This window comes from Cellulomonas sp. P4_H12 (genome assembly GCF_056400905.1).
In genome coordinates this window covers 57,672-114,292 of the sequence record NZ_JBFUKJ010000003.1, presented here as the reverse complement: position 1 = coordinate 114,292, position 56,621 = coordinate 57,672, and the positions used below count along the sequence as shown (strand labels likewise).

Genomic DNA, 56,621 nt, shown 5'->3' with positions numbered 1-56,621 from the left:
GTCGCCGGCGGCGTTCGTGATGATGATCGCGTCCATGCCGTACCGCGCGGACCGCCACTTGTTCTCCTGCGCGAACCACGGCGGCAGCGTGGGCAGCGTCTCGCCGCGGTCGAGCATCGTCGAGAAGTGCTCGACGAAGCAGTGGGTGAGGGCCGAGATCGCGGCGACCTCGAGCAGGTTCGAGGCTCCGTCGGCGATCCGCATCTCGAGGGTCCCGAAGCGCGGCGCCGGGCGCACGTCCCACCGGATCTCGTCGAACTGGTCGATCACGCCGGTGTGCATCATGTCGCCCACGTACTGCTCGAGCTGCGACCACTGGTCGAAGCCCGGCGGCAGGCCGGCCGTGGGCAGCTGCTGGAACAGCAGCGCGCGGTTCGAGGCGTAGCCCGTGTCCTTGCCGCCCCAGAACGGCGACGATGCCGACAGGGACTGGATGTGGGCAAAGACGGTGAGCATCGCTCGAGAGATCGGCAGCACCTTGTCGCGGTCCTCGATGCCCACGTGCACGTGGACGCCGTAGATGAGCATCTGCCGGCCCCACCACTGCGTGCGGTCGATGAGCGTCGCGTACCGCTGCTTGTCGGTGACCTTCTGCTGGGCCCAGTGCGCGAACGGGTGCGTCGCGCTGCCCATCAGCTCGATGCGCAGGGGCTCGGCGGCGGCACGGACCTCGTCGAGCGCGCGCTGCAGGTCCGCCACCGCCTCGGCGATGGTGCGGCACTTTCCCGACCGGATCTCGACGGTGTTGAGCAGGAGCTCCTGCGTGATCAGGGGGTGCTCGGAGCCGTCCGCCGGGCGCACCGCAGCCAGGATCGCCTCGGCCGCCTGCCGCAGGTCGCCGGAGTCGGCGTCGACGAGGCCGACCTCCCACTCGATGCCGACGGTGGACCGCTCCGACCGCGCGAACGGCAGGGGCACCGGTGCGGCCATCAGGCCGGCTCCACCACGAGCACCTGCTGGCTGCCCGCGACGCGCGTGAGGATGATCGTGCCGGCGCTGCTGCCCCGCAGGTCCAGCTGGCGGCGCAGCTGCTCGGGGACCACCGCCGTGCCGCGCTTCTTGATGGTCAGCCTGCCCACGTCCCGTTCCCGCAGATAGGTGCGGAGCCGCTTGAGGCCGAACGGCATGGTGTCGAGCACCCGGTAGGCCGTCGCGGACGGCACGGGCACGAGGGTGTCCGACGTGACGTAGGCGATCGTGGCGTCGACGAGCCGGCCGCGCACCTGCGCCGCGACCTCGCCGACCAGCCCCGCGCGGATCACCGCGCCGTCGGGCTCGTAGAGGTAGCCGCCCACCGGACCGGTCGGCGGCCGCTCGTCCGAGGTCTGCTCCACCACGTGCGCCTCGCCGTCCCGCAGGACGAGGGCCGAGCGCCCCGGGCCCTCGGGGGCGAGCGGCCCGAACCAGAGCCCGACCTCGACGACGTCGCCGTCCGTGGAGACCCACTGCGCGTGCGCGTCCGCGGGGAGCGCCGCGTGGGGGATGCCGGGACCCAGCTTCAGGCCGAGCGCGGGGACGCGGTCGCGGACCGCGAGGACCGCGTCGAGGGACGGCTCGTAGGCGGCCGGGTCGAACACGCGGCTGCCCGACGACGTGCGGCGGGCGGGGTCGGCGTAGACGCCGTCGACCCCCTCGGCCTCGAGGTCCAGCGCCAGCCCGTCGCCGTGGCGCACTACGGCGTCGGGGAAGTGCCGGAGGTTCACGGTGGCGATGGCGGCGGTCGCCTCGTCGACGTCGGTGGCCAGCACCCGCAGGCCGATACCCGCGAAGGCCATGGCGTCGGCGCCGATGCCGCTGGTGAGGTCCGCGACCAGGGTGCTGCCGGCGTCCCGGAATCGGCGCGCGTGGTGGGCCGCGACGGTGAGCCGGGTGGCCTGCTCGAGCCCGGCGGCGGTGAACAGCATGCCGTCGGCGAACGTGCCGAACTTGGCGGCGGCCTTCGCGCGCAGCCGCGACTGGGTCAGGGCAGCGGCGACGAGAGCGGGGTCGATGCCCTCGTCGCGCAGGCGCTCGGACAACGCCATCGTGCGGGACTCGTCGTACGGCGGCAGCGCCGACAGCAGGGCCCAGCCCTCCGGGCTGAGCAGCTGGGTGAGGCCGTCGGCATCCATGCCGCGATCCTCGCACGCAGCGGCGAGCCGGGGGCGGATCCGGTGCCGCACTGGCACTCGCCTTGACCGAGTGCTAACCGGTTCCTAGAGTGAGGCGCTGGCACTCTCCCGGTGAGTGTGCCAGCTGCGCTCCAGGCCGCGGCACCCGCGACGACGTGGCCCGACAGCGCGCACGAACCTCAGAGAACTACTCACATGCGAAGGGGAGGTCCGCTGTGTCGGTCTCCATCAAGCCCCTCGAGGACCGGATCGTCGTCAAGACGCTCGAGGCAGAGACGACGACCGCTTCCGGTCTCGTCATCCCGGACAGCGCCAAGGAGAAGCCCCAGGAGGGCGAGGTCCTGGCAGTCGGTCCCGGCCGCGTCGACGACAACGGCGTCCGGATCCCGCTCGACGTCGCCGTCGGCGACAAGGTCATCTACTCGAAGTACGGCGGCACCGAGGTCAAGTACTCGGGCGAGGAGTACCTCATCCTCTCGGCCCGCGACATCCTCGCGATCGTCGTCAAGTGACCTGAGGGGCGCTCGCGCCCCGCACGAGAAGACCCCCACGGCGCTGCCGCGGGGGTCTTCCTCGTTCTCAGGCCTCCGCGCACCCGAGCGGCGCGGCGACCGTGACGGTGTCGGGGCAGACCTGGTGGGACCACGCCGGTCCGTCGCCCCGGAACGCGTCCTGGCTCACGTCGACGAACAGCTCGAGATGGTCGATGCCCGGCCCGACGCGGTAGTAGGTGGTGGTCGGGTCGCCCTCGGTGGTCGGGCTCGTCACGACGAGCTCGGCGCCGGAGCCGGCCACGGCCTGGTCGAGGCACTCCCACGCGTCGTCGGGCACGCTCTCGCCCTGCGCGATCTCGAGCTCGCCGCACGACGGCAGCGCGGGGCGGCTCGCGAAGCTCTGTGGAGGCGCCCCGACCTCCGTCGCGCAGGCGCCCAGCATCCCGACCAGGACGCCCAGTGCTGCGAGCCTCCGTGCCTGCACCGGTCCTCCGCTCCGAGACTGACTCCGAGTGTGGCGTCTCCGGCGACCGGCCGAGGAGGGCATTCACCCGTGCGGGTCCTCGGCGCACGAAAGAGCCCTTCCCTCTCGTCGTGCCGAGAGGGAAGGGCTCTGCTCGTTGGCGGGTGTCAGCCGACCTTGGTGGCGCGGCCGCGCTGGGCGAGGATCGCCGCGCGCTCGTCCTCGGACAGGCCGCCCCACACGCCGTAGGGCTCGCGGACGGCGAGCGACTGCTCGCGGCACTCCTTCAGCACCGGGCACGTGGCGCAGATCGCCTTGGCCGCCTCGGCGCGGCGCCGGCGGGCCGAGCCACGCTCGCCCTCGGGGTGGAAGAAGAGGTCCTGGTCCGCGTCGCGGCATGCGCCGTCGAACTGCCACTCCCACAGGTCCATCACCGGTCCGGGAAGGCGCGAGATCTCGGCCATGAGTTCCTCCTCAGTCGTTCCGCGCCCCGCCGGTGGGCGGCTGCGCGGGAATGTCGTGAACACGGGATGCCAGCAGGATGTGCGCTTCTTGCAGATCCGTACGGGGTGACGCGTTGGGGAGGACGTTACAACCGCGCCAGAAGTTGTTCAAGACCGTGTCACACATTCGTGTGATGGCGCGATTGCCGACGAACGCGCAGGTCGGCGTGTCGCGGCGCGACGCGCCTGAACGGGCCAACTGGCGCCGGGCTGGCAGAATCGCGCCATGGTGACGCGCGAGGACGACGAACCGGCGGGACCGCCGACGCCCGCCCTCGCCGTCGCGGCGGTGGCCCGCCGGCTCGGGGTGGCCCCCGCGACGCTGCGCACCTGGGACCGTCGGTACGGGCTGGGGCCGTCCGAGCACTCGGCCGGGGCGCACAGGCGCTACTCGGCCGTCGACGTCGAGCGGCTGCTCGTGATGCGACGCCTCACCCTCGACGGGGTGGCGCCCGCCGAGTCGGCCCGGATCGCGCTCGCCACCGACGTCTCCGCGGCGCCGACCCAGGGCGCCGCCGTCGGCACCCCCACGCCGACGGCTGTGGTCGACGCCGCGCTCGCGGGCGACGTGGACCGGTGCGGACGGCTGCTCGCCCTGGAGCCGGCCGGCGACGTCGTCGCCTGGTGGACGGGCCTCGTCGAGCCGGCGCTCGACGCGCTGGCCCGGCGGACGGTGGTGGACCCGCCCGGCGTGGACGCGGTCGCGACGGTGCAGTCCGGGGTCCTGGCGGCCCTGCGCGAACGCCCGGCCCCGGGTCCCGGCTCGCGGCGACCGGTCGTGCTGGTGCTCGTCGCGCCCCGGGAGGCCCGGCCGCTCGTCGCGCACGCGTTGGCGGGTGCGCTCGCCGCGCAGGGGGTCGACGCCCGGATCGTCGGCGGGCCCGTCGGCGCGCACCATGCCGTCGAGCTCTCCGCCATGACGCGCGCCCGGGCCGTGGTGACGCTGGGGGAGAGGGCCGACGTGGACCTCGAGGTGGTGGACCGGCTCGCGCACGACCAGCCGGACCTCCCGCAGTTCGTCATGGTCCCGGATGCCGCCGCGCACGCCGTCCCCCTCGGTCGGTCGGTGCACCGGGCCCGGTCGTTCACGGGCCTCCTGCACGAGCTCCTCGCGGTCGCGACGGCCGGTGTCGAGCACTGAACGGACGAATCGCCGCCGCCGAGCGGGTGAGACATTCCGCGCAGGAGGCTCACGGGCGGACGAAGCCCCGTCGGCAGGGGGTGTGGTTCGCCACAGGGGCTAACTTCTGCGTGATCGTCGGCCGATAGGACTCAAGTGCCCCGCACGGGGACCGAGAGGGGAATCAACATGGCGGGAGTCGTGGTCTGTCACGGCTCGGCGGTCGTTCGAGAGCGACTCGTCGTGACCTCCATCGGCGTGCCCGCGCTCGGTCCCGTTCGCGCGGCGTCGTCGGTGGACGAGCTGCTGAGCCTCGCGCGGCGCATGCCGCCGACGGTCGTGCTGCTCGACGCGCACCTGGCCGCGCCGGGAGCGATCGAGGCGATCCGCCGGCTGCGCGCCGTCGCACCGGCCGCCGCGATCGTGCTGCTCGCCCTCCCGGACGACACCGTGGCGCTCGACCGGGCGCTCGCGCTCGGCGCCCGCGGCTTCCTCGCGCCCGACGTGGGGCGCGCCGAGCTGTCCGCCGTCGCCGCCCACGTGCTGGCCAGCCCGGTGCTGCCCGCGCCCGGTGGCCCCCGCACGCCCCCGGTGGACGTGCCCAGCCAGGGGGGCTTCCGCTCCGAGGCGCGGACCCCGTCGGGGGGCGTGCCCGTCGTCGCGCCGGCCGACGCCAACGCAGCTCCCGCCGGCGTGCCGACCACGGGTGCCATCCCGGGCGTGCCGCTGACCAAGCGCGAGATCGAGGTGCTCACCGGCATGAGCCACGGCCGGTCGAACGCGCAGATCGGCGCCGAGCTCTACCTGTCCGAGGACACCGTCAAGACCCACGCGCGCCGGCTGTTCCGCAAGCTCGGCGCCAACGACCGCGCCCAGGCGGTCGCGATCGGGCTGCGTCGCGGCCTCATCCGCTAGGTCGTCGGGGATGCCCGTCGGCCCGCGTATCCTTGCGGGATGACGGAGCACTCGCCTGCCGACCCGTTCGCCCGCATCGGGCTCACCTACGACGACGTGCTCCTCCTGCCGGGGGAGACGGACGTCATCCCGAGCGAGGTGGACACCACCTCGCGGCTGACGCGCGAGATCTCCGTGCGCGTGCCGCTGCTGTCGGCCGCCATGGACACCGTCACCGAGTCGCGGATGGCCATCGCCATGGCGCGCCAGGGCGGCATCGGGATCCTGCACCGCAACCTGTCCATCGAGGACCAGGCGCACCAGGTGGACCTGGTGAAGCGCTCCGAGTCCGGGATGATCACCGACCCGGTCACCGTCGGCCCGGACGCGACGCTGGCCGAGCTCGACCACCTGTGCGGCATCTACCGGGTGTCCGGCCTGCCGGTGATCGCGGAGAACGGGCTCCTGCTCGGCATCATCACCAACCGTGACCTGCGCTTCGTGCCCGGCGGCGAGTTCGAGACCCGCCGCGTGCGCGAGATCATGACGCCGATGCCGCTGGTGACCGCGCCGGTCGGGATCGCGCGCGACGACGCGGCGGCGCTGCTGGCCAAGCACAAGATCGAGAAGCTCCCGCTGGTCGACGACGCCGGCATCCTGCGCGGCCTCATCACCGTCAAGGACTTCGTGAAGTCCGAGCAGTACCCGGACGCCACCAAGGACGGCGAGGGGCGGCTGGTCGTCGGCGCCGCGATCGGGTTCTTCGGGGACGCCTGGGAGCGGGCCTCCGCGCTGGTCGAGGCGGGGGTGGACGCGCTCGTCGTCGACACCGCCAACGGGCACGCGCGCCTGATGCTCGACATGGTCCGCCGGCTCAAGTCCGACCCGTCGACCTGCCACGTCCAGGTCATCGGCGGCAACGTCGCGACGACCCCCGGCGCGCAGGCGCTCGTCGACGCCGGCGTGGACGCAGTCAAGGTCGGCGTCGGGCCGGGGTCAATCTGCACCACGCGCGTCGTCGCCGGCGTCGGCGTCCCGCAGGTCACCGCCATCTACGACGCCGCCCGCGCGTGCAAGCCGGCCGGCGTGCCGGTCATCGGCGACGGCGGCCTGCAGTACTCGGGCGACATCGCCAAGGCCCTCGTGGCCGGCGCGGACACGGTGATGCTCGGCTCGCTCCTCGCGGGGTGCGACGAGTCGCCGGGCGAGCTCGTGTTCGTCAACGGCAAGCAGTTCAAGCACTACCGCGGGATGGGCTCCCTCGGGGCGATGGCGTCGCGCGGCCGGATCTCGTACTCGAAGGACCGGTACTTCCAGGCGGACGTGTCGTCCGACGAGAAGATCGTCCCCGAGGGCATCGAGGGCCAGGTGCCGTACCGCGGCCCCCTGTCGGCCGTCGCGCACCAGCTGATCGGCGGCCTGCACCAGTCGATGTTCTACGTGGGCGCGCACACCATCCCGCAGCTGCAGGACCGCGGGAAGTTCATCCGGATCACCGCGGCCGGGCTCAAGGAGTCGCACCCGCACGACATCCAGATGACCGTCGAGGCGCCGAACTACACCGGCCGCTGAGCCGTCTTGTCTGACCCGGCGGACTTCTACACCGGGCTCGTCGCGGAGCTGTACGCCCCGCTGCGGTCGTTCACCTCGGACCCGTCCGAGTACGCGGCGTTCGTCCGGTCGTCGGGCGAGCCCGCGCTCGAGCTCGGCTGCGGCGACGGGGACCCGCTCCTCGACCTGGTCGCGCTCGGGCTCGACGTCGACGGGGTGGATTCGTCGGCAGACATGCTCGACCGGCTCCGCGCCTCGGCGGACGCTCGGGGGCTCTCCGTCACGGTCCACCAGCAGCGCATGGAGGACCTCGACCTGCCGCGGCGGTACCGGTCGATCTACCTGGCCGGCGCCACCTTCACCCTGCTTCCCGACGACGAGGCCGCCCTCAGCGCGCTCCGCGCGATCCACGCGCACCTGACGGACGACGGCACCGCCCTCGTGCCCCTGTTCGTGCCTGGGCCCACCCCCGCGTCGCAGGTCGGCGTGTTCCGCGAGGTGACGACCGGCGGGACGGTGCTGCGCGTCGCCGTGGTCGACGAGGAGCTCGACCTCGTCGCACGGACCCGCCGCACCTCCCTGCGCTACGAGCGGTGGGTCGACGGGTCGGTGGAGGTGGCCGAACGGGTGTGGCTCCTGCACTGGTACAGCTGGGCGCAGTTCGAGGCGCTCGCCGTCGAGGCCGGGCTGGTGACGACGACCGTCGCCGATCCCGACGACCCGTCCGCGGCGACCGTGACGCTCCGCCGCGCCTGACGGGTCCCGGGCTAGTCGCGGAACGTCTCGATCTGCGCGCCGAGCTCCACCAGGCGGTCCTGCAGCTGCTCGTAGCCGCGGGCGATGATGTCGACGTCGCGCAGCACGGACGTGCCCTTGGCGGCGAGCATCGCGAGCAGGATGACGACCGCGGGACGCAGCGCCGGCGGGCAGGAGACCTCGGCGCCCGACCAGTGCGTGGGGCCCGTGATCTGCAGGCGGTGGGCGTCGAGGAGCCGCACGTCCGCCCCGAGCCGGGTGAGGTCCGTGAGGTGGATGGCCCGCCCCTCGTACACCCAGTCGTGGATCAGGGTGGAGCCCTGCGCGCAGGCGGCGATCGCGGCGAAGAACGGCAGGTTGTCGATGTTGAGGCCCGGGAACGGCATCGGGTGGATCTTGTCGATCGGTGCCCGCAGGTCGCTCGGGTGCACCGTGACGTCGACCAGACGGCTGCGGCCGTTGGCGGCGGCGTACTCGTCGGAGAGCGTGTAGCGCAGGCCCATCTCGGCCAGCGTCGCCAGCTCGATCTCCATGAACTCGATGGGCACCCGGCCGACGGTGATCTCCGAGCCCGTCACGATCCCCGCGGTGAGCAGGCTCATCGCCTCCACCGGGTCCTCGGAGACGGCGTACTCCACGTCGGCGTCGATGTCGGCGAGGCCGTGCACGCGCAGCGTCGTGGTGCCGATGCCGTCGATCCGGACGCCCAGCAGCTCCAGGTAGAAGCACAGGTCCTGGACCATGTAGTTGGGGCTGGCGTTGCGGATCGTGGTGACGCCGTCACGCCTGGCCGCGGCCATGATGACGTTCTCCGTCACCGTGTCGCCGCGCTCCGTGAGGACGACCGCGAGGTCCTGCGCGCCGCCTCGCGTGACGAGGGCGTGGTAGTCGCCGGCGGTCGCCGTGACGTCGAGCCCGAAGGGCCGCAGGCCGATCAGGTGCGGCTCGACCGTCCGGGTGCCCAGGTCGCACCCACCCGCGTACGGGAGCCGGAACTCGTCCTCGAGGCCCAGCAGGGGCCCGAGGAACATGATGATCGACCGGGTGCGGCGGGCGGCGTCGACGTCGATCGAGTCGAGCTGGAGGTGCTCGGGGACCACGATCTCGAGGTCGCGACCGTCGGTCGACCACGTGGCGCGCACGCCGACCGAGCGCAGCACCTCGACGATGCGGTCCACCTCGACGATCCGCGCCACGTTGCGCAGGCGCGTGGTGCCGCGGTTGAGCAGCGAGGCGCACAGCAGGGCGACCGCGCCGTTCTTGCTCGTGTTGACGTCGATCCGGCCGCTCAGGGTGTGACCGCCGTGCACCCGCAGGTGGGTCCGCTGCGGTCCGCCGAGCGTGACGATGGGGGAGTCGAGCGCGGCGCCGATGCGCGTGAGCATCTCGAGGCTGACGTTCTGCGCGCCCTGCTCGATGCGGTGGATGGCCGACTGGCTGGTGGCGAGGCGCTCCGCGAGCTGGGCCTGCGTGAGGCCGCGGTGCTGACGGGCCGAGCGCACCAGGGAGCCGACGTGCGCGAGCGGGTCCTCGATGACGGGGAGGGCGCCGGTGCTCGTCGGGACGGGAAGGGACGTCGTGGTCATGGAGACGACGTTAACTCATCCATGAGATATCGCCACTGTGATGCGCGCCATCGAATCGGTCAGAACCGGCGTGAGCAGGCGGTTCGAACTCAGGTGCGGTATGAGAACTGTCTCACCAGAGCGTGCCGACGGGCTCCCGGGCGGGCCAGACACCGGAGGCACCAGGACCGTCGAGGCCCTGCTCGGCCCGCCACGCGTTGAATCCCTCGGCCCACGCCTGGTGCGCCGTCGACTGGTACTCGTGCAGCGTGTCGAGGTCGAGCGTGGCCAGGTGCGGGAACCGTCCGACGATCCGCTCGAGCACGTCCAGGGTCGCGACGACGTCGACGTCGGCCGTGTGCAGGGCGCCGGACTCCACGACCTGGTAGTAGCCGCACAGGTCCACGAGCTTGCGCTTGCCGCTCCGGAGCCGGTCCTCGGCGCGGTCCAGCACCAGGGGGTCGATCACCGGACGCGCCTCGCTGCAGAGACGGTCGGGAAGGGTCTTGAGCTTGTGGCGACGCAGCTCGGCGTCCAGCAGGCACAGGTCGAACGCAGCGTTGTACGCGACCACCGGCACCCCGCCGCGGAACGCCTCCGCGAGGTCCGCCGCGATCTCCTCCAGCGCCTCGCGCGGCGGCCGGCCGTGCTCGCGGGCGTGCTCCGTGCTCACGCCGTGGATGGCCGCCGCGGCCTCCGGGATGGCGACGCCCGGGTTGATCAGCCAGCTGCGGACGTGCGTGCCCGACTCGTCGCGGCGCACGAGGGCCGCGGTGACGATCCGGTCGTTGTCGACGTCGACGCCCGTGGTCTCGGTGTCGAAGCCGAGCAGTGGCCCGTCCGTCCAGCTCATGGTGTCTCGCTCTCGTCCTGCGGCGGATCCGTGGGTCTGGTGGATCCCGTGCACGGCCAGGATGGCACCGGGCACCGACACGGCCGGGGAGGGTGCCCCGCGTGCCGCGGACCGCGTCCGTCCTCGGGCTGCGTCGGCGCGGGACCGCGCGCCGGTAGCCTGGTCCGGTGAGCAACGAGATCGAGATCGGCCGCGGCAAGCGCGGACGCCGCGCCTACTCCTTCGACGACGTCGCGGTCGTCCCGTCGCGGCGGACCCGCGACCCCGAGGAGGTCTCGGTCAGCTGGCAGATCGACGCCTACCACTTCGACCTGCCGATCATCGCGGCGCCCATGGACTCGGTGATGAGCCCCGCCACGGCCGTGGCGCTCGGGCAGGCGGGCGGACTCGGCGTGCTCGACCTCGAGGGGCTGTGGACCCGGTACGAGGACCCCGCGCCGCTGCTCGCGGAGATCGCGACGTTCGACAGCGCGCGGGCGACGTCCCGCATGCAGGAGATCTACGCCGCCCCGATCCAGCCCGAGCTCATCACGGCACGGCTCAAGGAGATCCGCGCCGCGGGCGTCACCGTGGCGGGGGCGCTGTCCCCGCAGCGCACCAACGAGTTCTGGCGGACCGTCGTCGACGCCGGCGTCGACCTGTTCGTCATCCGCGGCACCACGGTCTCGGCCGAGCACGTGTCGGGCCGCGCGGAGCCCCTCAACCTCAAGCGCTTCATCTACGAGCTCGACGTCCCGGTGATCGTCGGCGGCGCGTCCACCTACACGGCAGCCCTGCACCTCATGCGGACCGGCGCGGCCGGCGTCCTCGTCGGGTTCGGCGGCGGCGCCGCGCACACCACGCGCCTCTCGCTCGGCATCCACGCGCCGATGGCGTCGGCCGTCGCCGACGTCGCGGCCGCGCGACGGGACTACCTGGACGAGTCCGGTGGCCGGTACGTCCACGTGATCGCCGACGGTGGCGTCGGCCGGTCCGGCGACCTGGTCAAGGCGGTCGCCTGCGGCGCGGACGCGGTGATGCTCGGCGCGGCGCTCGCTCGCGCGACCGAGGCGCCCGGCCGCGGCTGGCACTGGGGTCCCGAGGCGCACCACCCGCAGCTGCCTCGCGGTGAGCGGGTCGAGGTGGGCACCGCCGGCTCGCTCGAGCAGATCCTGTTCGGGCCCGGTCACACCGCGGACGGCACCCTCAACCTGATCGGTGCGCTCAAGCGCGCGATGGCCACCACCGGCTACTCCGACCTCAAGGAGTTCCAGCGGGTCGAGGTCGTCGTGAGCCCGTACCAGCCGCACTGACCCTCGCGACCAGACGCCCGGGGCGCCCAAAACGGGCGCACCCGGGCGTCTTTGCGTGTCCGTTTCCCGACGAGCCAGGCGCGCTGACCAGTAAAGATGTCTGAATCAACATCTGTTTGCCGCCGTCTTTGTCCGAATCTCTTGACATGGCGGCCCGACGAGGCGCACCCTGGAGCCACTGGACGCTGACGACCTGGTCGGCGCCGCGGACCACGGAGTCGATGTGTACGCACCGGAGCGACACCAGCAGATCCTCGCCACGGCCCGCGCCGACGGGCGGGTCGACGTGAACCGGCTCGCCGACGACCTGGACGTCACCCCCGAGACGATCCGCCGGGACCTCACGGTGCTCGAGCGGCACGGCCTCGTGCGACGGGTGCACGGCGGGGCGATCCCGGTCGAGCGGCTGGGCTTCGAGCCCGGCATCGCCGACCGCGAGGGCAAGCTCGCCGGGGAGAAGGAGCGGATCGCGAAGGCGGCGCTGGACGAGGTCCCCGACGGCGGAGCCGTGATCTTCGACGCGGGGACGACGACCGTGCGGCTCGCGGAGCTCCTGCCGACGGACCGGGAGCTGACGGTGGTCACCCACGCGCTTCCCGTGGCGATGGTGCTGGCGATGCGGCCCGGCATCACGCTCCACCTCGTCGGCGGCACGGTCCGCGGTCGCACGCTGGCGGCCGTCGGCTCGTGGGCCGAGCGGGAGCTGCGCGACATCCACGCGGACGTCGCGTTCCTGGGCACCAACGGCCTGAGCGTCGAGCACGGCCTCACCACCCCGGACCTGGCGGAGGCCTCCGTGAAGCGGGCGCTCGTAGCCAACGCGCGGCGCACGGTCGTCCTGGCGGACCACTCGAAGATCGGCCGCGTCGAGTTCGCTCACGTGGTGCCGCTGACCGCCGTCGACACCGTGATCACCGACTCGGGCGTGGAGCCCGAGCTCGTCGAGGAGCTCGAGGCCGCCGGCCCCCGGGTGGTGACCGCATGATCATCACGCTGACCCCCAACCCCAGCCTGGACCGCGCGCTCGAGCTGGACCGGCTCGAGGTGGGCGAGGTCAACCGCGCCGACCGCGCCCACGTCCACCCGGGTGGCAAGGGCATCAACGTCTCCCGCGTGCTGGTCCGGCACGGCGTCGAGTCCCGCGCGGTGCTGCCGACCGGCGGAGCCGAGGGGCGCCGGCTGGTCGAGCTGCTCGACGAGCACGGCGTGCCGTCCGTCGCGGTCCCGGTGCACGGCGACACGCGCACCAACCTCACGCTCGTCGAGCGCGGCGGCGCGACCACCAAGGTCAACGCCCCCGGCCCGAAGCTCACGCCCGACGAGGTCGACGCGCTCCTGGCCGCCGTGGAGACCCAGCTGGTCCGGCAGCCGCGCGCCCTCGTCGGGGCCGGGAGCCTGCCGCTCGGTGCCGGCGAGACGTTCTTCGTCCAGCTGGCCGGCCTCGCCGCCCGGTACGCGGTCCCGTTCGCGCTCGACACGTCGGGCGTGCCGCTGGCGCGCGCCGTCCGCTCGGGCGGCCTCACGCTGGTCAAGCCCAACGACGAGGAGCTGGCCGAGCTGGTCGGCCGGGAGCTGGTCACCGTCGGGGACGTCGTCGACGCCGCGCACGAGGTCCTCGACGCCGGCAGCCGCGCCGTCCTGGTGAGCCTGGGCGCGCACGGCGCGATGCTCGTCGTCGCCGAGGGGGCCTGGTGGGCCGGCGGTCCGCCGATCGTCCCGCTCTCGACCGTCGGCGCCGGCGACTCGACGCTCGCCGGCTTCCTGTCCGCCGACGGCTGGGGCGGCGACCGCCTCCGGACCGCCGTCGCGTTCGGACGCGCCGCCGTCCTGCTGCCCGGCACCGCCGTCCCCGACCCCACCGACATCGACCTGGGCGCCGTCCAGGTCGTGGAGAACCCCGATCCCCGACTCGCCCTCAAGGAGCTGTGACGTGAGCACCCCACTGATCACCCCGGACCTCGTCGCCGTCGACCTGGTCGCCACGGACCGCGACGACGCGACCCGTCAGCTGATCGACCTGCTCTTCCGGGCCGGCCGCGTCACCGACGCCGACGGGTTCCACGCCGACGTGCGTGCCCGCGAGGCCCAGATGGCCACCGGCATGCCCGGCGGGATCGGCCTGCCGCACGCCCGGTCGAGCTTCGTCACCGCGCCGAGCCTCGCGGTCGGCAAGGTCGCCGCCGGAGTCGACTTCGGCGCCCCCGACGGTCCCGCGACCCTCGTGTTCCTCATCGCCGCCCCCACCGAGGGCGACGGCGACCACCTCAAGATCCTCGCGGCGCTCGCCCGCCGCCTGGTCCACGAGTCCTTCCGTACGTCCCTCAAGGACGCCGGCGATGCAGCCACCGTCGCCGACATCGTCACCCGAGAGGTGGTCCCCTCATGAAGCTCGTCGCCGTCTCCTCCTGCCCCACGGGCATCGCGCACACGTACATGGCCGCCGAGGCCCTCGAGCAGGCGGGCAAGGCCGCCGGCCACGAGGTCCATGTCGAGACCCAGGGTGCGGCCGGCTCGACCCCCCTGGACCCCGCGATCATCGCGGCGGCCGACGGGGTGATCTACGCCGCGGACCTCGAGGTCCGGGACAAGGAGCGCTTCGCCGGCAAGCCGTTCGTCGACGTCGGCGTCAAGAAGGCCGTGCACGACGCCCCGGGCGTCATCGCGGCGGCGGTCGCCGCCGTCGAGGCCGGGGTGCCGGCCGGCACGCCCGCGGGTCCGGTCGCCCCGGTGACCAAGGTGGACCGCAACGCCGGCGCCGGCACCAAGGTCCGGCAGTGGCTCATGACCGGCGTCTCCTACATGATCCCGTTCGTCGCCGCCGGCGGGATCCTCATCGCGCTGGGGTTCATGGTCGCCCAGTTCGCCGGGGGCAGCCAGGGCGTCATCGAGGTGACCAAGATCCCCGTGACGCACCTGCTCAACGACTTCAGCGCCACGAGCGGCATGGACTGGGCGGCGCTTCTCTTCCAGACGGGCGTCGTCGCCTTCGGCTTCCTCGTGCCGGTGCTCTCCGGGTTCATCGCCTACGCCATCGCCGACCGGCCCGGCCTGGTGCCCGGCTTCGTCGGCGGCGCGGTGTCCGTGGCCGTCGGCGCCGGGTTCCTCGGCGGCCTGGYCACCGGCTTCATGGCCGGGTTCCTGGCCCTGTGGATCAGCCGCTGGAACGTGCCCAAGGGCGTCCGCGGCGTGATGCCGGTCGTGGTCATCCCGCTGCTGTCGACGTTCGTCGTCGGGCTCGTGATGTTCCTCATCATCKGGCAGCCCATCGCGAGCCTGATGAACGGCCTGAGCAGCTGGCTGAACGGCCTGTCGGGCTCCAACCTCATCCTGCTCGGTGCACTCCTGGGCGCCATGATGGGCTTCGACCTGGGCGGCCCGATCAACAAGGTCGCGTACACGTTCGCGGTGACCGGTCTGGCCACCGAGGGTCTGGCCACCGACGCGGTGCAGTACCGGATCATGGCCGCGGTCATGGCCGCCGGCATGGTCGCTCCGTTGGCGATGGCGCTCGCGACGGTCGTCCGCAAGAAGCTGTTCACGCACGCCGAGCGGGAGAACGGCAAGGCCGCCTGGCTGCTGGGGCTCTCGTTCATCTCCGAGGGTGCGATCCCGTTCGCGGCCGCCGACCCCTGGCGCGTGATCGTCTCCTCGCTGGTCGGCTCCAGCGTCACCGGCGCCCTCGTGATGGCCGTCGGATCCGCGCAGCGCGCGCCGCACGGTGGCATCTGGGTGCTGCCGCTCATCTCCAACCCGCTCGGGTTCCTCATGGCGGTCGCCGTCGGCATGGTCGTCACCGCCGTGCTCGTCGTCGCCCTGAAGAGCGCCCGGACCAACGAGTTCGTCAAGGCCGAGCAGGAGGCGGACGCCCAGGCGCTCGTCGCCACGGCCGCCTGACCCATCCACCCGCCGCCCGGCACCGTGGCCGGGCGGCCCCCGATCGGAGAACCGTCATGCCCCAGCGCACCGTCGTCGTCGCGTCCCGCGTCGGCCTCCACGCCCGCCCCGCGATGCTGTTCACGCAGGCCGTCGCCGAGACCGGGCTGCCCGTCACCATCGCCCGCCCGGGCGGCGAGCCGGTCGACGCCGGCAGCATCCTGTTCGTCATGTCGCTCGGGGTGCCGAGCGGCGAGGAGGTCACGCTCGAGGCCGAGGGCGAGGGTGCCGACGAGGCGCTCGACGGCCTGGTCGACCTGCTGGCGACCGACCTGGACGCCGAGGAAGCATCGTGAGCACGGTCAGCGCCCCGCACGTGCTCCAGGGCGTCGGGGTGGGACGGCGGGCCGTCGTCGGACCCGTCGCCCAGGTGCGACCCGCCCCGCACGTGCCGGGCGACGCGCCGCTGCTGGTCGACGGGCTCCCCGCCGACGCGGCGACCGCCCACCGCGTGGTGGAGTCCGCCTTCGCCGACGTGGCCGCCGCGCTGCGAGAGCAGTCGGGGCGGTCGGCGGGCACGGTGAAGGACGTCCTCGCGGCCACCGCGCAGATGGCCGACGACAAGGCGCTGCGCAGCGGCGTCCTGCAGCGGATCGACTCCGGCGAGCCCGTGGTGAGCGCGATCGACGGCGTCGTCGAGATGTTCGCGACGATGTTCCAGCAGGCGGGCGGGTACCTGGCCGAGCGGGTCACCGACCTGCGCTCGGTGCGCGACCGGGTGGTGGCGCAGGCGATGGGCCTGCCCGCACCCGGCGTCCCGGCGCTGCACCGACCGTCGGTCATCGTCGCGAAGGACCTGGCGCCGGCCGACACCGCCGCCCTCGACCTGGCGAACGTGCTCGCCATCGTCACGGAGCTGGGCGGGCCGACCGGCCACACCGCGATCATCGCCGGGCAGCTCGGACTGCCGTGCCTGGTGCGCGTGACGGGCGCGACGTCGCTGGCCGACGGGGTCGACGTCGCGGTCGACGCCGCCGACGGCACGCTCACCGTCGACCCGGACGACGCCTTGCGGGCCGAGCTGGTCCGGCGCTCCGAGGTGGAGACCGCGCTCGAGTCCGACCGAGCACCCGGCGGCACCGCCGACGGTCGCGCCGTCGCGCTGCTGGCGAACATCGGCACCGCCGAGGACGCGGCGCGCGTGGCCGGCGGCGCGGTCGAGGGCGTCGGGCTGTTCCGGACGGAGGTGCTGTTCCTGGAGAGCGCCGTCGCCCCGACCCGGGAGGCGCAGGCCGCGGTGTACGCGCGGGTGCTGCGCTCGTTCGGCGACCGCAAGGTCGTCGTCCGCACCCTCGACGCCGGCGCCGACAAGCCCCTGGCGTTCGCCACGCAGCCCGACGAGGAGAACCCCGCGCTCGGCGTCCGCGGCTACCGCCTGGTCCGGACCCATCCGGAGCTGCTGGACACGCAGCTCGAGGCGCTCGCCGCCGCGCAGGCCGAGACCGGGACGACCCCGTGGGTCATGGCGCCGATGATCGCGACCGCCGCCGAGGCGCGCGCGTTCGCCACCCGGGCACGCGCCGCGGGGGTCGCGACCGTGGGCGTCATGATCGAGGTGCCGGCCGCCGCGCTGCGGGCGCAGGAGATCCTGGCCGAGGTGGACTTCGTCTCCCTGGGCACCAACGACCTCGCGCAGTACACGATGGCGACGGACCGGCTCCGCGGCGAGCTCGCTGACCTGCTCGACCCGTGGCAGCCCGCGGTCCTCGACCTGGTGGACGCCACCGCGCGCGCGGGCCGCGACGCCCGCAAGCCCGTGGGGGTGTGCGGCGAGTCCGCGTCCGACCCCGTGCTCGCGCTCGTGCTCGTCGGGCTCGGCGTGACCAGCCTGTCGATGTCGGCCGGCGCCGTCCCTGCCGTGCGGTACGCGCTGCGGCGCCACACCACCGCGCAGTGCGCCACCATGGCGGCCGCCGCGCTCGCGGCACCGTCCGCGCTCGACGCGCGGGCCGCCGTCGTCGCGCTGCTGGAGGACGAGGTGCGGGCGACGCTGGGCGTGTAGGGGCTGCGACTCGCGCGGCGCGCGGTTTTCCCCAGGAGCCGCGCGTACCCTCGCCCGTATGGCGCACGACCCGGGACACACCGAGCTCTACGACCCCGAGACCGACCCGCTCGCGACCTACGTGCTCGAGCCGGACGACGTCCGCCCGCTCCTGCGTCGCGTCGTGGCGTCGCCCGGAGCGGACGTGTTCACGTCGCACGCCCCGTTCACGGGCGGTCCGATCGCCGCCATCCCGCTGTCCACGCCCGAGGACGTGGCGCGCGCCGCCAAGACCGCCCGCGCAGCCCAGCGGCTGTGGGCCGCGCGTCCCCTGCGCGACCGCACGGCGGTGCTGTCCCGGGTGCACGACCTGATCCTCACGCGGCAGAGCGACGTCCTCGACCTCATCCAGGTCGAGTCGGGCAAGGCCCGCGTCTCGGCGTTCGAGGAGGTCTGCGACATCGCGATCGTGGCCCGGCACTACGCCGCGCGCGCCGGTCGGTACCTCGCGCCGCGCCGCGTCCAGGGTCTGATTCCCGGTCTCACGACCACCCGCGTCCTGCGGCACCCCGTCGGCGTGGTCGGCATCGTCGCGCCGTGGAACTTCCCGCTGACGCTCACGCTCGGCGACGTGCTGCCCGCCCTGGTGGCCGGCAACGCGGTGATCCTGCGGCCCGACCCGCAGACGGCGCTCACCTCGCTGTGGGCGGCCGAGCTCCTGGAGGAGGCAGGCCTGCCCGACGGGCTGCTCCAGGTGGTCGTCGGCGACGGGCCGACGGTCGGCGCGGCGGTGGTCGAGCAGGTCGACCACGTGAGCTTCACGGGGTCGACGCGCACGGGCCGGATCGTCGCCGCGCAGGCGGGGGAGCGGCTGGTGCCGGCCACCCTGGAGCTCGGCGGCAAGAACCCGATGTACGTCGCGGACGACGTGGACGTCGAGGTCGCGGCCGAGGGGGCCGTGCGGGCGTCGTTCGTCGGGACCGGGCAGGTCTGCGTGAGCATCGAGCGGATCTACGTGCACGAGGACGTGGCCGACGAGTTCACCGAGGCCTTCGTCCGCCGCACCCGGGCGCTCCGCCTGGGGTCGGGGCTCGACTACCGCTCCGACGTGGGCTCGTTGGCCTCCGCCGCGCAGCTGGCCACCGTCGTCGAGCACGTCGAGGACGCCGTCGGGCAAGGCGCCACCGTCCTGGCCGGGGGAGTGCACCGCACCGACCTCGGGCCGTGGTTCTACGAGCCCACGATCCTCACGGACGTCCCCACCGAGGCGCGCCTGGCCCGCGAGGAGACCTTCGGCCCGGTGGTGAGCATCTACCGCGTCGCCTCCGACGACGAGGCCGTCGCCGCGATGAACGACAGCGAGTTCGGCCTGAACGCCAGCATCTGGACCGCCGACACGCGCCGCGGCGCCGCCCTGGCCGAGCGCGTGCGCGCCGGGTCGGTCAACGTCAACGAGGGCTACGTCGCGACGTGGGGCTCGGTCGGTGCGCCGCAGGGCGGCGTCGGGGCGTCCGGCATCGGCCACCGGCACGGTCGCGAGGGACTCTGGGAGACCACGCGGACGCAGACCGTCGCCGTCCAGCACGGCGTCCACGGCGTGCTCGGCGCCCCCGGGATCGGCCTGCACCGGCTCTTCGACCTCGGTACCGAGACCTGGCCGCGCATCTACACGGAGGCCCTGCGCGCGATGAAGGCGCTCCGGCTGCCGTAGGGCTTTGCGGGCTGCGAGCGTCGAGTCGTCGACGTCGAGCAGGCCATGAGGCGCGCCATCAAGGTCGGTCGCGACCCTCATGGCCTGGTCGCCGGCTCGCACCCGGGCGGTCAGACGTCTGGACTCGACCTCAGGCGTGGCCCGTCGCTGCCGGGGCGGGGTCCGTCTCGTCGCTGATGCCCTCGTAGCCGGCGGCCTCGATCGTCGCGACGGCCTGACGCGCGATGGCCAGCTCCTCGTTGGTCGGCACCACCATGACCAGCGTGCTGGTCCAGTCCGGGGAGATGATCGTCGGCTCCTTCTTGCGCCCGGCGTTGCGGTCCGGGTCGACCGCGATGCCGAGCGACTCGAGGCCCTCGAGCGCCCGGGCGCGGACGATCGGGTCGTTCTCGCCGACGCCGGCCGTGAACGTGATGACGTCGACCCGCCCGAGCACCGCGTGGTACGCGCCGATGTACTTGCGCAGCCGGTGCAGGTAGACGTCGAGCGCGAGGACGGCGTCCTCGTCGCCGGCGTCGATCAGCGAGTGCAGCTCGCGGAAGTCGTTCTCGCCCGCGAGGCCCTTGAGCCCGGACCGGCGGTTGAGCAGGTCGTCCACCTCGTCGACCGACAGCCCGGCGTTGCGCTGCAGGTGGATCAGGACCGCGGGGTCGATGTCGCCCGAGCGCGTGCCCATGACGAGCCCCTCGAGCGGGGTCATGCCCATCGAGGTCTCCACCGCGACGCCGCCGCGCACGGCGGAGGCCGACGCGCCGTTGCCCAGGTGCAGGACGATCTGGTTGAGGTCCTCGATCCGGCGGCCGAGGACGCGTGCGACCTTGCCAGAGACGTACTGGTGGGACGTGCCGTGGAACCCGTAACGCCGGACCCCGTGCGTGCGCGCGACCTCCCGGTCGATCGCGTACGTCGCGGCGGCCTCGGGCAGCGTGCGGAAGAAGGCGGTGTCGAACACCACCACGTGCGGCACGTCGGGGAGCAGCTCGCGCGCCACCTGGATGCCGGTGAGGTTGGGCGGGTTGTGCAACGGCGCCAGCGGGGAGAGGGCGTCGATCTGCGCGATCACCTCGTCGTCGACGACCACCGGGGCGCCGAAGACTGCGCCGCCGTGCACCACGCGGTGGCCGACGGCGACGACGTGCGCCTGCGTGAGGTCCGGTCCGACCTCGTCGAACAGCGCCAGCACGGCCCGCAGCCCGGCGCCGTGGTCGGCGATCGGGTCGTTGCGCTCCGTCGTGTTGCCGCCGTAGGTGTGCCGGACCGACCCCTCGTCCTCGCCGATCCGCTCGACGATGCCGGACGCGATCGCCTCGCCGCCCACCGGGTTGACCAGCTGGTACTTGATGGACGACGACCCGGAGTTCACGACGAGCACGCTGCCGTGCGCGCCGTGGGCTGAGCCTGGGGTGGGCTGGCTGATCGGGGTCACGAGGGTTCCTCTGCTTGCGCCTGGATCGCCGTGATCGCGACCGTGTTGACGATGTCCTGCACCAGTGCGCCGCGCGACAGGTCGTTGACCGGCTTGCGCAGGCCCTGCAGGACCGGGCCGATGGCGACCGCGCCGGCGGAGCGCTGCACGGCCTTGTACGTGTTGTTGCCGGTGTTGAGGTCCGGGAAGATGAACACCGTCGCCCGCCCGGCCACCGCCGAGTCCGGCATCTTCGTCTTGGCGACGGACGCGTCGACGGCGGCGTCGTACTGGATCGGGCCCTCGACCGACAGGTCCGGCCGGCGCTGCCGGACCAAGGCGGTCGCGGCGCGGACCTTCTCCACGTCGGCGCCGGAGCCCGACTCGCCCGTGGAGTACGACAGCATCGCGATCCGCGGCTCGATGCCGAACTGCACCGCCGTGCCGGCCGACGAGATCGCGATGTCCGCGAGCTGCTCGGCGGTCGGGTCAGGGATGACGGCGCAGTCGGCGTAGACCAGCACGCGGTCCTCGAGGCACATGAGGAACGCGCTCGACACGTTGGAGACGCCGGGCGCGGTCTTGATGATCTCGAACGACGGCTTGATGGTGTGGGCCGTGGTGTGCGCGGCCCCGGAGACCATGCCGTCCGCGAGCCCGAGCTGGACCATCATCGTGCCGAAGTACGAGACCGACGTGACGATCTCCCGCGCCCGCTCGAGCGTCATCCCCTTGTGCTTGCGCATCTCGGTGTACTGCTCGGCGAACCCTTCGAGCAGGTCGTTCGAGCGGGGGTCGATGATGGCCGCCGCGTCGAGGTCCAGCCCGAGCTCCGTGGCGCGCGTCCGGATCGCCGACTCCTCGCCGAGGATCGTCAGGTCCGCGACGCCGCGCTGCAGCAGGGTCGACGCCGCGCGCAGGATCCGGTCGTCCTCACCCTCCGGCAGGACGACGTGCTTGCGGTCGGCTCGTGCGCGGTCGAGCAGGGCGAACTCGAACATCAGCGGCGTGACCACCTCGGGTCGCTCGACGTCGAGCGCGGCCAGCAGGGCGGCACCGTCGACGTGCTGCTCGAACAGCGACAGCGCGGTGTCGACCTTGCGCTGGGAGTCGGCCGACAGGGTGCCGTGGGTGTCCGCGGCCGCGCTCGCGGACCGGAAGGTGCCCAGCTCGGTGCTGATGATGGGCAGCCTGCTGCCGAGCCCCTCCACCAGCCGGGCGATCAGGGGCGCGGGCCGGAACCCACCGTTGAGGACGATCCCCGCCAGCGAGGGGAAGCCCTCGGCCTGGTGCGCGACGAGCAGCCCGAGCAGCACGTCCGAGCGGTCGCCCGGCGTGATGACCACGGCGCCGTCGGTCAGCCGGCTCAGCAGGTGCTCGACGGACATGGCCCCCACCAGCACGTCGAGCACCTCACGCGCCAGCAGCGTCTCGTCGCCGGCGATGAGCGTGCCGTGCACCGCATCGGTCAGCTGCCGGACGGTCGGGGCCGTGAGCAGCGGGTTCTCGGGGACCGCCCACGCGGGCAGGCCGGTGCCGGCCCGCAGCGCGTCCCGCACGCCGCTGACCGAGCCCGGCGCGCACCTGTTGGCGACGATCGACACCACCTGCGCGTGGTTGGCTGTCATCTCCGTGACCACGACGTCGGCCACCTGCGCGACGACCGCCGGCTTGCGGTGCCCACCATTGATCACCAGCACCACGGGGGCGCCCAGGTTGGCCGCGATCCGAGCGTTGTAGGCCAGCTCGGTCGGGCCCGCCACGTCCGTGTAGTCGGTGCCGACGACGACCACGGCGTCGCAGCGCCGCTCGACGTCGTGGTAGCGCGCGACGATCTGCGCGAGCGCCTGCTCCGGGTCGTCCAGCACCTGCTCGTACGTGACCCCGACGCACTCGTCGTACGTCAGGTCGACGCCGTCGTGCTCGAGGAGGAGCTCCAGCACGTAGTCGCGCACGTCGGTCGAGCGGGCGACCGGCCGGAACACCCCGACGCGTTGCACCGTGCGCGCGAGGAGGTCGACCAGACCCAGCGCGATCATGGACTTGCCGGAGTCCCCCTCGGGGGAGGTCACGTAGATGCTGCGGGCCACGGTCGGCGTCTCCTGGAGCTGGTGGAACGGTGACCGTGGGGCGGGCGGGTTCCCGCCCGCCCCACGGCGGAGGTCGTGCTACTCGTTGTCGCCGCCCGTCGAGATGGTGGCGGCCACCTGTCCTGAATCGGCGGCGTCCTGCGCGTCGGGCCACACCCAGTCCCGGACCTCGGGCAGGTCGTCCCCGTGCGCGCGGGTGTACTCGCGTGCGTGCAGCCGAGCGTCCACCATCTTCTGCCGCAGGTTGGCCTGCGCCGTGCGCAGGTGCGGAACGTTGTCGATGACGTCGATGACGAGGTGGAACCGGTCGAGGTCGTTGAGCATGACCATGTCGAACGGCGTCGTCGTCGTGCCCTCCTCCTTGTACCCGCGGACGTGGATGTTGTTGTGCCCGTGGCGCCGGTACGTGAGCCGGTGGATGAGCCATGGGTAGCCGTGGTAGGCGAAGATCACGGGCTTGTCGTCCGTGAAGAGACCGTCGAACTGGGCGTCGGACAGCCCGTGCGGGTGCTCCCGCTCGTCCTGCAGGCGCATCAGGTCGACCACGTTGATCACGCGCACCTTGAGGTCCGGCAGCTCGCGCCGCAGGATGTCGGCCGCCGCCAGCACCTCGAGGGTCGGGACGTCGCCGGCGCAGCCGAGCACGACGTCGGGCTTCTCGCCGGCCACCTCCGACCCGGCCCAGTCCCAGATGCCCAGACCGCGCGTGCAGTGCGCGATCGCCTGGTCCATGGTGAGGAAGTTCGGGGCCGGCTGCTTGCCCGCGACCACGACGTTGACGTACTGCCGGCTGCGCAGGCAGTGGTCGTACGTGGACAGCAGCGTGTTCGCGTCCGGCGGCAGGTACACCCGGATGACGTCGGCCTTCTTGTTGACCACGTGGTCGATGAAGCCCGGGTCCTGGTGGCTGAACCCGTTGTGGTCCTGGCGCCAGACATGGCTGGACAGCAGGTAGTTCAGGCTCGCGATGGGCCGGCGCCACGGGATGTCGTCGGTGACCTTCAACCACTTGGCGTGCTGGTTGAACATCGAGTCGATGATGTGGATGAACGCCTCGTAGCAGTTGAACAGGCCGTGCCGCCCGGTCAGCAGGTAGCCCTCCAGCCAGCCCTGGCACTGGTGCTCGCTCAGCATCTCCAGCACCCGTCCGGCGCGTGCGAGGTGCTCGTCCACGTCCGGACCGAAGAACTCCGCGTTCCACTGCTTGTCCGTCACGGCGAACACCGACTGGAGCCGGTTGGACGCCGTCTCGTCGGGCCCGAAGATCCGGAAGTTGTCCGGGTTGAGCCGGATGACGTCGGTGAGCCAGTCGCCCAGGACGCGAGGAGCCTCGCTGAGCGATCCCGCCGGCACCGGCACGTCGACCGCGTACTCGCGGAAGTCGGGCAGCCGCAGGTCCTTGAGCAGCGCGCCGCCGTTCGCGTGCGGGTTGTCGCTCATGCGCAGGGGACCGGCGGGCGCCAGCTCGCGGATGTCGGCGTGCAGGCGGCCCTCGTCGTCGAACAGCTCGCCGACCCGGTACGACTCCAGCCACTGCCGCAGCACGTCCAGGTGCTCCGGGGTGTCCCGCGCGTTGGCCAGCGGCACCTGGTGGGCGCGCCACGAACCCGTGGTCTTCTTGCCGTCGATGTAGTCCGGGCCCGTCCATCCCTTCGGGGTGCGGAACACGATCATGGGCCACTGCGGCCGTTGCTCGTTGCCCGCGTGCGCGCTGCGCTTGATCTCCGCGATCTCGTCGAGCACCTCGTCCAGCAGCGTGGCGAACCGGCGGTGGACGCTCTCGAAGGACTCGTCGTCGAAGCCCGCGACGAACATGTGCGGCTTGTGGCCGTACCCGACCATGAGCGACTCGAGCTCGTGGTCCGGGATGCGCGCGAGCACCGTCGGGTTCGCGATCTTGTAGCCGTTGAGGTGCAGGATCGGCAGGACGACGCCGTCCTTCTCCGGGTTGACGAACTTGTTCGAGTGCCAGCTGGTGGCCAGCGGGCCCGTCTCCGCCTCGCCGTCGCCGACGACCGTGGCGACCAGCAGGTCGGGGTTGTCGAAGGCCGCGCCGTACGCGTGGCTCAGGGCGTAGCCGAGCTCGCCGCCCTCGTGGATCGACCCCGGCGTCTCGGGAGCCACGTGGCTCGGGATGCCGCCCGGGAACGAGAACTGCCGGAACAGCCGGTGGATGCCCTCGGTGTCCTCGGTGATGTCGGAGTAGTACTCCGAGTACGTGCCGTCGAGGTACGCGCTKGCGACGAGCCCCGGGCCGCCGTGGCCGGGTCCGGTCACGTAGATCGTGGACTGCTCGCGCTCCTTGATCGCGCGGTTGAGGTGCGCGTAGAGGAAGTTGAGGCCGGGCGTGGTGCCCCAGTGCCCGAGCAGCCGCGGCTTCACGTGGTCACGCGACAGGGGCTCGCGCAGCAAGGGGTTGTCCAGCAGGTAGATCTGGCCCACCGACAGGTAGTTGGCGGCCCGCCACCATCGGTCGATGCGGTTCAGGGTCTCGGTGTCGACCGCCTCCCCGCTCCCGGTCCGCCATGCCGTGCCTACCGACGTCGTCGTGGTCATCGCACTCCCCAGTCGTCGCTCCGGCGATGTGCCGGCCTGTCGCCACTCTTGCGGGGGACGCCGTCCCGACCGGAGGACCTAGGTCCCGCCGTCGCGCCCGCACGCCCTCCCGCCATACAACCGCACTCCGCCTCCGGGTGCAGCATGCTGTGGGCGAACGCACGCGGAACGCACGATGGCGTCGACCGGGGACGCGTGCGCAGGTCAGCGGGGCTGTGGGCGGCTCGGCCGGGGGTCCGGCCCGTTCCGGGGAGCACCGGGGCGCGAGGTACCGTGAGGCGTGACCGACCAGAGCCCCGGAGCCGTCGCGCGCGAGCGTGCCGCGGTGCCGGTCGCCCGGTCCAGGGACGCCGCAGACTCGCGTGGCGCGAGCGTCGCGGGGCAAGCCTCACCGGCCGCGCCAGGCGCGAGCGTCGCGACGTCCGCGCCAGGCGCGAGCTCGTCCGGGCACGACGAGGAGCCGCCTCCGCTCGCCGCGCAGGCCAGGCCGGTCCCCGCGTGGGAGCAGGCCACGCGCCGCCCCCCGACGACCATGCTGCGAGCGGCCGTCCGGCCCCGGATGCTGCTGCTGCTCGTCCTGCTGCTCGCCGCTGCCGCGCTGTGCGCGCGCCTAGGTGTGTGGCAGCTGGACCGGGCTCAGGTGCACGGAGCGGCCGCCGCGGAACGTCGCACCGCCGAGCTCGTCGCGGCGCCCGCCGTGCCGCTCTCGGACGAGCTCGCGCCGCAGACCACGTTCACCGGCGACCTCGTCGGCCGCAAGGTCTCCGTGACCGGTACGTACGACGCCGACGGCCAGCTGCTGGTCACCGGCCGCGCGCACGACGGCACCACCGGGTTCCTCGTCCTGACGCCGCTGCACACCGCCGACGGCGACGCCGTGCTCCCGGTGGTGCGCGGCTGGGTGGCCACGCCCGCCGAGGCCGACCAGCCGCCGAGCGGACCGGTCGACCTCACCGGCTACCTGCAGGCGTCCGAGGAGGCCGGGACCGGCATCGCCGACGGGCGCACCGACGGCATCAGCTCCGCCGAGCTGCTGAACTCGTGGGGCGGTCCGATCTACACGGGCTACCTCGTGGTCGCGTCCTCCGACCCGGCGCAGGCGTCGTCGGTGGTGCTCCTCGACCCGCCGACCAAGCCTGGCTCGGGCCTGAACATCCAGAACCTGGCCTACGCCGCGCAGTGGTGGATCTTCGGCGCGTTCGCCGTGCTGCTGTGGCTGCGGCTGGTCCGCGACGAGGCGCGCGGGTCCGGCGCGGAGCCGACGAGCGATCCCGGCCCGACGGGTGCCGCTCCGGCCTGACGGTCCGTCGCGAGAGTCGCCGTCAGCCCAGCGGCGGCCGGCGCCGCAGCTCCTTGACGGCCCGGCGCTTCTGCTCGCCCTGCACCCGGCGCACCTGCGAACCCCGGCTCGGCCGCGTGGCCCGTCGGGCCGGTCCCGGGGGAGCGAGGGCTTCGTCGAGCAGGGCGTGCACCCGGGTCAGCGCGGCTTCGCGGTTGCGCAGCTGCGACCGGTACTCCTGCGCGCTCACCGTGAGCAGCTGGCCCCGCAGCCTGCTCGCGAGCCGGGCCAGCACCCGGTCCTGCTGGGTGGGGCTGGTCCACGCGATCCGGGCGAGGTCGACCGTCAGCTCGACCCGGGAGTCGGTGGTGTTCACCGACTGCCCGCCCGGCCCGCTCGACCGGGAGAAGCGCCACGCGAGGGCGTCGTCCGGGACGACGACGCCCCCGCGCAGCGTAAGTGGGCCGGTCATGTCAGTCGTGCTGCCACGAGTGCCACAGCGCGGCATAGTCGCCGCCAGCGGCGACCAGCTCGTCGTGGGGGCCGATCTCCGTGATGCGGCCGGCGTCGACCACGGCCACCCGGTCCGCGTCGTGCGCGGTGTGCAGGCGGTGGGCGATCGCGACGACCGTCCGGCCCTGGAGCACCGCGGAGAGCGACTTCTCGAGGTGCCGGGCGGCGCGGGGGTCGAGCAGCGAGGTCGCCTCGTCGAGCACGAGCGTGTGCGGGTCGAGCAGCACCAGGCGGGCCAGCGCGATCTGCTGCGCCTGCGCCGGCGTCAGAGCGGCGCCGCCGGAGCCGACCTCGGTGGCCAGCCCGTCGGGCAGCGCCTGCACCCACTCCCAGGCGTCGACCGCCCGGAGCGCGCGCTCCAGCGCGGCCGCGTCGGCGTCCTCCTGCGCGAGCCGCAGGTTGTCCGCGACCGTGCCGACGAACACGTGGTGCTCCTGCGTGACGAGCGCGACGTGCCCCCGCAGCTCCTCGAGCGGGAGGTCGACCAGCGGCACGCCGCCGACCGTCACTGAGCCGCCCGTGGGCGGGTGGATGCCCGCGAGCATGCGGCCGAGAGTCGACTTGCCGGCCCCGGACGGGCCGACCACGGCCAGCCGCTCGCCCGCGGCCAGGTCGAGGTCGATCCCGTGCAGCACGTTGTGACCCTCGCGGTACGCGTAGGTCAGGTCCCGCGCGGCGATGTCCTCGTCCACGGGTGTGCCCTCGCGGGACGTCCGGTCCGGCTCCACCAGCTGCACGCCGACGATCCGGGCGAGCGACGTAGCGGCCACCTGGATCTCGTCGATCCAGAAGATCAGCTCCCACACGGGTCCGGTGACCTGGTACGTGTACAGGACGATTGTGGTCACGGCGCCGACCGTGACGTGCCCCTGCGAGGCGAGGTAGCCGCCCCAGAACAGGACCGCGGCGGGCGCCAGCACGAACGCCCCGTCGATGCCCGGGAACAGGATCGTGCGCAGGCGCAGCGTCGCCTTCTCGGCGGCGAACGCCTCGCGCAGGTCGTCGTCGACGCGGGCCATCCGGCGGCGGCCGAGGCGCAGGGCGTCGACCGTGCGCGCGCCCTCGACCGACTCGGTGATGGTGCCGTTGAGCGTCGCGTACGCCGCCGACTCCCGCTGGTACGCGGGCGTGGCGCGCTTGAGGTACCAGCGGACGAGGATGACGAGCGTCGGGACGCCGATGAACATCGCGACCGAGACCAGCGGCGAGATGACCAGGCAGGCGACGATGGTCAGCGTGATGGTGACGACGGCGACGATCACGCGCGGGACGCCGAAGCGCACCGCGTGCTGCAGCTTGTTCACGTCGTTGGTGGTGCGCGCGACCAGGTCGCCCGTCCCGGCCCGCTCGACCGTCGACAGCGGCAGCGCCGTGACCTTCTCGATGAACTCCTCGCGCAGCTCGGCGAAGACCTCCTCGCCGAACACCATGGACGAGCGTTGCGCGAAGCGGATGATCACCGTCTGCGTGAGCACCGCCGCGGCGCCGATGGCGATGAGCGTGTTGACGTAGCCGACGGTCGTCCCGTCGTTGACCGCGTCGACCAGCAGGCCGAGGATCCACGGGCCGGCCAGGCCGGCCGTCGCGGCGAGCGTGTGCAGGACCGCGATGACGGTCAGCGGCCGACGGTGCTTGCGCATCAGGAGGCCGGTGTAGGCCCGCACGGTCGCCGAGTCGGCGATGGGGAGCTTCATGACTGTCCTCCGTTCGTGTCTCCGGCCGTCTGGGCCGCCAGCAGCTCCTCGTGCAGCCGCTCGTCGTCCGCCAGGTCCTCGACCGCGCGGTTCTCGAGCGCCTCCTCGTCCATCTGCCGCCCGACGACCGCCCGGTAGGCTCGCGCGACCTCGAGGTCGCCCCCGCCGTGCGCGAGCAGCTCGTCGTGCGTGCCACGGGCGCGGACGACGCCGTCCTGCACGTACGCGACCTCGTCCACGTGGTCGAGCACCAGCGGGCTCGCGGTGACGACGAGCGTGGTGCGTCCCCGTCGGACGTCGGCCAGCCGTGCCGCGATCCGCGCCTCGGTGTGCGCGTCGACCGCACTGGTCGGCTCGACGAGAACGAGGATCTCGGGGTCGATGAGCAGCGCCCGCGCGAGCGCGACGCGCTGACGCTGGCCGCCGGACAGCGACCGGCCCTTCTCGGGCAGCTCGCCGGCCAGGCCGTCGGGCACCGAGTCCAGCACGTCGTGCGCGTCGGCCGTCGCGATGATCCGGAGCAGGTCCTCCTGGGTCGCCCCGCCGCGGACATCGAGCTCGTGCTCGAGCGCGCCCGAGAACAGGTGCGGCGTCGCCTCGGCGACCACGATGCGCTCGCGCACCGCGTCCTTGTCCAGCTCCGCCAGCAGCACGCCGCCGAGCCGGACCGGGGTGTCCTTCTCCGCCTCGTCGTCGAACCGACCGAGCCGCGTCGCGATGCGCGCCGACTCGTCGGGGTCCGCGCTGACCAGCGCGAGCACCCGGCCCGGCTCCAGCCGCAGGTCGCTGACCTCGTCGACCAGAGGCACGTGCGGCTCGGGCGGCGTCGCCGTCCCGTCGGTCGCGCCCGACGCCGGGACCACCCGCAGCACCTTGACCACCTTGGTCGCCCCGATGTGCGCGCGCGTCGCGGCCTGCAGCATCTGCGTCGCGTTCTGCACCGGCCACGACAGGAACGCCGCGAAGCCGTACGTCGAGACCAGCTGTCCCGGCGTGATGGTGCCCGCCAGGGCCATGTGCGCGCCCAGGTAGAGGAGGACGACGACGAACGTGCCCGGCAGCAGCACCTGGAGTGCGTCGAGCACCGACTGGGTCTTGGCGACCTCGACCCCGCGGCGGCGCGTCTCCTGCGACTGCTCGCGGTAGCGACCGGTGAACACGCCCTCGCCGCCGATGCCCCGCAGGATGCGCAGCCCGGAGACGGTGTCGGCGCCCAGCGTGGTCAGCCGGCCCGAGGCCTCGCGCTGGGCCGCCTGCCGGCGCGACAACGGCTTGACCAGCAGGCCGAGGATCGCGGCGACCGTCGGCAGGCCGAGGATCACGACCAGGCCGAGGGGGACCGAGACGTTGAGCATGAGGACGGCCACGACGCCGTAGGCGACGAGGCTGCCGAGGAAGTGGGCGGCCAGCGCGTAGACCTCGCCGATGCGCAGGGCGTCGTTGGCGACGGCCGAGACGACCTCGCCCGTCGGCAGCTCCGACGTGATCGCGTGGCCCGACCGCGAGACTGTCCGGCCGACCAGCTGGGACGACGTGAACGCGGCACGCAGCCAGTTCGCGATGTCGTAGCGGTGGCCGATGGCCGACGTGGTGGTGATCACCAGGCCGAGCGCCAGCAGGGTGCCGCACGCGCGCCACAGGTCGGGTCCGAAGCCGCTGTCCAGGCCGTCGTCGATCGCGTGACCGACCACGTACGGGGTGAGCGCCTGGCAGGCGAACATGACGACGCCGAGGGCGACCGCGGTCAGGAGGATGCCCCACTGACGCCGGGCCAGCCACCAGAGCAGGGCTGTGGGCCCGCTCAGCGGCGGGGTACCAGGGTCGTCGAGGGGGAGGGAACGCACGAGGTGCAACGTTACGGGGCGGTACCGACACTCCTCGAACCGTTTTCCGGGGCACGGACGACGGACGGACGGGGTCCCCGCGCCGACTACCCTGAGGGCGTGACGCAGACGCCCGACCCGGCCGCCACCACCCATCGCCCCGTGCTCGTCGTCGACTTCGGCGCCCAGTACGCGCAGCTCATCGCGCGCCGCGTGCGCGAGGCCAACGTGTACTCCGAGATCGTGCCGCACACGGCGTCGGTCGCGGACCTGCTGGCGAAGGACCCTGCGGCGATCATCCTGTCCGGTGGCCCGTCGTCGGTGTACGCCACGGGTGCGCCGTTCGTCGACCCCGCCCTGTTCGAGGCCGGCGTCCCGGTGCTCGGCATCTGCTACGGCTTCCAGGCGATGGCCGCGGCGCTGGGCGGCACGGTCGCCCAGACCGGGCAGCGCGAGTACGGCGGGACGGCCGTCGAGGTGACGTCCGCGGGCACCGTGCTCTCCGGCAGCCCGTCGTCGCAGACCGTCTGGATGAGCCACGGCGACGCCGTGCACGCCGCGCCCGAGGGCTTCGAGGTGCTCGCGACGTCGTCGGGAAGCCCCGTCGCCGCCTTCGAGGACCGCTCCCGGCGGCTGTACGGCGTGCAGTGGCACCCCGAGGTGAAGCATTCGCCGCTCGGCCAGAGGGCGCTCGAGAACTTCCTGTACGAGGGTGCGGGGCTGGCCGCCGACTGGAACGCGGGCAACGTCGTCGCCGAGCAGGTGGCCAAGATCCGTGCGCAGGTGGGCGACGCCCGGGTGATCTGCGGGCTCTCCGGCGGCGTCGACTCGTCCGTCGCCGCGGCGCTCGTGCAGAAGGCCGTCGGCAACCAGCTGACCTGCGTGTTCGTCGACCACGGCMTGCTGCGCTCGGGCGAGGCCGAGCAGGTGGAGAAGGACTTCGTGGCCGCGACCGGCGTGCAGCTCAAGGTCGTCGACGCGCGGGAGCGGTTCCTGCACGCGCTGGCCGGCCACACCGACCCCGAGACCAAGCGGAAGATCATCGGCCGCGAGTTCATCCGGGTGTTCGAGGACGCCGCCCGCGCGGTCATCGAGGAGGCCGGCGAGGGCGAGGACGTGAAGTTCCTCGTGCAGGGCACTCTGTACCCCGACGTCGTCGAGTCGGGCGGCGGCGAGGGTGCGGCGAACATCAAGTCGCACCACAACGTCGGCGGGCTTCCCGACGACCTGCAGTTCGAGCTCGTCGAGCCGCTGCGCACCCTGTTCAAGGACGAGGTCCGCGCGGTCGGCCTGGAGCTCGGGGTGCCCGAGGGCATCGTCTGGCGCCAGCCGTTCCCCGGCCCCGGGCTGGGCATCCGGATCATCGGCGAGGTCACGCGCGAGCGCCTCGACATCCTGCGGGCGGCCGACGTCATCGCCCGCGAGGAACTCACGAAGGCAGGCCTGGACCGCGACATCTGGCAGTGCCCCGTGGTGCTGCTGGCAGACGTGCGGTCGGTCGGCGTCCAGGGCGACGGTCGGACGTACGGGCACCCGGTCGTGCTCCGGCCCGTCTCGTCGGAGGACGCCATGACCGCCGACTGGACCCGCCTGCCGTACGACGTGCTGGCGACGATCTCGACCCGGATCACCAACGAGGTGCCCGAGGTCAACCGCGTGGTGCTCGACGTGACCAGCAAGCCGCCGGGCACGATCGAGTGGGAGTGACCCGCCGGCGCTGACGGGGTTTCTGCCCCGTCGTCCTCCCGGCGCTGCCCGCGCCGTGGCAGGACGTGCGGTTCTGCCGGGAACCGACCGGACCTGCCCTCGCCATGGGGGAGAATCGTCCGGTGAGCGACAGCATCCCGCAGACCAGCCCCGCGACGACCACGGCCGACCCTTGGGTCCGCAAGGCCGCCGGGGCGACCAAGCGGTACCGCGTCCTCGCGTGGATCACCGGCACGATGCTGCTCCTGCTCTGCCTCGAGCTGATCCTCAAGTACGTGTTCCACGCCGGCGGCGTCGACGCGTCCGGCCACCCGAACCCGGTCATCGGCGCCTGGGTGGCCTACGCCCACGGCTGGATCTACGTCGTCTACCTGGTGACGGTGTTCGATCTCTGGTCGAAGATGCGCTGGCGGCTCGGGCGGCTCGCCACGATGGCGGCGGCGGGCGTCGTGCCGGTCATGTCGTTCATCCTCGAGCGCAAGGTGCACGCGCAGGCGCTGGCGCGGATCGAGGCCGCGGGTGGCGCACGCGGGTGACGTGTCCCGGATGATGAACGGTCGTCCAGTTCGCCTGGTTAGGGTGGGCGCGTGCTGATCGTCCACGTCTCCGACTGCTACGCGCCGCGTACCGGTGGGATCGAGTCGCAGGTCGGTGACCTCGCCGCCCGACAGGTGGCCGCCGGGCACGAGGTCCACGTGCTCACGGCGACGCTGGGCGTCGGCGGGGAGCGCGGCGGCGTCGTGGACCTCGAGGACGGCGTCCACGTGCACCGGCTGGGCGCCCGGATCCCGTTCGACCTGCCCGTGAACCCCGCCGGGCCGCGGCTGTTCCGCGAGGCGTTCGACGCCCTGCGGCCCGACGTCGTCCACGTGCACGCCGGCGTGCTGTCGCCGTTCGCGTACGACGGCGCACGCCTCGCGCTCGACCACGGCCTGCCGACGGCGATCACCTGGCACTGCATGCTCGACGGGGTGGTCGGCGCCTTGCGCACGCTGGTCAACCGCACGCGCTGGCACCGCACCCCGGCCGCCTTGAGCGCCGTCAGCCACGCCGCAGCGGCGCGTGTCCGGGAGGTGTTCGGCACCGAGGTGGCCGTGATGCCCAACGGGCTCGACCTGGACCTCTGGGCGCCCAAGAGCTTCTCCGAGGGGCGCGGGCGGCCCGGCGAGCACGGACCCCTGCGGCTCGTCTCGACCATGCGCCTGGCCCCCCGCAAGCGCGCCGTCCCCCTGGTGGAGCTCGTGGGTGCGGCCGCCCGGCGGCTGCCCCCGGACCGGGTGCACCTGTCGGTCATCGGTTCCGGCCCGGCCCAGGGCCGCGTGGCCTCCGCGGTCGCGGGGCAGGGGCTGCAGCACGTGGTCGAGCTGCGCGGCCGGCTCACCCGGCCCCAGGTGCGGGCCGCGTACGCCGACGCCGACGTGTTCCTGGCGCCGGCCGAGCTCGAGGCGTTCGGGATCGCCGCCCTGGAGGCCCGCACGGCCGGGCTCGCCGTCGTGGCGCGCCGGGGCACGGGGATCGCCGAGTTCGTCGAGGACGGCGTCGACGGGCTGCTGGTCGCCGACGACGCCGAGATGACCGAGGCGATCGTGCAGCTCGCCCGGGACGGGCGCCTCCTCGAGGGCATGCTCACCCACAACCGCGCGGTCCGGCCCGCCTTCGGCTGGGACGACGTGCTGGGCGCCGCGGACGCCGAGTACGCCCGCGCACACGCACTTGCCTGACCTTCGCCGATTCGCCCGGTTCCTCCCCTAGAGTCGCCTTGTTGGGCGATTCAGTCATGGGCCGTGCGGCCTACCGGGTCCGGGGGGTCGGACCCGTCCTGCTGGGGGTTCTGAGAGGGAGACATGGCGACGACAACACGCAGTCCGAAGACGGTCCGGGTGCTCGGGCTGATCACGATCATCTTCGGGATCATCTTCATCATCGCCGGCGGCGTGACCTGGGGAGCCGTCGCCAGCAACCTCGCTGCCGAGAAGATCACCGTCTCCGACGACGCGCAGGCCTTCGGTGGTCAGCTGGTCGACACACCGTGGGAGGCCTGGTTCCAGGCGGACATCATCAACACCCACGCGCTCGAGGCGTCGGGCGGCAAGACGTACGCCGAGCTGGGGCAGGACGACCCGACCCGACAGACCGTCATGACCGCGTCGTTCCTGCGGGCCTCGCTGTTCACCTCGGTCGTGGCGTTCGGCGTCGCACTGCTGGTGGTCGGCATCGGCGTCGTGTTCATCCTCATCGGCTGGGCACTGCGCAAGGCGGTCGACGCCGCCGCGGTGATCGCCGACCCGGCCGTCTCGACGAAGGCCTACCCGGACCCGATCCCGACGGCCGCCCCGACCGCGACACCGGCGCCGACGAGCACGTCGACGCCGCTGCCGCCGCCCAGCGGACCCACCGCCTGAGCACGACGACGGCCGAGGGCGCTCTTGCCCTCGGCCGTTGTCGTGCCCACCTCAGCGACGCGCGTTGCGTGCCCCGCTGACGATGGAGCCGACGAGCAGGGCGGTCCCCGCGACCGCGAGCAGCACGATCATCGCGAGCTGCAGGTCGATAGCCACGCCGGCCGCCCAGGCCAGCAGGCCGACGCCGATCGCGGCGATGACCAGGCCCCAGACGACCGTCCCGACCCTCAGCCGCCGGCGGGGCGGTGTCACGGGCTCGGCCGGCGCGACGACCGGGTCGGCCCGGTCGGGCTCGGCGTAGGTCGCGAAGAAGGCGTCCGTCGGGGTGGGCGTCGGCGTCGGGTCCGGCGCGACTCGCTGCGCGGGGGAGTAGAGCGCGCCGATCGGCGACGTCGGAGCAGCGGGCTCCACCGGCGTCGGCTCGTGGGTCCGGGCCGCCCCGGCGGCCGCGTCGTCGACGGGGAGCACGGCGGTCTCCGAGACGGTCAGGACGGCCGTCTCGTCGGGCAGCGCGCCGGTCTCCGAGGCCGTCCGGGCGGCCGTCTCGTCGGGGAGCGCGCCCGTCTCCGAGGCCGTCAGGTCGGCCGTCTCGCGGGTCTCGGGGACGGAGGTCTTCTCGTGCGACAGGACGACGGTCTCGGCGGCGTCCGGCTCGTCCTGCGTCACCGGGAGCGGCGCCGTCTCGTCGGGGGTCTTGTCGGTAGCCATCAGTTCTCCTCGGTGATCGTGACGTCGCCGGCGCCGATCTGGACCTGCAGCGCGAGCTGCGGGCCGCCGTCGTCGAACGCGCCGGTGGTGAAGGTGCGGGGGTTGAGGCCGACGCCGTCGACGCTCTTGCTCTCCCCGTCGACGTCCCAGCGGACCGTGCCGGCACCGGCGTCGACGTCGGCGGAGATGCTCGCGTCCGACGGCACGACGACGGTGAGGTCCCCGGCCGCGAGCGAGATCGGCACCTGGAGCGTGTCGGAGGTCATGGGGACGTCGGACAGGTCGATGGTCACGTCGCCGAAGCCCATCGAGTAGCCGTGCGCGGCGTCCGTCCGGGAGGTCACCACGACGTCACCGCTGGCGGCGAAGTCGTGCTGGCCGTCGGCCGTCCAGTTCCAGTGGTGGTTCTGCACCGCGCCGACGGGCACCGCCACGAGGATGCCGATGACCGCGAGGCCACCGAGGCCGCCGCTGGTCCGGCCGCGCAGGCCGGAGACGATGATGCCGAGACCGGCCAGGACGATGCCGATCCCCAGCGCGGTGAGGCCGACCGGGCCGGTGAAGTCGCCCGAGCGCTCGGCGATCAGCAGGACGGCGAGGCCGAGCAGGCTGAGCGCGACGACCACGCCGACCGTGCCGGCGCCGGCACCCGGCGTGCGGGGCCGGGGCGGTCGCGGGTGGTTGGGCGTCTTGGGCGCACGGACGGGCGCCGGCGGCGGTGCCGAGGACGTCCAGGCCTGGGCCGGCGGAGCGCCGTAGGGCGGGACCGGGGCGTCGGTGACGCCAGGAGCCGGGTACGTGGTGGCGGGAGCCGCCGGGTACGTGGCCGCGGGGGAGGTCGGGTACGGAGCGGCCGGGTACGTCGCCGGGGCGCCGGGCGCCGTGTACGGACCGTACTGGCCCGCCGGCGGGCGCGGGCGGGACGGCTGCTGGTTGGCGACGACGATGATCAGGGTGACGATCCCGCCGACGAACGCGAGCCAGAGCAGCCCCTGCACCCAGCCCGGGGGCCCCCAGAAGAAGAACCAGTTGTCGCCACGGCCGAAGCCGACGATGACGAACGCCAGGGCGCCCAGCAGGGCGATGTCGAAGCGGCCGAGGATCATCTCCTCGACGTGGATCCGGCCGTCGCGACGCTCGGGCAGCAGGGCCCAGGCCGCGCCGTAGGCGACGAGGCCGAGCCCGCCGAGCAGGAGGGTCGCGGCGAAGATGCCGCGCACCAGGAGCGGGTCGATGCCGAACCGGTCGGCCAGCCCGCCGCTGACGCCGCCGATCCAGCGGTCGTCGGAGCGCGTGATGCCGAGCCGGCGGATGCCCTCGAAGAAGCTGTTCGACGGCTGCGTGGGGTGCTGCGGCGGTGCCGCGGGTTCGGGGGCCGGCCCGGGGCCGGTCGGAGTGCTCGTGTCCATGCCTCGATCCTTGTCGCTCGGCCGAGGCCGCGGCATCGGGTGGTCCCCTGAGCGCACCCTGAACCTGCCGCCGCGCACCCCTGAACGAACCCCGGACGGCACCCCGGCAGACGTCTGAGCATGTGACGATCGGACCGTGACCTCGACCGCACCCCTGCTCGCCCGCCGACGGCTGCCGCTGCGCCGTCCCGCGCGCGGACGCTGGTTCGGCGGTGTCGCGCTCGGGCTCGCCGCACACCTGGACCTGCCGGTGGGCCTCGTGCGGCTCGCCTTCGTGGTGCTGACCCCGATCGCGGGCGTCGGCCCCCTGCTCTACGTCTTCTGGTGGCTGTCCGTGCCCGCGGGCGACCCGGCCGACGCCGCGCAGGAGGTGCGGCCGAGCGCGCTGACCCGGCTGGCCAGGCGGCAGGCGCTCATCGAGCCCGGCCGCCGCATCCCGGTGACGGACATCGCGATCGGCGCGGTCCTCGTGATCGCCGCGGCCCTGCTCATCGCGGTCCGGTCCGGCGCCGACGTCCAGGCCGACTGGATCCTGCCCGCCCTGATCGTGCTCGCGGGGCTGTGGCTCGCCTGGAGCCAGCTGGACGCCGTGCAGCGGGGACGGCTGCGCGACCGGGCCGGCGGCCGGACGCCGGTGAGCGTGCTCCGCGTCGCYGGCGGGATCCTGCTGGCGGGCGTCGGCGTGCTGCTCTTCGTCGGGCTCGCGTCGGGCGAGGGAGTCGACACGGCGACCCTGGCGCAGTCGATCGTCGCGGCCCTGATCATGCTCGGCGGCGTCGCGCTCGTGCTCACGCCGTGGTGGCTGCGACTGGTCCGCGAGCTGGGTGACGAGCGCGCCGCCCGCGCCCGCGAGTCGGAGCGCGCCGACATCGCCGCGCACCTGCACGACTCCGTCCTGCAGACCCTCGCGCTCATCCGGTCGCGGTCCGACGACTCCGCCGAGGTGGCCCGCATGGCGCGTGCGCAGGAGCGCGAGCTCCGCGAGTGGCTCTACGACGACCGCCCGGCGCCGGGCACGTCCGTCGCGGCGGCCCTGCGGGGGATCGTCGCGGAGGTCGAGGACTCGCGCTCGGGGCCGTCGGGGGACCCGGTGGCCGTCGAGTCCGTGGTGGTCGGCGACCGCGTGCCCGACGCCGACACCGAGGCGCTGCTGCAGGCCACGCGCGAGGCGCTGGTCAACGCGGTGGTGCACGGCCGACCACCGGTGTCCCTGTACCTGGAGGTCGGGGCCACCGAGGTCGAGGTGTTCGTGCGGGATCATGGCGACGGGTTCGACCTCGACGAGGTGGGCACCGACCGGTTCGGGGTGCGCGAGTCGATCATCGGGCGGGTGCGGCGTCGCGGGGGCACCGCGACCGTGAGCAGCAGCCCCGAGCGCGGGACCGAGGTGCACCTGGTGGTGCCCATCCGGTCCACCGAGGAACAGGGAGCACAGGCATGAGCGAGCCGGTCGACGTCGTCCTGGTGGACGACCACCACATGTTCCGCACGGGCGTGAAGGCCTCGCTCGACGCCGGCGTGCGCGTGGTCGGGGAGGCGGACACGGTCGACGACGCGATCCGGCTGGTGCGCGAGCTCAAGCCACCCGTCGTCCTGCTCGACGTGCACCTGCCCGGCGGCGACGGGGGCGGCGGCGCCGAGGTCATCAAGGCGTGCACCGACCTGCTGGGCGAGACCCGGTTCCTCGCGCTGTCCGTCTCCGACGCGTCCGAGGACGTCGTCGCCGTCATCCGCGCGGGAGCCCGCGGCTACGTCACCAAGGCGATCGACGGCACGGACCTGTCCGACGCCGTCCGTCGCGTGGCCGGCGGCGACGCCGTCTTCTCGCCGCGGCTGGCCGGGTTCGTGCTCGACGCGTTCGGCGCCGCCGCGGGAGATGTCGCGATCGGCGACGACGAGCTCGACCGGCTGTCCGCGCGCGAGCGCGAGGTGATGCGGCTCATCGCGCGCGGGTACTCGTACCGCGAGGTGGCCTCGGAGCTGTTCATCTCGATCAAGACGGTCGAGACCCACGTCTCGGCGGTGCTGCGCAAGCTGCAGCTGTCCAGCCGGCACGAGCTCACGCGCTGGGCGGCGGCCCGGCGGCTGCTCTGACGATGCGGCTGCGCGTCGCGGCGTACGCCGTCATCGTCGAGGACGGCCGCATCCTGCTGCCGCACTGGGTGGAGGGCGGGCAGGCGGGGTGGACGCTGCCGGGCGGCGGCATCGACCCTGGCGAGGACCCTGCCGACGCGGCCGTGCGCGAGGTCCTCGAGGAGACGGGCTACCACGCGGTGCTGGACGAGCTGCTCGGCATCGACTCGCTCCTGATCCCCGCCGCCGACCGCATCGACCCCGCCGACGGTGCCCTCCACGCGTTGCGGATCGTCTACCGCGCGCACGTCGTCGGCGGGGAGCTGCGGGACGAGGTCGACGGCACCACCGACACCGCCGCGTGGTTCGCGCTCGACGAGGTGCACGGCCTCGACCGGGTCGAGCTGGTGGACACCGCGTTGCAGATGGCCGGGTACGCGAGCGAGCCGGAGAACGTCAGCGGGTAGGCGCCCTTCCGGCTGTGTACGGTGGGTCGCGAGACATACCGCGCGGTCGGTATGACGACTGACCGCGAGGACGCGGACAGTCGCCTGCAGCTCCCGGCGCCCGTGACCTCCGACGAAGGGACTCTCCCGTGACCGAGCCCAGAACCGCCCTCGTGACCGGCGCGGCCCGCGGCATCGGCGCCGCCACCGCGCAGCGGCTGGCAGCCGACGGGTTCCGCGTGGCCGTGCTCGACCTGCGCGAGCAGGACTGCGGGGCGACCGTGGACGCGATCCGCGCGGCGGGCGGCGACGCGCTCGCCCTGGGGGCGGACGTCGGCGACACCGACGCCGCCGCGGCCGCCGTCGCGCGCGTGGTCGACGAGCTCGGAGCGCCCACCGTCCTGGTGAACAACGCCGGGATCCTGCGGGACAACCTCCTGTTCAAGATGACCGAGACCGACTGGGACTCGGTGATGTCGGTGCACCTGCGCGGCGCGTTCCTCATGAGCCGGGCGGTGCAGAAGCACCAGGTCGAGGCGGGCTGGGGTCGGATCGTCAACCTGTCCAGCACGTCGGCGCTCGGCAACCGCGGGCAGGCCAACTACGCCGCCGCCAAGGCCGGGCTGCAGGGCTTCACCAAGGCCCTGGCCATCGAGCTGGGCCGGTTCGGGATCACGACGAACGCCGTCGCGCCCGGGTTCATCGCCACCGACATGATCCGGCAGACGGCCGAGCGGATGCGCCTCACGTACGAGCAGTTCGTCGAGGGCGTGGCCAAGGACATCCCGGTGGGCCGGGTGGGCCAGCCGGAGGACATCGCGAACGCCGTCTCGTTCTTCTGCTCCGAGGCCGCGGGCTTCGTCAACGGGCAGGTGCTCTACGTGGCGGGCGGGCCCAAGGCGTGATCGCGGTGGCGACGCCGGCCGGCCTGCTCGACGTGGTCGGAGAGTCGGCGACGGCCGAGTCCTGGCTGACGATCGAGCAGGACCGCATCGACGCGTTCGCCGACGCCACCGACGACCACCAGTGGATCCACGTCGACCCGTCGCGCGCCGCACAGGGCCCGTTCGGCGCCACCGTCGCGCACGGCTACCTCACGCTGTCCCTCGTCCCGCGCCTCACCGACGGGCTCGTCGAGGTGGGCGCGACCGACCTCGTCGTGAACTACGGGCTCGACCGCGTCCGGTTCGTGCAGCCGGTCGTCGTGGGCTCTCGGGTCCGGGCCTCGACGACGATCCGCAGCGCCGAGCCGACCGCGCGGGGCGTCCGCGCGGGGTTCACGGTGACGATCGAGATCGAGGGCGCCGGCAAGCCCGCCCTGGTCGCGGACACGGTGGTCCTGTACGTCGCAGCCCACTGACGCAACGTCCGAGCAACTGGGGGTCAGGACCCGTACTTGCTCGGACGTTGCGGGTCAGACGAAGGCTGCGATGCCCGTGATCGCGCGGCCCACGATGAGGTTGTTCATGTCCCGGGTGCCCTCGAACGAGTACACGGCCTCGGCGTCGGCCATGTAGCGCGCGACGCCGTGGTCGAGCTGGATGCCGTTGCCGCCGAGCGTCTCCCGGCACAGCGCGACGGTCTCCCGCATCGCGGTCGTCGTGTAGGCCTTGGCCAGGGCCGAGTGCTGGTCGCCCTGCCGGTCCTGGTCGCCCAGCTGGGACGCGCGCACGCACAGCGCGATGCTGGCGGTGATGTTGCCCAGGCAGCGCGCGAGCCGGTCCTGGACCAGCTGGAACGACGCGATGGGCTTGCCGAACTGCTCGCGCGCGAGTGCGTACTTCACGGTCGCCTCGTACGCGCCGACGGCCACGCCGACCGCCTGCCACGCCACCTCGGCGCGCGTCAGCCGCAGGACGGTGGCCACGTCGCGGAAGGAGTGGATGTTCGGCAGCCGGTCGGCCTCGGACACCTCGACCCCGTCGAGCAGGATGTCGGCGTTCTGCACGGACCGCAGCGCCTGCTTGCGCTCGATCTTGGTGGCCGTGAACCCGGGGGCGCCGCGGCGGACGATGAAGCCCTTGACCTGGTCGTCCGCGGTGTCGCGCGCCCAGATGACGGTGAGGTCCGCGAAGGTGGCGTTGCCGATCCAGCGCTTCGCGCCGTTGATCACCCACGTGTCGCCGGTGCGGTGGGCGGTCGTGCGCAGGCCGCGCGCGGTGTCGGAGCCGGACAGCGGCTCGGTCAGCCCGAACGCGCCCACCAGCTCCCCGCGGCTCATGGGCGGGAGCAGCTCCGCACGCTGCTCGAGCGACCCCCCGACGCCGATCGCGCCCATGGTCAGGCCGTTCTGCACGCCGATGAACGTCGAGAAGCCGGCGTCGACCCGGGACAGCTCCAGGGCCACCCAGCCGCGGTAGACGGCGCTGTTCTCGAACCGGACCGTCTCCGGCCACATCGGCCCGAGCATCCCGAGCTCGCCGACGCGCGGGATCAGGTGCACGGGGAACTCGGCGCGGTCCCAGTAGTCGTCCGCGATCGGCCGCATCTCTGCCTCCAGGAACTCCCGGATCTGCATCACGTGCTCGTTCTCGACCGGCGTGAGGAGGTCCTGGAAGGAGTAGAAGTCGCTGGTCAGCAGCGCGCGGGAGAGGTCGGTCTGGGGCGCGTCAGCGCCTCGGGCGATGGTCATTCCGAGGGCTCCGCTCGTCGATCGGCAGTGATCACGCCTCGAGTCTGCATCATTTCCCGAGATGTTGCATGCCCCTCGATCGGGAGTAGGTTGCCGCCATGTCGCACCTCGGCGTCGCCGATCCGCGCGTGGTCGGGCTCGGTCACCTCGGCACGCTCGTCGCGCCGTCCTGGCTGTCTCGACGACTGGAGGACGGCGAGCACGGGGAGGTCGTGCGCGCGTTCGTGCTGGCGCGCGAGACGTTCATCGAGGGCGCGCGGATCGACATGGGCCGGCTCGCGTCGAGGCTGGGCGTCGACAGGACGTCGCTGTTCCGCTGGGTGGGCAACCGCGACGCGCTGCTGTCCGAGGTCCTCTGGTCGCTCGCCGTCCCGACGCTCGAGCAGGCCGACGCCGCGACGCGCGGGGTCGCGGGTCCGCAGCGGGTGGCCGACTTCCTCACGCACTTCGTCCGCGACCTCAACACCGCCCCGTACTTCCGTGGCTTCCTGCAGCGCGAGCCGGCGCGGGCGCTGCGGCTGCTGACGACGAAGGAGAGCGAGATCCAGCGGCGCTACGTGGCGGTCGTCGAGACGCTGGTGCGCGAGGAGCTGGGCGAGCAGCCGTTCGGGCGGTCGGTGGACGCGCACGACCTGGCCTACCTGCTGGTCCGCATCTCGGAGTCGTTCACCTACGCCGACCTCATCAACGGCGACCGGCCCAGCGCCGAGCGGGCACGCGCGGCGTTCGAGCTGGTGCTGCGACCGTGACAGAGCCGCGGTACGCGCATCATGCCCGCTTTGACACCCGCTGGAACGACAACGACGTCTACGGCCACCTCAACAACACCGTCTACTACGAGGCGATGGACACGACGATCAACGCGTGGCTCAACGCGGCGGCGGGCCTGGACCCGACGGCGGGCGAGCCGATCGGGGTCTGCGTGTCGTCGTCGTGCGAGTTCCGCGCCTCGGCGACCTTCCCGGAACCGCTCGAGGTGGGCCTGCGGGCCGGCCGCGTGGGCACCACCTCCGTCACGTGGGAGCTCGGCATCCTGCGCGCGGGCGAGGTGATCGCCGAGGGTCGTTTCGTGCACGTGTTCGTCGACGACGAGACGCGGCGTCCGGTGCCCGTCCCCGACCGCATCCGCGCGGCCATCGAGCGCGACCTCACGGGCTGATCCGGTAGCGTACCGACCGGGCGGTATGTCGCGGTGCGGCCCGGGAGAGGTGGTCGACGATGACCGAACGGATGCCGGACCCGCCCGGGCTCGACGTGGCGCGGCTCGAGGCGTACCTGCGCCGCGAGCACCCGGAGCTCCTGGGGACCGGCAGCCTGACCGCGCGGGTGATCGCCGGCGGGCGCAGCAACCTGACCTACCGGGTGGACGGCGGCGTGCGCCCGCTCGTCGTGCGCCGTCCGCCCCTCGGCCACGTGCAGACCACCGCGCACGACATGGCGCGCGAGCACCGGGTGCTCACCGCGCTGGCCGGCTCGCGCGTGCCCGTCCCGCCCACGCTCGCCCTGGTCGACGACCCGGACGCCGGCACGGGGACGGTCTACTACGTCATGGACCTGGTGGACGGCGTGGTGCTCGCGGACCCCGCACAGAACGCGGCGTACGCGCCCGACACCCTGCGCACGGTGAGCCTGGAGCTCGCGACGCTGCTGGCCGAGCTGCACGCGATCGACCCCGCTGACGTCGGGCTCGCCGACCTGGGCCGGTCGGACGGTTACCTCGACCGGCAGCTGACGCGTTGGCGCACCCAGCTCGACGGCTCGCGCTCGCGGCCGGTGCCGAGCCTCGACGACCTCCAGGACCGCCTGGCCGAGCGCGTACCGACCACCCGGGGCGGCAGCATCGTGCACGGCGACTACCGGCTGGACAACGCGCTGGTCGGCGGCGAGGTCCCGCACGTCACGGCCGTCCTCGACTGGGAGATGGCGACCCTCGGCGACCCGGCGGTCGACCTCGGCATGCTCGGCCTGTACTGGAACATCCGGGAGCTCAGCGACGCCGTCCCGAGCGCGGTGGACCCCGGCGCCGGCTACCCCGACTTCGACGAGCTCGTCGATGCCTACAGCGCCCGGCTGGGTGTCGGCGTCCCCGAGCTCGGCTGGTACCGGGCCTTCGCCGCGTACAAGCTCGCGGTCATCCTCGAGGGCATCCACTACCGGTTCCTCGGTGGGGGCACCGTGGGGGAGGGCTTCGACCGCATCGGCACCCTGGTGGCACCGCTGGCCGACGAGGGCCGCGCGCAGCTGGCGGGCGTGCGCTGATGGACTTCTCCCACGACGCGGTCGCCCTGGACTTCGTCGGCCGCACGCAGCGGTTCCTCGACGAGCTGGTGTACCTCGCCGAGCCGGTCCTGGAGGAGCAGCTGGCCGCGACGCCCGACGACTGGGGTACCCCGGAGATCGTGCGCGACCTGCAGGCCGCCGCCCGCGAGCGAGGGCTGTGGAACCTGTTCCTGCCGGGCGGCGTCCTCACCACCCTGCAGTACGCGCCGGTCGCCGAGCTCACGGGCCGCAGCCCGCGCCTGGCACCGGTCGCGATGAACTGCGCCGCCCCCGACACCGGCAACATGGAGCTGCTGCACGAGTTCGGCACGGCCGAGCAGAAGGACGAGTGGCTCGAGCCGCTGCTCGATGCCCGGATCCGGTCGGCGTTCTGCATGACCGAGCCCGACGTCGCGTCGTCGGACGCCTCCCAGATCGCCACCCGCATCGTCCGCGAGGGCGACGAGTACGTGATCACCGGCCGCAAGTGGTGGTCGACGGGCGCGATGAGCCCGGAGTGCGCGCTGCTGGTGGTCATGGGCGCGACCGACCCGTCGGCGGAGCGCCACCGTCGCCAGAGCATGGTGCTGGTCCCGCGGGACACCCCGGGCGTCCGGGTGGTGCGGGCGCTGACCGTCTTCGGCTACGACGACCGCGACCACGGGGGCCACGCGGAGATCGTCTTCGACCACGTGCGGGTGCCGGTGACGCACGTGATCGGCGGCGAGGGCGAGGGCTTCGCCATGGCCCAGGCGCGGCTGGGTCCCGGCCGGATCCACCACTGCATGCGGTCGCTGGGCATGGCGGAGCGGGCGATGGACCTGGTGGTCGACCGCGCCGGGAGCAGGACCGCGTTCGGTCGCCCGCTCGCCGACCAGGGTGTGGTGCGCGAGTGGGTGGCGGAGTCGCGCCTGCAGATCGAGGCGCTGCGCCTGCTGGTGCTCAAGACCGCCTGGCTCATGGACACGGTGGGCAACCGCGCCGCCATGACCGAGATCCAGGCCATCAAGATCGCGGTCCCGCGGGCCGTGCAGCAGATCCTCGACCGCGCCATCCAGCTCTTCGGCGCGGCCGGGCTGTCCGGCGACCAGCCGCTCGCCGAGATGTTTGCCGCCGCGCGGGCCCTGCGCCTCGCGGACGGACCGGACGAGGTCCACCTCGCCTCCCTCGGGCGAGCCCAGCTGACCAAGAGGAAGTGATCCGAGATGACCCACGACGAAGCCCTCGACGGAGCGGGCTACGGCAGCATGTCCGTCGCGGCGATCCTGGCCGAGACCGCCCACAGCCGGCCCGACCGCACGGCGTTCTTGATGGGCGACCAGGTGGTCCGGTACGGCGAGCTCTGGGAGCAGACGCGAGCCTACGCCGGCGCCCTGCGCGCCCGCGGCATCGGACCGGGCGACCGCGTCGCCATGATCGTGCCGAACGTGCCCGACTTCGCCCGCGTCTACTACGGCGTCCTCGCCCTGGGTGCGGTCGTCGTGCCCGTCCACCTGCTGTTCAAGGCCGAGGAGATCGCGTTCGTGCTGCGCGACTCGGGCGCGACGCTGCTGGTGGCCGCGGCCCCGATGCTCGCCGAGGCCGTTCCGGCCGCGGCGAGCGCGGGCATCCCGCTGCTCACCGTGCTCGTCCCCGACGGCATGGAGGTCCCCTTCCCGCGACTGGAGGACGAGGCCGCGGCGACCGAGTCGATCGACCTCTACGCGTCCGTGCACCCCATCAGCGCGGCGACCATCCTCTACACCAGCGGCACCACCGGCCGACCCAAGGGCGCCGTCGGCTCGCACATGGCGATCATTGAGCAGGTCAACGTGGCCCTCATCGACACGTTCGACATGAAGCGCGACGACGTGGTGTTCGGCGGGCTGCCGCTGTTCCACACGTTCGGACAGGTCTGCGTCATGAACACCGCGTTCCGGGTGGGCGCCGCGGTTGTCCTGCTGCCCAAGTTCGAGCCCGACGCGGCGCTGGCCCAGATGGTGCAGCACCGCGCGACGGTGTTCACCGCAGTGCCGACGATGTACATCGGCCTCCTGCAGGCCGCCGCCCGCAGCACGGACCGGCCGCCGCTGCGGTACGCCGTCTCCGGAGGGGCCGCGCTGCCGGTCGCGGTGCTCGAGGCGTTCTCCCGGGAGTTCGCCGCGGAGGTCCACGAGGGCTACGGGCTCACCGAGACGTCGCCGGCCGTGTCGTTCAACTACGTCGGCGAGCCCATCCGTCCCGGCACGGTCGGCCGCCCGCTGTGGGGCGTCGACATCGAGATCGCCGACGCGGACGTCGACGACCGCATCGTCCCGCTGCCGCTGGGGGAGCTGGGAGAGATCGTGGTCCGCGGGCACGCCCTGTTCAAGGGCTACCTGGGCAACCCGGAGGCGTCCGCCGCGGCGGTGGTAGACGGGTGGTTCCGCACCGGCGACCTGGGCACCAAGGACGCGGACGACGTCATCACGATCGTCGACCGCAAGAAGGACATGATCGTCCGCAACGGCTACAACGTGTACCCGAGCGAGGTCGAGGACGTGATGATGCGGCACCCCGCGATCGCGTTCGCGGCGGTGTTCGGGATCGCCGACGAGCAGCGCGGCCAGGAGGTGCACGCCGCCGTCGTGCTGCTCGACGGCCACGACGCGACGCCCGCGGAGCTGGTGTCGTTCGTGCAGGAGCGCATCGCCGCGTACAAGTTCCCGCGCGTGGTGCACCTGGTGGACGCCCTGCCCCTGGGCGGGAGCGGCAAGGTCCTCAAGCGCGAGCTCGTCGCGCGGTTCTCGACGGCGCCGGCCGAGGCCTGACGCCGCGCTCAGGAGTGCGGGACGCCCGCGATCATGCCGCCGTCGACCACGTGCTCCGTGCCCGTGGTGTACGCGGAGTCGTCGCTCGCGAGGAAGACCACCGTGCCGGCGACGTCCTCCGGGACCGCCGGGCGGCCGAGCGGGATCGGCACTGCCGTCGGGTCCAGCCGGGCGGTCATCGGCGTCTGCACGAACCCCGGGTGCACGGAGTTGACCCGGATCCCGTCGGGGCCCAGCTCGACCGCGAGCGACTTGGTCAGCCCGCGGACGCCGAACTTCGAGGCGACGTAGCCGTGCAGGTGCGCGCCGCCGAGCATGCCCTCGACCGACGAGATGTTGATGATCGACCCGCGCCCGGCGGCCTTCATCGTCGGGACCACGGCCTGCACCCCGAGGAATACACCCGTGAGGTTGACCGCGATGACCGCGTCCCACTTGGCCTTGGGGTAGTGGTCGACCGGGCCGGCGTTGGCGATCCCCGCGTTGTTGACCAGGACGTCGACCGTGCCGAACGCGCACCGCGCGGCGTCGACCGCCGCGGCCCAGCTCTCCTCGGACGTCACGTCGAGGTGCACGGCGAGGGCTCGGTCGCCCAGCTCCGCAGCCAGCGCGGCCGCCGGCTCGTCGGCCAGGTCGGCGACGACGACGCGCGCGCCCGCTGCGTGCAGGGCGCGGGTGAACGCGGCGCCGAGCCCGCCCGCTGCGCCGCTGACGATCGCGACCCGACCCTCCAGCCTGCTGTCCATGTGGCCCCTCCTCAGGTGACGGCGATGACGAGTCGACCGGTGGTGGCGCCGTCGGCGAGTCTCTGCACGGCCGCCGGCGCGTCCTCGAACGGCACGACCTCGCCGACGACCGGACGGATGCGTCCCTCGTCGACGAGCAAGGTGAGCGCGACGTGCGTCGCCTCGACGAGGTCCGGCCGGCGCTGCGCGTAGAGCGCCCAGTGCAGCCCCAGCACGCTGTAGTTCTTCACCAGCGCGTGTCCCGCGTTGACCGCCTGGATCTGCCCTCCGGCGAACCCCACGACGACGATGCGCCCCTCGAACGCGATGCACCGGGTCGACTGCTCGAAGGCGCGGCCGCCGACGGGGTCGAACACCACGTCCGCGCCGCGCCCGGCGGTCTCGGCCTTGACGACTGCGACGACGTCCTGCGTCGAGCGGTCCACGACGACGTCCGCACCGGCCGTGCGGGCGACCTCCGCCTTGGCGGCGCTGCCCACGACGCCGACGACGCGTGCCCCGGCAGCCGCCCCCAGCTGCACGGCCGCGGTCCCGACGCCGCCGGCCGCCGCGTGGACGAGCAGCGTCTCGCCGGGCCGGATCCCCGCCCGACGGTGCAGCCCGAACCAGGCCGTCTGGTAGCCGATGGTCAGCGAGGCGGCCTCGACGTCGTCGAGCGCCGGCGGCGCGGGGAACACCTCGTGCTCGTCGAGGACCGCCAGCTCGGACAGGACGCCGATCCGCGACCCCACCACCCGGTCGCCCACCGCGACGCGCCCGACGCCGTCGCCGAGCGCGACGACGTCCCCGCACAGCTCGATGCCGGGCGAGAAGGGCAGCTCCGGACGCACCTGGTACTCACCACGGGCGAGCAGCACGTCGGGGAAGTTGACGGCGACGGCGCGGACCCGCACCAGCACCTGCCCGGGGCCGGGCGTCGGATCGGGGACGTCCGCGAGCTGCAGGACCTCGGCCGGTTCGCCGTGCCGGACCACGTGCCACGCGCGCACCCGCGTCACGCCCCGATGCCGACGAGGAACAGGTCCGTCAGCTGCTCCGCCAGGACCGTCTTGTCCTCGGCGCCGTCGGGGGAGTACCAGGTGGACAGGTAGTGCACGTCCGCGAAGAAGTGGGCCACGAGCACCGCGAGCGGGACGTCGGTCCGGTAGAGGCCTTCCTCCTGTCCGCGCTCGAGGATGCCGGCGAACACGTCGTGGTACTGCCGGCGGCGCCGCGTGACCTCCTTCTGGCGAGGCTCGGAGAGCATGTGCACGCTGCGGAAGAACACGGTGCCCTCGGGCAGGAAGTCGATCGAGGTCTGGATGACGTCGACGCACACGTCGTGCAGCGTCTGGGCGGTCGGCGCACCACGCCCGATGATCTCGTCGAGGTGCTCGGTCTGCAGCGAGAGCATGCGCTCGTACACCGAGAAGAGCAGGTCGTCCTTCGACTCGAAGTAGTGGTACATCGCGCCCTTGGTCACGCCGGCGGCCTCGACGATCTGCTGCACGGACGTGTTCGCGTACCCCTGGGCGGCGAACAGCTCGACCGCGGCGCGCGTGATGTCGTCGACGACGCTGGAGGTGGCCATCTGCTCGGGACTCCTTGTGCTAGCCGACCGCGACGGCACTGGCACCGCCGTCGATGGTGAGGGTGTGGCCGGTGATCCACGACGCGTCGTCGGAGAGCAGGAACGCGACCGGTCCGGCGACGTCCTCCGGCTCGCCGATGCGGCCCAGCGGGTACGCGGCGGCGAGCGCGGCCTCCCGGTCGCCGGCGTAGAGCGCCTGGGCGAGCCGCGTGCGGACCACGGCCGGCGCGACGGCGTTGACGCGGATGCCGGGCGCGAGCTCCACGGCGAGCTGCTGGGTGAGGTTGATGAGCGCGGCCTTGGAGACGCCGTAGAACGCGACGCCGGGGCTGGCCGACTGGCCGGCGACCGAGGCGGTGTTGACGATCGAGCGACGCAGACCCAGCTCCACCGCCGACCGGGTCCAGTCGAGCGCGGCGACCACGTTGACCTCGAGGATCTTGCGGACCACGGAGCTCTCGATCTCGAGCGCGGGGCCGTACGCGGGGTTGATCCCCGCGTTGTTGACCAGGTGGTCGAGCCCCCCGAACCGCTCGCGGACCAGCCGGAGAACGTGGGCGCGGTGGTCCGGGTCGTCCGCCCTGCCCGCGACGCTGATCGCACGGCCGGGCGTGACGGCGTCCAGACGGGCGACGGCCTGGTCGAGGGACTCCGGCTTGCGCCCGGTGAGGATCACGGTGGCACCCTCGGTGACCAGGCGCTCCGCGATCGCGAGCCCGATCCCGCGGCTGCCCCCGGTGATCAGGGCGACCCTGCCCTCGAACCTGCGCACGCGCACCCCTCCCGATACCGACCGTTCGGTATGTCGAGGCTAGCGCATGGGCGGTCTGGCGTTTATCTGACTCAGCGTCAGATAGCCTGGCGGCATGGATCTCGTCTACTCGCTGCTCATCGTCCTGCACCTCGTCGGCTGGGCCATCGTGCTCGGCGGAACCCTGGTCAACCTGCGCACCCCGAAGATCGCGACCGGCGTCCTGCACGGGATCCTCACGGCCCTGGTCACCGGCCTCGCGCTCGCGGGCATCGCGTCCGCGGGCCTCGCCGGTCACGAGCCGGACCCGGCCAAGCTGGCCGTCAAGCTCGTCGTCGCCCTCGTGGTCACCGCGCTGGTGGTCCTCGGCGTGCGCAAGCCCGCGCGCGTGACCACCGGCTACCTCGCGGCCATCGCCGGGCTCACGGTGGTCAACGTCGCGGTCGCCGTCATCTGGCACTGACCGTTCCGAGGAGAAGCGCCGGCGCGCTGGCAGTACTGTCCAGCGCGTGAACTCCGTCGGTGACCTCCTCGTCGGCCTGGTCGTGCTCGTGGGCCTGGTCGGCGTCGTCGTGCAGGTCCTGCCCGGCGGCCTGCTCGTCGCCGCGGCGATCATCGTGTGGGGCGTCGTCACCGGCGGCACCGCGGGCTGGACGGTCGTCGCCATCACGGTCGTCGTCACGGCGCTCGCCACGGTGGGCAAGTACCTGCTGGCCGGGCGGCACCTCAAGCGCGCGGGCGTGCCGCCGTCGACGCTCATCTGGGGCGGGGTGGCCGGTGTCGTCGGGTTCTTCGCCATCCCGGTCGTCGGGCTGTTCGTCGGCTTCGTGCTGGGGATCTACCTCGCGGAGTGGGCGCGCTCGCGGCAGGCCCAGCCCGCGTGGCGCGCGACGGTCGCGGCGCTCCAGGCCACCGGGCTGACCATCCTCGTCGAGCTCGCCGCGGCGCTCGTCGCGACGGGTGCCTGGATGACCGCCCTCGCCGTCACCTGACCCCGCGCGTCCACAGGCGCGGGGACGGCAATGTCGGTGCCGGCGCCTATCCTGGACGGGCCATGACGTCGCTCTTCGAGAACCTCTCCCTGCCCCTGCCCGGCGTCCCCACGGGCGCTCCCGACGACGCCGGGTCCGCCGAGCGTCGTGCCCGGCGCCAGGCCGAGGCGGACGCCCTGGTGGTGGGGCTGAACCCGCAGCAGCGCGAGGCCGTGCTGCACCAGGGCGGCCCGCTGCTCATCGTCGCCGGCGCCGGCTCGGGCAAGACGCGGGTGCTCACCCACCGCATCGCCTACCTGCTGGCCACCGGCCGGGCACGGGCGGGCGAGGTCATCGCGATCACGTTCACCAACAAGGCCGCCGCGGAGATGCGCGAGCGCGTCGAGCACCTGGTCGGGCCGGCCGCGGGCCGCATGTGGGTGTCCACGTTCCACTCCGCGTGCGTGCGCATCCTGCGACGCGAGGCCGCGACCCTCGGGCTGCGGTCCAGCTTCTCCATCTACGACTCCGCGGACTCGCAGCGACTGCTCACCCTCGTCGCGCGCGAGCTCGACCTCGACCCCAAGCGGTATCCGGCCAAGGCGCTGGCCTCGAAGATCTCGTCGCTCAAGGACGAGCTCGTGGACCCCGAGACGTTCGCGGCGACGTCGGGCGGCGGGGCGGCCAACGACTTCGACACCGTCCTGGCGCAGGTCTACACGCGGTACCAGGCGCGGTTGAAGCAGGCGCACGCCCTCGACTTCGACGACCTCATCATGACCACGGTCCACCTGCTGCAGGGCTTTCCCGCGGTGGCCGAGCACTACCGCCGCCGGTTCCGCCACGTGCTGGTCGACGAGTACCAGGACACCAATCACGCGCAGTACGTGCTGGTCCGCGAGCTCGTCGGGTCGTCGCGCGGCATCGTCGACGACTCGACCGACATGGAGCTCCCGCGCGGCGAGCTCACGGTAGTCGGTGACGCCGACCAGTCCATCTACGCGTTCCGCGGCGCCTCCATCCGGAACATCCTCGAGTTCGAGGTCGACTATCCGGACGCGCGGACCATCCTCCTCGAGCAGAACTACCGCTCGACGCAGAACATCCTGTCGGCCGCCAACGCGGTGATCAGCCGCAACCCCGGCCGCGAGGGCAAGCGCCTCTGGACCGACTCGGGCGCCGGCGCGCAGATCGTGGCCTACGTCGCGGACACCGAGCACGAGGAGGCCCGGTTCGTCGCCGAGGAGATCGACCGGCTCGGCGACGCCGAGAACGTGCGGCCCGGCGACGTCGCCATCTTCTACCGGGCGAACGCGCAGTCCCGGGCGCTGGAGGAGGTGCTCATCCGCGTGGGGCTGCCGTACAAGGTGGTCGGCGGCACGCGGTTCTACGAGCGCAAGGAGATCAAGGACGCCGTCGCGTACCTGCGGGCCATCGACAACCCGGACGACGACGTCAGCGTCCGGCGCATCCTCAACGTCCCGAAGCGGGGCCTGGGTGACCGGTCAGAGTCGATGGTCGCGGCGTACGCCGAGCGCGAGCGCTTCTCGTTCGGCGCAGCGCTCGACCGGCTCGACGAGGTGCCGGGCCTGGGCACCCGCGCCCTCACCGGGCTGTCCGCCTTCGCCGCGATGATGGCGGACCTGCGCGCGCTGTCCGAGTCCGGGGCGGGTCCGGCCGAGGTCCTCGGAGCCGTGCTCGACCGGTCCGGCTACCTCGCGGAGCTGCGCGCGAGCGACGACCCGCAGGACGGCTCCCGGGTGGAGAACCTGGCCGAGCTGCACGCCGTCGCCTCCGAGTTCGAGCAGACCGACCCCGAGGGGAACCTCGCGGACTTCCTCGAGCGCGTCTCGCTCGTGGCCGACTCGGACCAGATCCCCGACGACGACGGCGGCGACGCGGACGGCGGTGCTCGCCCCGACCAGGGCGTGGTCACCCTCATGACGCTGCACACCGCCAAGGGCCTGGAGTTCCCGGTCGTGTTCCTCACCGGCATGGAGGACGGCACGTTCCCGCACCTCCGGTCGCTGTCGGACTCGCAGCAGCTGGAGGAGGAGCGGCGGCTCGCGTACGTCGGCCTCACACGTGCCCGCGAGCGGCTGTACATCTCGCGCGCCGCGGTCCGTACGGCCTGGGGCGTGCCGAACGAGTTCCCCGCCAGCCGGTTCCTCGACGACCTGCCGGACGAGCTCATCGACTGGCGGCGACGCGAGTCCTCCACCCAGCAGCTGCGCTCCAGCTACGGCTCGGGTTATGGCTCCTCGGGCGGCGGTGGGTACCGGTCGGCGCCCCGGACGGAGACGCGCAAGGCGCTCCCGTCCACCGGGGCCACCTTCGGGTCGGCGACGCCGCGTCCCGACTCGGCCATCCCGCAGCTGGCCGTCGGGGACCGGGTCACGCACGACTCATACGGGCTGGGCACGGTGATCGCGCTGGAGGGCGCCGGGCCGAACGCCGTGGCGAAGGTCGACTTCGGCACGGACGGCACCAAGCGGCTGCTCCTGCGGTTCTCGCCGGTCACCAAGCTCTGAGCCGCCGGACACCGTCCCTGCACGGCCCGGACCCGGGTCGTCGTGACGCCGGAGCCGGCCCATGCCCGGGTCCGCAGCACCCGGGCCAGCGAGACCCCGGCGGCCACGGTCAGCCCACCGGCACGTCTGCCCAGGCCGCGGTGACCGCCGCCCGGACCGCGTCGGGCGAGACGCCCAGCCCGTCGAGCACGCGGTGCGCGGACGTGTCGTCGAGACGGGCGACCGCGAGGAGCAGGTGACCGCTGTCGATGCGGCGGTGCTTGTACCGGACTGCCTCGCGCAGCGAGATCTCGAGCAGCTTCTTGGCGTCCGCGTCGAACGGGCGGTGCCCGGCCTTGCCGGGCGGCGGCGCGGTGACCGCGTCCAGCGCGCCCGGACCGAACGTCGCCTCGACCTGCGCTCGCACCGCGTCGAGGTCGATGCCGACCCCCGCCAGCGCGTCGCCGTCGATCGTGTGCGGCGGCAGGGCGCGCACGCCGCCGAGCACCGCCCGGTGGTCGACCCCGAGACTGCCCAGCGCCCGGCCGGCGACGGTGTCGGGCTGGCGGATCGCGCCGAGCAGCACGTGCTCGGTCCCGATCCGCTCGGCACCCAGCGCGCGCGCCTCGTCCTGCGCCTGCACGACCGCCTCGCGGGCGTCCTTCGTGAACCTCTCGAACATCAGCCGAACCTCTTCCCGTACTTCTTGTGGACCGCCTGCCGTGACACACCCAGGGCGGCGGCGACCTGCTGCCAGGACCACCCCAGCCCCCGGGCGCGCTCGACGTGCAGGGCCTCCAGCCGGTCGGCGAGCGCCCGCAGCGCGCGGACGGCCCGCAGGCCTTCGGCGGGCTCGGCGGCACTCGCGGCCGCGGTCATCAGCTCATCGGACATGTCTGTCAACCTACATTGACGCCGGAGACACTGTCAACCCTAGTTGACGCCGGCGCTCAGGCAGGCGAAGCGGTTGCACGTCGGAGCAGGAGCCGCCGCGGCTGCATCGACACGGGCGTTCAGCTGCACGAGTGCGCAACGTCCGCACTCAGGGGTGTCAGGAGGCCTATTTGTGCGGACGTCCCCGGAGGCCGCCGCAACGTCCGCGCATCTACGCCCCGGGGGGCCTCTTTGCGCGGACGTCCGCGCGAGCAGACCGCAACGTCCGCACGCCTGCGTGTCAGGGGGCCTCTTCGCGCGGACGTCCGCGCGACCAGACCGCAACGTCCGCACATCAGGGTGTCAGGGGGCCCCTTTGAGCGGACGTCCCGCGGGAGGAGAGCGCAACGTCCGCGCATCTAAGTGTCGGGGGGCCTCTTTGCGCGGACGTCCCGCGGGGCGAGTCCGCAACGTCCGCGCATCTACGTCCCGGGGGGCGTTCTTGTGCGGACGTCCCGCTCGGCGATCTGTCAGTCGTGGGGGATGAGCCTCGGGTGGGCGAGGTCGCGGTTGTCGACGACGACCGTGGCGCGGGCGGCCGGGCGGCAGGCCGCCAGGTAGCGGCGCTGGCCCTCGACGTAGCGGGCGTTCGCGGGGTGGGCAGGGTCCGGGGGGCAGCCGTCGCGGACGGCCATCCGGGCGAACGTTTCGGCGAAGTCCACGTCGAGGTACACGGAGAAGTCCCACCAGGCGGCGAGCTCGTCGCGGTGCAGGAAGATGCCGTCGACGACGAGCACGGTGCGGTCGGTGCCGGTCTCGCGCGGCAGGTGCAGTGCGGTGTCGGTGGCGACGTCGCGCACCGCCCGCCGGTACCGGCGGCTGCCGCCGGGCGCGAACGGCTCGAGGACCTCGGTGCGCAGCGCGTCGTAGTCGTACGAGTCGGCCCAGAAGCCCTCCGGGGAGTGCCGGCCCTGGCGGTAGCGCTCGTCGCGCGGGCGGTGGAACCCATCGACGCCCACGCGGACGACGGTGCGGCCGCCGCGTCGCAGCTCGCGGGCGAGCTCGTCGGCGAAGGTGGTCTTGCCCGCGCCGTCCATGCCGTCGACGCCGACGAGGACGGGCCGCCCCAGGGTCCGTGGGTCGGGCACGTGAGCGGCGACGTCGCGCAGCACCGCCAGGCGTGCGACCGACGCGACGGGCGCGGTGTCCGAGGGGGCGCTCACCGCGACCGACGGGACGTGCGTGCGGGGTCGAGAGCTGCAGCAGCGACCTGCGTCACCGGTTCCATGCGGGGAACGTAGCGGACCGGCGCGCGGCGGGGGAGGGGTTCGGGTGCGCGGATCGTCGCGTACGCCACATCTCTCGATGTGAAGACATCTCCACCCGGCCGCTACCATCGACCGGGGCGTTTCGGCCGCACAGAGGCCGTCGAACGCCGGTGATGAGAGGACCCAGACCAGGTGGACCTGTTCGAGTACCAGGCACGTGACATCTTCGAGAAGCACGGCGTTCCCGTCCTGGGCGGCGTCGTCGCCACGACTCCCGAGGAGGCTCGCGCCGGCGCGGAGCAGCTCCTGGGTGGTCAGGACGGCGTGGTCGTCGTCAAGGCTCAGGTCAAGGTCGGGGGCCGCGGCAAGGCGGGCGGCGTCAAGCTGGCGCGCTCCGCGGACGACGCGGCCGAGAAGGCCTCCGAGATCCTCGGCATGGACATCAAGGGCCACACGGTCCACCGCGTGATGATCGCGCAGGGCGCGAAGATCGCGACGGAGTTCTACTTCTCCCTGCTGCTGGACCGCGCCGAGCGTCGCTACCTGGCGATGTGCTCGGTCGAGGGCGGCATGGAGATCGAGCAGCTCGCGGTCGAGCGTCCCGACGCCCTCGCCAAGGTCGCGGTCGACCCGCGCACCGGCATCGACCAGGAGAAGGCCGACGAGATCGTCGCGGCCGCCGGGTTCACGCCCGAGCTGGCGCCGAAGGTCGCCGCCGTGCTGCAGACGCTGTGGACGGTCTACAAGAACGAGGACGCCACGCTCGTCGAGGTCAACCCGCTCGTGCTGACCGAGGACGGCGACATCGTCGCGCTCGACGGCAAGGTCACGCTCGACGAGAACGCAGGCTTCCGCCACCCGGAGCACGCCGAGCTCGAGGACGCCGCCGCGGCGGACCCGCTCGAGGCGCGCGCCAAGGA

The 56,621-nt window shown here is 73.1% G+C and carries 54 protein-coding genes (2 of these 54 cut by a window edge); 32 read left to right on the top strand and 22 right to left on the bottom strand.

What is annotated here, in order from left to right:
- Window positions 1-930, bottom strand: partial view of a glutamate--cysteine ligase gene (locus tag AC1DQC_RS03160; protein WP_477049781.1) — the 5' portion only. The gene continues 219 nt to the left of window position 1, outside the view; the window shows 930 of its 1,149 coding nt (coding positions 1-930); its start codon is at window positions 928-930; the stop codon falls past the left edge of the window.
- Window positions 930-2,111, bottom strand: coding sequence for a class I SAM-dependent methyltransferase (locus tag AC1DQC_RS03155; RefSeq protein WP_477049780.1), 1,182 nt, complete (start codon window positions 2,109-2,111; stop codon window positions 930-932). Before AC1DQC_RS03155 ends, AC1DQC_RS03160 begins: the two co-directional genes overlap by 1 nt.
- 215 nt (window positions 2,112-2,326) lie before the next feature.
- On the opposite strand from AC1DQC_RS03155, the gene groES reads away from it, so the two are divergent.
- Window positions 2,327-2,623: a co-chaperone GroES gene (groES, locus tag AC1DQC_RS03150; protein WP_477049779.1), complete on the top strand. Its 297-nt coding sequence runs from the start codon at window positions 2,327-2,329 to the stop codon at window positions 2,621-2,623.
- Between the two features lie 67 nt (window positions 2,624-2,690).
- Here groES and AC1DQC_RS03145 read toward each other — a convergent pair whose 3' ends face one another.
- Together AC1DQC_RS03145 and AC1DQC_RS03140 are read right to left on the bottom strand one after the other, a co-directional pair.
- Complete coding sequence (locus AC1DQC_RS03145; protein WP_477049778.1) at window positions 2,691-3,089, bottom strand: hypothetical protein; 399 nt, start codon at window positions 3,087-3,089, stop codon at window positions 2,691-2,693.
- Window positions 3,090-3,235: 146 nt separating this feature from the next.
- Window positions 3,236-3,532: a WhiB family transcriptional regulator gene (locus tag AC1DQC_RS03140; protein WP_477049777.1), complete on the bottom strand. Its 297-nt coding sequence runs from the start codon at window positions 3,530-3,532 to the stop codon at window positions 3,236-3,238.
- A 265-nt stretch (window positions 3,533-3,797) separates the two neighbouring features.
- On the opposite strand from AC1DQC_RS03140, the gene AC1DQC_RS03135 reads away from it, so the two are divergent.
- From AC1DQC_RS03135 to AC1DQC_RS03120, 4 genes are all read left to right on the top strand, one after another.
- Entirely contained in the window at window positions 3,798-4,712 is a 915-nt protein-coding gene (locus AC1DQC_RS03135; RefSeq protein ID WP_477049776.1) for a MerR family transcriptional regulator, read from the top strand.
- Between the two features lie 222 nt (window positions 4,713-4,934).
- Window positions 4,935-5,606 (top strand): helix-turn-helix transcriptional regulator, encoded by a 672-nt coding sequence (locus AC1DQC_RS03130; RefSeq protein ID WP_477049775.1) that lies wholly within the window; start codon window positions 4,935-4,937, stop codon window positions 5,604-5,606.
- A gap of 39 nt (window positions 5,607-5,645) precedes the next feature.
- Window positions 5,646-7,157, top strand: coding sequence for an IMP dehydrogenase (guaB, locus tag AC1DQC_RS03125; RefSeq protein ID WP_477049774.1), 1,512 nt, complete (start codon window positions 5,646-5,648; stop codon window positions 7,155-7,157).
- A 6-nt stretch (window positions 7,158-7,163) separates the two neighbouring features.
- A complete protein-coding gene (locus tag AC1DQC_RS03120; RefSeq protein WP_477049773.1) occupies window positions 7,164-7,892 on the top strand; it encodes a class I SAM-dependent methyltransferase in 729 nt (242 codons plus the stop codon).
- Between the two features lie 11 nt (window positions 7,893-7,903).
- Here the strand turns inward: AC1DQC_RS03120 and AC1DQC_RS03115 are convergent, their stop codons facing one another.
- Both AC1DQC_RS03115 and AC1DQC_RS03110 read right to left on the bottom strand, forming a co-directional pair.
- Window positions 7,904-9,478, bottom strand: a complete 1,575-nt coding sequence (locus AC1DQC_RS03115; RefSeq protein ID WP_477049772.1) for a helix-turn-helix domain-containing protein — start codon at window positions 9,476-9,478, stop codon at window positions 7,904-7,906.
- A gap of 112 nt (window positions 9,479-9,590) precedes the next feature.
- Window positions 9,591-10,310: an exonuclease domain-containing protein gene (locus AC1DQC_RS03110; RefSeq protein WP_477049771.1), complete on the bottom strand. Its 720-nt coding sequence runs from the start codon at window positions 10,308-10,310 to the stop codon at window positions 9,591-9,593.
- A 167-nt stretch (window positions 10,311-10,477) separates the two neighbouring features.
- Here AC1DQC_RS03110 and AC1DQC_RS03105 point away from each other — a divergent pair, with 167 nt between their 5' ends.
- The 8 genes from AC1DQC_RS03105 (at window position 10,478) to AC1DQC_RS03070 (ending at window position 19,227) form a co-directional block, all read left to right on the top strand.
- Window positions 10,478-11,602 carry a GuaB3 family IMP dehydrogenase-related protein gene (locus AC1DQC_RS03105; protein WP_477049770.1) on the top strand — a complete coding sequence of 375 codons (1,125 nt, stop codon included), beginning with the start codon at window positions 10,478-10,480 and terminating at the stop codon, window positions 11,600-11,602.
- Between the two features lie 223 nt (window positions 11,603-11,825).
- A complete protein-coding gene (locus AC1DQC_RS03100) occupies window positions 11,826-12,587 on the top strand; it encodes a DeoR/GlpR family DNA-binding transcription regulator (protein WP_477049769.1) in 762 nt (253 codons plus the stop codon).
- Window positions 12,584-13,531, top strand: coding sequence for a 1-phosphofructokinase (gene pfkB, locus AC1DQC_RS03095; protein ID WP_477049768.1), 948 nt, complete (start codon window positions 12,584-12,586; stop codon window positions 13,529-13,531). Before AC1DQC_RS03100 ends, pfkB begins: the two co-directional genes overlap by 4 nt.
- Before the next feature lies 1 nt (window position 13,532).
- The gene (locus tag AC1DQC_RS03090; protein ID WP_477049767.1) at window positions 13,533-13,988 is read left to right on the top strand and encodes a PTS sugar transporter subunit IIA; all 456 of its coding nucleotides are present in this window, start codon (window positions 13,533-13,535) and stop codon (window positions 13,986-13,988) included.
- Window positions 13,985-15,496, top strand: a complete 1,512-nt coding sequence (locus tag AC1DQC_RS03085; RefSeq protein WP_477049766.1) for a PTS fructose transporter subunit IIC — start codon at window positions 13,985-13,987, stop codon at window positions 15,494-15,496. The genes AC1DQC_RS03090 and AC1DQC_RS03085 overlap by 4 nt, the downstream gene beginning before the upstream one ends.
- A gap of 56 nt (window positions 15,497-15,552) precedes the next feature.
- Window positions 15,553-15,831, top strand: coding sequence for an HPr family phosphocarrier protein (locus AC1DQC_RS03080; RefSeq protein ID WP_370504995.1), 279 nt, complete (start codon window positions 15,553-15,555; stop codon window positions 15,829-15,831).
- Window positions 15,828-17,537 (top strand): phosphoenolpyruvate--protein phosphotransferase, encoded by a 1,710-nt coding sequence (gene ptsP / locus AC1DQC_RS03075; protein ID WP_477049765.1) that lies wholly within the window; start codon window positions 15,828-15,830, stop codon window positions 17,535-17,537. Before AC1DQC_RS03080 ends, ptsP begins: the two co-directional genes overlap by 4 nt.
- A 58-nt stretch (window positions 17,538-17,595) precedes the next feature.
- Window positions 17,596-19,227 carry a succinic semialdehyde dehydrogenase gene (locus AC1DQC_RS03070; RefSeq protein WP_477049764.1) on the top strand — a complete coding sequence of 544 codons (1,632 nt, stop codon included), beginning with the start codon at window positions 17,596-17,598 and terminating at the stop codon, window positions 19,225-19,227.
- A 130-nt stretch (window positions 19,228-19,357) separates the two neighbouring features.
- Here the strand turns inward: AC1DQC_RS03070 and AC1DQC_RS03065 are convergent, their stop codons facing one another.
- From AC1DQC_RS03065 to AC1DQC_RS03055, 3 genes are all read right to left on the bottom strand, one after another.
- A complete protein-coding gene (locus tag AC1DQC_RS03065; RefSeq protein ID WP_477049825.1) occupies window positions 19,358-20,644 on the bottom strand; it encodes an acetate/propionate family kinase in 1,287 nt (428 codons plus the stop codon).
- A 5-nt stretch (window positions 20,645-20,649) separates the two neighbouring features.
- Window positions 20,650-22,722, bottom strand: coding sequence for a phosphate acetyltransferase (pta, locus tag AC1DQC_RS03060; RefSeq protein WP_477049763.1), 2,073 nt, complete (start codon window positions 22,720-22,722; stop codon window positions 20,650-20,652).
- A 78-nt stretch (window positions 22,723-22,800) separates the two neighbouring features.
- Window positions 22,801-25,278, bottom strand: a complete 2,478-nt coding sequence (locus AC1DQC_RS03055; RefSeq protein WP_477049762.1) for a phosphoketolase family protein — start codon at window positions 25,276-25,278, stop codon at window positions 22,801-22,803.
- A 280-nt stretch (window positions 25,279-25,558) separates the two neighbouring features.
- Here AC1DQC_RS03055 and AC1DQC_RS03050 point away from each other — a divergent pair, with 280 nt between their 5' ends.
- Window positions 25,559-26,578, top strand: coding sequence for an SURF1 family protein (locus AC1DQC_RS03050; RefSeq protein WP_477049761.1), 1,020 nt, complete (start codon window positions 25,559-25,561; stop codon window positions 26,576-26,578).
- A 22-nt stretch (window positions 26,579-26,600) separates the two neighbouring features.
- Here the strand turns inward: AC1DQC_RS03050 and arfB are convergent, their stop codons facing one another.
- The 3 genes from arfB to AC1DQC_RS03035 are packed head-to-tail and all read right to left on the bottom strand — an operon-like array spanning window position 26,601 to window position 30,608.
- Complete coding sequence (gene arfB / locus AC1DQC_RS03045; RefSeq protein ID WP_477049760.1) at window positions 26,601-27,029, bottom strand: alternative ribosome rescue aminoacyl-tRNA hydrolase ArfB; 429 nt, start codon at window positions 27,027-27,029, stop codon at window positions 26,601-26,603.
- A gap of 1 nt (window position 27,030) precedes the next feature.
- Window positions 27,031-28,764, bottom strand: a complete 1,734-nt coding sequence (locus AC1DQC_RS03040; protein WP_477049759.1) for an ABC transporter ATP-binding protein — start codon at window positions 28,762-28,764, stop codon at window positions 27,031-27,033.
- Complete coding sequence (locus tag AC1DQC_RS03035) at window positions 28,761-30,608, bottom strand: ABC transporter ATP-binding protein (RefSeq protein WP_477049758.1); 1,848 nt, start codon at window positions 30,606-30,608, stop codon at window positions 28,761-28,763. The genes AC1DQC_RS03040 and AC1DQC_RS03035 overlap by 4 nt, the downstream gene beginning before the upstream one ends.
- Before the next feature lie 99 nt (window positions 30,609-30,707).
- Between AC1DQC_RS03035 and guaA the strand changes: the two genes are divergently transcribed.
- The 4 genes from guaA to AC1DQC_RS03015 all read left to right on the top strand — a co-directional run bounded on the left by guaA (window position 30,708) and on the right by AC1DQC_RS03015 (window position 34,696).
- Window positions 30,708-32,294 carry a glutamine-hydrolyzing GMP synthase gene (guaA, locus tag AC1DQC_RS03030; protein ID WP_477049757.1) on the top strand — a complete coding sequence of 529 codons (1,587 nt, stop codon included), beginning with the start codon at window positions 30,708-30,710 and terminating at the stop codon, window positions 32,292-32,294.
- Window positions 32,295-32,416: 122 nt separating this feature from the next.
- On the top strand, window positions 32,417-32,830 hold the full coding sequence (locus AC1DQC_RS03025) for a DUF3817 domain-containing protein (protein WP_477049756.1): 414 nt from the start codon (window positions 32,417-32,419) through the stop codon (window positions 32,828-32,830).
- 51 nt (window positions 32,831-32,881) lie between these two features.
- Window positions 32,882-34,015 (top strand): glycosyltransferase family 4 protein, encoded by a 1,134-nt coding sequence (locus tag AC1DQC_RS03020; RefSeq protein ID WP_477049755.1) that lies wholly within the window; start codon window positions 32,882-32,884, stop codon window positions 34,013-34,015.
- A 123-nt stretch (window positions 34,016-34,138) separates the two neighbouring features.
- Window positions 34,139-34,696, top strand: a complete 558-nt coding sequence (locus AC1DQC_RS03015; RefSeq protein WP_477049754.1) for an aromatic ring-opening dioxygenase LigA — start codon at window positions 34,139-34,141, stop codon at window positions 34,694-34,696.
- A gap of 51 nt (window positions 34,697-34,747) precedes the next feature.
- Here the strand turns inward: AC1DQC_RS03015 and AC1DQC_RS03010 are convergent, their stop codons facing one another.
- Window positions 34,748-35,404, bottom strand: a complete 657-nt coding sequence (locus AC1DQC_RS03010; RefSeq protein WP_477049753.1) for a hypothetical protein — start codon at window positions 35,402-35,404, stop codon at window positions 34,748-34,750.
- Complete coding sequence (locus AC1DQC_RS03005) at window positions 35,404-36,813, bottom strand: PspC domain-containing protein (protein WP_477049752.1); 1,410 nt, start codon at window positions 36,811-36,813, stop codon at window positions 35,404-35,406. Before AC1DQC_RS03005 ends, AC1DQC_RS03010 begins: the two co-directional genes overlap by 1 nt.
- Before the next feature lie 136 nt (window positions 36,814-36,949).
- On the opposite strand from AC1DQC_RS03005, the gene AC1DQC_RS03000 reads away from it, so the two are divergent.
- From AC1DQC_RS03000 to AC1DQC_RS02980, 5 genes are all read left to right on the top strand, one after another.
- Window positions 36,950-38,254 (top strand): PspC domain-containing protein, encoded by a 1,305-nt coding sequence (locus AC1DQC_RS03000; RefSeq protein ID WP_477049751.1) that lies wholly within the window; start codon window positions 36,950-36,952, stop codon window positions 38,252-38,254.
- On the top strand, window positions 38,251-38,907 hold the full coding sequence (locus AC1DQC_RS02995) for a LuxR C-terminal-related transcriptional regulator (protein ID WP_477049750.1): 657 nt from the start codon (window positions 38,251-38,253) through the stop codon (window positions 38,905-38,907). Before AC1DQC_RS03000 ends, AC1DQC_RS02995 begins: the two co-directional genes overlap by 4 nt.
- 2 nt (window positions 38,908-38,909) lie before the next feature.
- Window positions 38,910-39,353: an NUDIX hydrolase gene (locus AC1DQC_RS02990; protein WP_477049749.1), complete on the top strand. Its 444-nt coding sequence runs from the start codon at window positions 38,910-38,912 to the stop codon at window positions 39,351-39,353.
- A 128-nt stretch (window positions 39,354-39,481) separates the two neighbouring features.
- A complete protein-coding gene (gene fabG, locus AC1DQC_RS02985) occupies window positions 39,482-40,237 on the top strand; it encodes a 3-oxoacyl-ACP reductase FabG (protein ID WP_477049748.1) in 756 nt (251 codons plus the stop codon).
- Between the two features lie 5 nt (window positions 40,238-40,242).
- Window positions 40,243-40,692, top strand: a complete 450-nt coding sequence (locus AC1DQC_RS02980; protein WP_477049747.1) for a MaoC family dehydratase — start codon at window positions 40,243-40,245, stop codon at window positions 40,690-40,692.
- Window positions 40,693-40,746: 54 nt separating this feature from the next.
- Here the strand turns inward: AC1DQC_RS02980 and AC1DQC_RS02975 are convergent, their stop codons facing one another.
- Window positions 40,747-41,964 carry an acyl-CoA dehydrogenase family protein gene (locus AC1DQC_RS02975; protein ID WP_477049746.1) on the bottom strand — a complete coding sequence of 406 codons (1,218 nt, stop codon included), beginning with the start codon at window positions 41,962-41,964 and terminating at the stop codon, window positions 40,747-40,749.
- Window positions 41,965-42,062: 98 nt separating this feature from the next.
- Here AC1DQC_RS02975 and AC1DQC_RS02970 point away from each other — a divergent pair, with 98 nt between their 5' ends.
- From AC1DQC_RS02970 to AC1DQC_RS02950, 5 genes are read left to right on the top strand one after another with little or no spacing between them, the layout of a single operon-like run.
- Entirely contained in the window at window positions 42,063-42,713 is a 651-nt protein-coding gene (locus AC1DQC_RS02970) for a QsdR family transcriptional regulator (RefSeq protein WP_477049745.1), read from the top strand.
- Window positions 42,710-43,123, top strand: a complete 414-nt coding sequence (locus AC1DQC_RS02965; protein WP_477049744.1) for an acyl-CoA thioesterase — start codon at window positions 42,710-42,712, stop codon at window positions 43,121-43,123. The genes AC1DQC_RS02970 and AC1DQC_RS02965 overlap by 4 nt, the downstream gene beginning before the upstream one ends.
- Before the next feature lie 59 nt (window positions 43,124-43,182).
- Window positions 43,183-44,223, top strand: coding sequence for a phosphotransferase family protein (locus AC1DQC_RS02960; protein WP_477049743.1), 1,041 nt, complete (start codon window positions 43,183-43,185; stop codon window positions 44,221-44,223).
- Window positions 44,223-45,422 carry an acyl-CoA dehydrogenase family protein gene (locus tag AC1DQC_RS02955; RefSeq protein ID WP_477049742.1) on the top strand — a complete coding sequence of 400 codons (1,200 nt, stop codon included), beginning with the start codon at window positions 44,223-44,225 and terminating at the stop codon, window positions 45,420-45,422. The genes AC1DQC_RS02960 and AC1DQC_RS02955 overlap by 1 nt, the downstream gene beginning before the upstream one ends.
- Window positions 45,423-45,428: 6 nt before the next feature.
- Window positions 45,429-47,012: an AMP-binding protein gene (locus tag AC1DQC_RS02950; protein ID WP_477049741.1), complete on the top strand. Its 1,584-nt coding sequence runs from the start codon at window positions 45,429-45,431 to the stop codon at window positions 47,010-47,012.
- An 8-nt stretch (window positions 47,013-47,020) separates the two neighbouring features.
- Here AC1DQC_RS02950 and AC1DQC_RS02945 read toward each other — a convergent pair whose 3' ends face one another.
- Genes AC1DQC_RS02945 through AC1DQC_RS02930 form a run of 4 tightly spaced genes read right to left on the bottom strand, consistent with a single transcriptional unit; the run spans window position 47,021 to window position 50,100 of the window.
- Window positions 47,021-47,758 (bottom strand): glucose 1-dehydrogenase, encoded by a 738-nt coding sequence (locus tag AC1DQC_RS02945; RefSeq protein WP_477049740.1) that lies wholly within the window; start codon window positions 47,756-47,758, stop codon window positions 47,021-47,023.
- 11 nt (window positions 47,759-47,769) lie between these two features.
- Entirely contained in the window at window positions 47,770-48,756 is a 987-nt protein-coding gene (locus tag AC1DQC_RS02940) for an NADPH:quinone oxidoreductase family protein (RefSeq protein WP_477049739.1), read from the bottom strand.
- Window positions 48,753-49,328 (bottom strand): TetR/AcrR family transcriptional regulator, encoded by a 576-nt coding sequence (locus AC1DQC_RS02935; RefSeq protein WP_477049738.1) that lies wholly within the window; start codon window positions 49,326-49,328, stop codon window positions 48,753-48,755. The genes AC1DQC_RS02940 and AC1DQC_RS02935 overlap by 4 nt, the downstream gene beginning before the upstream one ends.
- Before the next feature lie 19 nt (window positions 49,329-49,347).
- Window positions 49,348-50,100 (bottom strand): SDR family oxidoreductase, encoded by a 753-nt coding sequence (locus AC1DQC_RS02930; protein WP_477049737.1) that lies wholly within the window; start codon window positions 50,098-50,100, stop codon window positions 49,348-49,350.
- Between the two features lie 94 nt (window positions 50,101-50,194).
- On the opposite strand from AC1DQC_RS02930, the gene AC1DQC_RS02925 reads away from it, so the two are divergent.
- The 3 genes from AC1DQC_RS02925 (at window position 50,195) to pcrA (ending at window position 53,581) form a co-directional block, all read left to right on the top strand.
- Window positions 50,195-50,542 (top strand): hypothetical protein, encoded by a 348-nt coding sequence (locus AC1DQC_RS02925; RefSeq protein WP_477049736.1) that lies wholly within the window; start codon window positions 50,195-50,197, stop codon window positions 50,540-50,542.
- A 46-nt stretch (window positions 50,543-50,588) separates the two neighbouring features.
- Window positions 50,589-51,071: a DUF456 domain-containing protein gene (locus AC1DQC_RS02920; protein WP_477049735.1), complete on the top strand. Its 483-nt coding sequence runs from the start codon at window positions 50,589-50,591 to the stop codon at window positions 51,069-51,071.
- Between the two features lie 62 nt (window positions 51,072-51,133).
- The gene (pcrA, locus tag AC1DQC_RS02915) at window positions 51,134-53,581 is read left to right on the top strand and encodes a DNA helicase PcrA (protein ID WP_477049734.1); all 2,448 of its coding nucleotides are present in this window, start codon (window positions 51,134-51,136) and stop codon (window positions 53,579-53,581) included.
- A gap of 109 nt (window positions 53,582-53,690) precedes the next feature.
- On the opposite strand, the gene AC1DQC_RS02910 is transcribed toward pcrA, so the two are convergent.
- The 3 genes from AC1DQC_RS02910 to AC1DQC_RS02900 form a co-directional block, all read right to left on the bottom strand.
- Window positions 53,691-54,242, bottom strand: coding sequence for a Clp protease N-terminal domain-containing protein (locus AC1DQC_RS02910; RefSeq protein WP_477049733.1), 552 nt, complete (start codon window positions 54,240-54,242; stop codon window positions 53,691-53,693).
- Entirely contained in the window at window positions 54,242-54,454 is a 213-nt protein-coding gene (locus AC1DQC_RS02905) for a helix-turn-helix transcriptional regulator (RefSeq protein WP_456824833.1), read from the bottom strand. Before AC1DQC_RS02905 ends, AC1DQC_RS02910 begins: the two co-directional genes overlap by 1 nt.
- Window positions 54,455-54,963: 509 nt before the next feature.
- On the bottom strand, window positions 54,964-55,656 hold the full coding sequence (locus tag AC1DQC_RS02900) for an AAA family ATPase (protein ID WP_477049732.1): 693 nt from the start codon (window positions 55,654-55,656) through the stop codon (window positions 54,964-54,966).
- Between the two features lie 237 nt (window positions 55,657-55,893).
- On the opposite strand from AC1DQC_RS02900, the gene sucC reads away from it, so the two are divergent.
- On the top strand, window positions 55,894-56,621 hold the 5' portion of the coding sequence (gene sucC, locus AC1DQC_RS02895; RefSeq protein ID WP_477049731.1) for an ADP-forming succinate--CoA ligase subunit beta. The gene runs 454 nt beyond the window's last position; 728 of the gene's 1,182 nt are visible here — the first part of the coding sequence; it begins with the start codon at window positions 55,894-55,896; its stop codon lies beyond the right edge, outside the window.

Bases quoted from the DNA above. Each gene is read 5' to 3' on its own strand.
- pcrA (WP_477049734.1), top strand. From the start codon at position 51,134: ATGACGTCGCTCTTCGAGAACCTCTCCCTGCCCCTGCCCGGCGTCCCC.
- AC1DQC_RS03140 (WP_477049777.1), bottom strand. From the start codon at position 3,532: ATGGCCGAGATCTCGCGCCTTCCCGGACCGGTGATGGACCTGTGGGAG.
- AC1DQC_RS02935 (WP_477049738.1), bottom strand. From the start codon at position 49,328: ATGGCCACCTCCAGCGTCGTCGACGACATCACGCGCGCCGCGGTCGAG.
- AC1DQC_RS03080 (WP_370504995.1), top strand. From the start codon at position 15,553: ATGCCCCAGCGCACCGTCGTCGTCGCGTCCCGCGTCGGCCTCCACGCC.
- pfkB (WP_477049768.1), top strand. From the start codon at position 12,584: ATGATCATCACGCTGACCCCCAACCCCAGCCTGGACCGCGCGCTCGAG.
- guaB (WP_477049774.1), top strand. From the start codon at position 5,646: ATGACGGAGCACTCGCCTGCCGACCCGTTCGCCCGCATCGGGCTCACC.
- AC1DQC_RS02990 (WP_477049749.1), top strand. From the start codon at position 38,910: ATGCGGCTGCGCGTCGCGGCGTACGCCGTCATCGTCGAGGACGGCCGC.
- AC1DQC_RS03135 (WP_477049776.1), top strand. From the start codon at position 3,798: ATGGTGACGCGCGAGGACGACGAACCGGCGGGACCGCCGACGCCCGCC.
- AC1DQC_RS03040 (WP_477049759.1), bottom strand. From the start codon at position 28,764: ATGAAGCTCCCCATCGCCGACTCGGCGACCGTGCGGGCCTACACCGGC.
- AC1DQC_RS03155 (WP_477049780.1), bottom strand. From the start codon at position 2,111: ATGGATGCCGACGGCCTCACCCAGCTGCTCAGCCCGGAGGGCTGGGCC.
- AC1DQC_RS02960 (WP_477049743.1), top strand. From the start codon at position 43,183: ATGACCGAACGGATGCCGGACCCGCCCGGGCTCGACGTGGCGCGGCTC.
- AC1DQC_RS02950 (WP_477049741.1), top strand. From the start codon at position 45,429: ATGACCCACGACGAAGCCCTCGACGGAGCGGGCTACGGCAGCATGTCC.
- AC1DQC_RS02955 (WP_477049742.1), top strand. From the start codon at position 44,223: ATGGACTTCTCCCACGACGCGGTCGCCCTGGACTTCGTCGGCCGCACG.
- AC1DQC_RS02905 (WP_456824833.1), bottom strand. From the start codon at position 54,454: ATGTCCGATGAGCTGATGACCGCGGCCGCGAGTGCCGCCGAGCCCGCC.
- AC1DQC_RS02945 (WP_477049740.1), bottom strand. From the start codon at position 47,758: ATGGACAGCAGGCTGGAGGGTCGGGTCGCGATCGTCAGCGGCGCAGCG.
- AC1DQC_RS02925 (WP_477049736.1), top strand. From the start codon at position 50,195: ATGGATCTCGTCTACTCGCTGCTCATCGTCCTGCACCTCGTCGGCTGG.
- AC1DQC_RS03110 (WP_477049771.1), bottom strand. From the start codon at position 10,310: ATGAGCTGGACGGACGGGCCACTGCTCGGCTTCGACACCGAGACCACG.
- arfB (WP_477049760.1), bottom strand. From the start codon at position 27,029: ATGACCGGCCCACTTACGCTGCGCGGGGGCGTCGTCGTCCCGGACGAC.
- AC1DQC_RS02970 (WP_477049745.1), top strand. From the start codon at position 42,063: ATGTCGCACCTCGGCGTCGCCGATCCGCGCGTGGTCGGGCTCGGTCAC.
- AC1DQC_RS03015 (WP_477049754.1), top strand. From the start codon at position 34,139: ATGGCGACGACAACACGCAGTCCGAAGACGGTCCGGGTGCTCGGGCTG.
- AC1DQC_RS03070 (WP_477049764.1), top strand. From the start codon at position 17,596: ATGGCGCACGACCCGGGACACACCGAGCTCTACGACCCCGAGACCGAC.
- AC1DQC_RS03005 (WP_477049752.1), bottom strand. From the start codon at position 36,813: ATGGACACGAGCACTCCGACCGGCCCCGGGCCGGCCCCCGAACCCGCG.
- AC1DQC_RS02995 (WP_477049750.1), top strand. From the start codon at position 38,251: ATGAGCGAGCCGGTCGACGTCGTCCTGGTGGACGACCACCACATGTTC.
- AC1DQC_RS03115 (WP_477049772.1), bottom strand. From the start codon at position 9,478: ATGACCACGACGTCCCTTCCCGTCCCGACGAGCACCGGCGCCCTCCCC.
- AC1DQC_RS02910 (WP_477049733.1), bottom strand. From the start codon at position 54,242: ATGTTCGAGAGGTTCACGAAGGACGCCCGCGAGGCGGTCGTGCAGGCG.
- AC1DQC_RS03010 (WP_477049753.1), bottom strand. From the start codon at position 35,404: ATGGCTACCGACAAGACCCCCGACGAGACGGCGCCGCTCCCGGTGACG.
- AC1DQC_RS02975 (WP_477049746.1), bottom strand. From the start codon at position 41,964: ATGACCATCGCCCGAGGCGCTGACGCGCCCCAGACCGACCTCTCCCGC.